Raw genomic sequence first — 43,937 nt, forward strand, 5'->3', positions numbered from 1 at the left:
ACGCGCTCGGGAGCTTCGTCTGGATGAGGTCCATGACGGAGGAGTCGGTCAGCGTCGTCACGTCGCCGAGCTCCCGGTTCTCCGCCACGTCGCGCAGCAGTCGCCGCATGATCTTGCCGGAACGGGTCTTCGGCAGCTCCGCCACCGGCAGGATCCGCTTCGGCTTGGCGATCGGGCCGAGCGTCGCGCCGACGTGGTTGCGCAGCTCCGTGACGAGCCCCTCGCCCTCGCTCGCCGTACCGCGCAGGATGACGAAGGCGACGATCGCCTGACCGGTCGTCTCGTCGGCCGCGCCGACCACCGCCGCCTCGGCGACGGACGGGTGCGAGACGAGCGCCGACTCGACCTCGGTGGTGGAGATGTTGTGACCCGAGACGAGCATGACGTCGTCGACCCGGCCGAGCAGCCAGATGTCGCCGTCCTCGTCCTTCTTCGCGCCGTCGCCGGCGAAGTACCTGCCCTCGAAGCGGGACCAGTACGTGTCGAGGAACCGCTGGTCGTCACCCCAGATGGTGCGCAGCATCGAGGGCCACGGCTCGGTGAGGACCAGGTAGCCGCCGCCTCCGTTCGGCACCTCGTTCGCCTCGTCGTCGACGACGGTGGCGGAGATGCCGGGCAGCGGACGCTGTGCGGAGCCGGGCTTGGTCTCGGTGACGCCCGGCAGCGGGGAGATCATCATCGCGCCGGTCTCGGTCTGCCACCAGGTGTCCACGATCGGGGTCTTGCCGGCGCCGATGTGCTCGCGGTACCAGACCCAGGCCTCGGGGTTGATCGGCTCGCCGACCGAACCCAGCACGCGCAGGCTCGACAGGTCGAACTTGGCGGGGATGTCGTCGCCCCACTTCATGAACGTACGGATGGCGGTGGGCGCCGTGTAGAGGATCGTGACGCCGTACTTCTGGATGATCTCCCAGAAGCGGCCCTGGTGCGGGGTGTCCGGGGTGCCCTCGTACATGACCTGCGTCGCGCCGTTGGCCAGCGGACCGTACGTGATGTACGAGTGGCCGGTCACCCAGCCGATGTCGGCGGTGCACCAGTAGACGTCGGTCTCCGGCTTGAGGTCGAAGACGGCGTGGTGGGTGTACGCCGCCTGGGTGAGGTAGCCGCCGGAGGTGTGCAGGATGCCCTTGGGCTTACCCGTCGTACCGGAGGTGTAGAGGATGAAGAGCGGGTGCTCGGCCTCGAACGCCTCGGGGGTGTGTTCGGCCGACTGGCGGGCGACGACGTCGTGCCACCAGACGTCGCGGCCCTCGGTCCACGCCACGTCCTGGCCGGTGCGGCGGACGACGAGGACGTTGCCGACCTTGTCGGTGCGGGTGAGGGCCTCGTCCACGGCGGGCTTGAGGGCGCTCGGCTTGCCGCGGCGGTAGCCCCCGTCGGCGGTGATGACGAGCTTGGCGTCGGCGTCCTCGACGCGGGTGGCGATCGCGTCGGCGGAGAAGCCGCCGAAGACCACGGAGTGCGCGGCGCCGACGCGAGCGCAGGCCAGCATCGAGACGACGGCCTCGGGGATCATCGGGAGGTAGATCGCGACCCGGTCGCCCTTGGTGACGCCCAGCTCGGTCAGGGCGTTGGCGGCCTTGGAGACCTCGTCCTTGAGCTCGGCGTAGGTGATGGCCCGGCTGTCGCCCGGCTCGCCCTCGAAGTGGATGGCGACCCGGTCGCCGTTGCCCGCCTCGACATGCCGGTCGACGCAGTTGTACGCCACGTTGAGCGTGCCGTCGGCGAACCACTTGGCGAACGGCGGGTTCGACCAGTCGAGGGTCTCCGTCGGCGCGGTGGCCCAGGTGAGCCGCTTCGCCTGCTCGGCCCAGAAGCCAAGCCTGTCCTCCGCGGCCTGCTCGTACGCCTCCGCCGTCACGTTGGCGTGCGCGGCCAGCTCGGCCGGCGGCGCGAACCGCCGCTCTTCCTTCAAGAGGTTGGCCAGGCTTTCGTTGCTCACGACATCTCCCTTTCCCAGGGCGTCCTATGTGCCTATGTGTCCCGCGTCATAGCTCATCAGTCAGACGCCCGGGTGACAAGAGTCTCCAGGGGATTGGTTTAGACCTGTGAGGCGGCGGGCGTGCGGTGGCCCCTCCTTCCCGAGCGGTGGGAAGAAGGGGCCACCCAGTCTCACGGACGTGAGGGAGGGAAGGTTCAGGACGCGCGAGCCCGCGTCCGATTCTTGATCATGGTCGGCGCGAGCCGGTCCCCGGCCGCTGCCGTCCGGCTGCCGCACTCGGCGGGCGCGTCGGCGGGCGCGTCGGTGGGCGGGGCGGCCAGGACGTCGGAGAGCGAGCCCGGGAGTGCGCCGGACAGCGCCTCGGCCGGTGCTCCGGCCGGTACGTCGGCCGGCCCGCCGCGGGTCCCGGTCGGTGCGGCCCGGTCGTCGGCCGGTGCGATGGACGGCGGGACGAGGTCGAAGACGTCGTCGTAGCGGTGCTGCTCGTCCGGACCGGCCAGCAGATACGCCTGCGCCTCGCCGACGTGGAAGTACATCCCATGGAGCGTCAGCGTGCCCTCGGCGAGTCGCCGGGCCACCGACTCGTACGCCCGCAGATGCTCCAACTGCTGGACCACGTTGGTCAGGCAGAGCTGCTCGACCGCGTCGGCCGGCAGCCGGCCCGAGATCCGGGCCCAGGCGTGTCGGCGGCTGCCCATCCGATCCAGGCTGGGCCGCCCGTGGCGCAGCCAGCGCCGCAGCGGGCTCTGGGAGGCGTCCGGTCCGGGTGCGCTGTTCAGCAGGGCCTGCATCGCACCGCAGCCGGAGTGCCCGCAGACGGTGATCGACTGGACGCGCAGAACCTCCACCGCGTACTCGATCGCCGCGGCCACCGAGTCGTCCCCGCTCTCCTCACCCGGCAGCGGAACCAGATTGCCCACGTTCCGTACGGTGAAGAGGTCGCCCGGCCCGCTGGAGGTGATCATGCTCGTGACCAGCCGGGAGTCTGCGCAGGTGAGGAAGAGCTGCGAGGGGCGCTGGCCCTCGCGGGCGAGGCGCGCGAGTTCGTCCCGTACGAGAGGGGCCGTGTTGCGCTGAAACTTGCCGATACCTCTCGCCAGTTGATGCCCTGTCGGCCGCCGAGTCCCGTCGGCGGGGTGGGGCTCGCCGCAATGGTGGTTGCGCCAGGGGGTCCAGGGGCGGCAGCAGGCGTGTGACGCGGAGTCCGGTTCGGTGATCCGGGCGCCGGCGGGTCCGGTGATCTCGACCTCGCCGCCGTGCCGTAGAGAACTTGCCTGCCAGTCGCGCAACGTCTCGTACGCTGCGTGGTCCATGAAGGACCCGTCCAGCTCGACGACCACCCGGGCTCCTGGCGGAAGTTGGTGCAGGGCCCGGCTGAGCCGGGGTACGGCGAGGAAGGTCAGCTGTCCGCGGACGCGCACCAGGTGGCGGCCGTCGTGCTCCTCGAGCGTGATGCGGGTCTTGGCGAGACGGTGCATCGCGACGGCGACGGCCACCGCGATCCCGAGCGCGACGCCCTCCAGGAGGCCGACCAGCACGACACCGCTCAGCGTCACCGCGTACACGAGGATCTCGCGGTGCCGCGTGACGGTGCGAATGTGGGTGATGCTCACCATCTGGATGCCGACCACCATCACGAGGGCGGCGAGCGCGGGCAGCGGGATCAGGTCGAGGGCCGGGACGAAGAGGAGCGCGGCCAGCACGATCCACAGCCCGTGCAGCATCGTGGAGTTGCGGCTGACGGCGCCCGCGGAGACGTTGGCGACGCTGCGCACCGCGACGCCGGCCACCGGCAGCCCCCCGAGCGCACCGGAGACGACGTTGGCCGCTCCCTGGCCCGCGAGTTCGCGGTCGAGACGTGAGCGGGGCACGCTGGGGCCCTGGCCGCCGCGGTCTCCGTCGTCGGCGCGGGCCGCCACGAGCTTGTCGACGGCGACGGCGGAGAGCAGCGACTGCACGCTCGTGACCAGTGTGATGGTGAGGACGCCGGCCGCGATGCCGAGCACCGGTCCCTCCGGCAGTCCGGGCAGGGCGTGGCTGCTCCAGGAGGGGAGATCGACGCGGGGGACGGCGAGCCCCGCGAACGCGGCGAGCGCCGTCGCCGCGGCCACGGCGACGAGAGCCCCCGGGAGCTTCCGTACGAACCGTCCCGCGCGCCCGGGAAGCCGTGGCCAGATCAGCAGCACGGCGACGGTCAGGGCGCTGATGGAGAGTGCGGCCGGATGGTGGGCGGCCAATTGGGCGGGCAGACCGAGGACGTTGTCCAGGGTGGAGATCTGCGGCGTGCCGCCGAGCACGATGTGCAGCTGGGCGACGGCGATGGTCACGCCGATGCCGGCGAGCATGCCGTGCACGATCGCGGGGGAGACCGCGAGTGCGGAGCGGGCCACCCGCAGTGCGGCGAGGCCGAGTTGGGCGAGTCCGGCGAGGACGGTGATGGCGCAGGTGGTGCGCCAGCCGTAGAGCTGGATCAGCTCGCCGGTGACCACGGTCAGGCCGGCGGCGGGGCCGCTGACCTGGAGTGGCGCGCCGCCGAGCCGGCCGGCGACGAGGCCGCCCACGGCGGCGGCGACCAGTCCGGCCTGGAGCGGGGCTCCGGTGGCGAGTGCGATGCCCAGGGAGAGGGGCAGCGCGATCAGGAATACGGAGATCGACGCCGACAGGTCGGCGGCCGCGATGGGGAGGCGGCGGCGACCGGGGTCGTCCGGCGGGCTGTGGGGCCGCTGGGTGTCGGGCCGGTTCGTGGTGCGGTCGGGCGGGGGACAGAGGGTCATGTTTCCCGTCTCCTCCGGGGCAGCGCGGGCGCGGCTGGGTCACGGCGTGCAGTGGCGGGATGGCCGAGCGAGTATCAACGCTCGGTAAATGGATCGTAATGGAGAGTAAAGACTGCGGCATTATTTTCGGGGCAAACAGGGCAATGTTTCACCGATTGGGGTGACAGGGGCGGCCCACTCCGCTTGTCGTTTCATCATTCCGGCCTCCGTGGTGCGAGGTTGACGCCGCTCGCAGCCGTACGGAATCCGAGGAGAGGTGGGCGCATGTCAGCCGCCCGGAGAAGGACCACCACTGTCCGCAGAAGGGCACTCGCCGCCGGTGCCCTCGCCGTCGCCCTGATCACCGGGCTCGCGGGGTGCTCGGAGTCCGGGCAGCCGGCCAGGCCCGAGGACGCCGCCGGGGCGAAGAAGCCCGTCGCGGCGCCGCCGAACGCGGTGCGCCTGATCGGCGACGGCTCCACCGCCTTCACCGGCGCCCAGCCCCGCCAGCCGGTCTGGCAGAAGCTGAAGCCGGGTGAGAAGCCCCCGCAGTTCGTGGTGTTCTCCTGGGACGGAGCGGGGGAGGACAGCCAGAAGCTCTTCTCCCACTTCCGCAAGGTCGGCCAGAAGTACGACGCGACGATGACGTACTTCCTCAGTGGCGTGTACCTGCTCCCCGAGGAGAAGCGGAAGCTCTACGACCCGCCGCAGCACAACCCCGGCAGCTCGGACATCGGCTTCAACGACACCGAGGGCATCCGCGCCACCGTCCGGGAGCTGCGCGGCGCCTGGCAGGAGGGCAACGAGGTCGGCACGCACTTCAACGGCCACTTCTGCGGGCCGGAGAGCGGGGTCGGCAACTGGTCGGTCGAGGACTGGAAGAGCGAGATCCGCCAGGCCAAGTCCTTCGTGAAGAACTGGAAGACGAACTCCGGCCTTGCCGCCGAGGAGCCGCTCCCCTTCGACTACGACAAGGAGCTGGTCGGCGCCCGCACGCCGTGCCTGGAGGGTCGCGAGAACTTCGTGAAGGCCGCGTCCGAGCTGGGCTTCCGCTACGACACCAGCGGCGTCAACGACCAGATCTGGCCCGAGAAGGACCACGGTCTGTGGGACCTGTCGATGCACCTGGTGCCGGTGCCCGGCCGCCAGTTCCAGACGCTCGCCATGGACTACAACTTCATGGTCAACCAGTCGGGCGCCAAGACGCAGGGCGACCCGAACATGCACGAGTACTGGGGCAACCAGATGCGTGACGGCCTGGTGCAGGCCTTCAACCGCTCGTACCACGGCAACCGGGCGCCGGTGATCATCGGCAACCACTTCGAGTCCTGGAACGGTGGCACGTACATGCGCGCCGTCGAGGAGACCATCGCCACGGTCTGCGTGCAGAAGGACGTGAAGTGCGTGTCCTTCCGGCAGCTCGCGGACTGGCTGGACGCCCAGGACCCGACGGTGATCGCGAAGATGCGGACCCTGAAGGTCGGAGAGGCCCCGAAGGGCGGCTGGGCGGCCTTCCTGGCCGCCCCGCAGCCCCTCACCCAGCCCCAGCCGGCCGTGAAGCAGCCCGCCGCCGCGCGGGACTGACCGACACCTTCGACCGCGACCGGTCGTCGTCCGCCGGGTCGTCGTCAGCTGGGTCGTCGTCCGCGGGGTCGTCGTCAGCCGGGTAGCCGTCCGTCGGGCAGGCGTCCGCCGGGCAGTCGTCCGTCGGGTCGTCGTCAGCCGGGCTGGGGTACCGGCAGGGCCTCGCCGAGAACGAAGCCGGGGTCGATCTGGGCCGCCAGGTCGACCCCGGTCTTGGCGTTGCCCCAGCTCTCCGCGTTCCTCAGGTGGAAGTGGACCATCTGGCGTGTGTACCGCTCCCAGTCGCGGTGCGCGTACGAGTCGTCCGCCGCGTTCTGCAGCGCCTGGAGCGCCATCCGGTTGTCCACCTCGAGCAGCTCGAAGCGGGCAGGACGGCCCTTCTCCATGCCCCGGACCCAGTCCGAATGGCCCACCGTCACCAGCAGGTCGTCGCCCACCTCGTCGGTCAGGAAGTCCATGTCGTCCTGGCCCTGCACCTTGTTGCCGATGACCTTGAGGACGACTCCGAAGTCCCGCGCGTACTCCTTGTACTGGCGGTAGACCGACACCCCCTTACGGGTCGGCTCGGCGACCAGGAACGTCACGTCGAAGCGGGTGAACATCCCCGAGGCGAAGGAGTCCGAGCCCGCCGTCATGTCGACGACCACGTACTCGTCCACCCCGTCGACCAGGTGGTTCAGGCACAGCTCCACGGCGCCCACCTTGGAGTGGTAGCAGGCCACCCCGAGGTCCGACTCCGTGAAAGGCCCCGTCGCCATGAGCCGGATCTCGCCGTCGTCGAGACGTACGGTCCGTGCGCACGCCTCGTAGACCGGGTTGTCCTCGCGGACCCGGAGCAGCCGCGAACCCTCGCCGGGCGGCGTCGTCTTGATCATCGAGTCGGCGGAGGCGATCCGCGGGTTCGAGCCGCGCAGGTAGTCCTTGATCAGCGGCAGCTGCGCGCCCATCGCGGGCAGTCTCGCCGCCTGGATCTCGTCGAGCCCGAGCGCGACCCCGAGATGCTGGTTGATGTCGGCGTCCACGGCGAGGACGGGAGCTTCGTTGGCGGCGAGATGGCGGATGAAGAGCGAGGACAGCGTGGTCTTCCCGCTGCCGCCCTTCCCTACGAAAGCGATCTTCATGTTCACGAAGCGTAGCGGCACGATCGCGTCGCGTGGCCGGGGTCCGTGAAGAAGACCACTCCAACGTGGGGCGGGCGCCGGGGGCGCGTAGCCTCGCTACTTATGAGTACGAACGCCTCTGACCCCCTGGCCGCCCTCGGCTCCCTGCCGGGCGTCGCCGACTCGGTGGACTCCGTACGCAAGGCCGTCGACCGGGTCTACGGCCACCGCGTGATGCGGCGCCGCAGCAACGAGATCACCTCCGAGGCCGCCCTGCGCGGGGCGCGCGGCTCGGCCGCGCTCTCCGGGGCCGACTGGGCCCTGGAGGAGGTCCGCCGGCGCACCGACTTCGGCGGCGACGCCGAGGCGCGGACCGTGGGCGCGGCCCTGAGGCTCGGCGCCGAGGCAGGCCAGCTGCTCTCCATCTGGCGCCAGTCGCCGCTGCGGGTGCTCGCCCGGCTGCATCTGGTCGCGGTCGGCGACGCTGCGCTCGCCGCGGCGCGGGGTGGGGCGGGCGCGGCCGGTGACTCGGTCGGCAGGCCCCGGCAGGCCGGTGAGTCGGTCGACGAGCCGCTGATCGAGGCGCAGCTGCCGGACCCGGCCGAGGTCGCGGGGCGGCTCGACGGGCTCTCGGAGCTGATCATCGCAGGCGGTACGGCCCCGGCGCTCGTGACGGCGGCCGTGGTGCACGGCGAACTGCTGGCGCTTCGTCCGTTCACCTCGTACAACGGGCTGATCGCCCGGGCCGCCGAGCGGATCGTGCTGATCGGCAGCGGTCTGGACCCGAAGTCGATCTGTCCGGCCGAGGTCGGCCACGCGGAGCAGGGCCGGGCGGCGTACGTCGCCGCCTTCGAGGGGTACCTGTCGGGGACCCCGGAGGGCATGGCCGCGTGGATCGCCCACTGCGGCCGGGCAGTGGAGCTGGGTGTGCGCGAGTCGACGGCCGTCTGCGAGGCGCTCCAGCGCGGCGCGGCCTGAGCCTGTCGCCCGGGCGTGAAGCCCCTTGAGGTGTGAAGCCTCTTGAGGTGTGAAGCCCCTTGAACAGGGTTGCGGCGGTACCAGTCTTGGTACCGCCGCTGGCACGTCCGCCGAGTTACCAAGCGTCCTCGATATGTGCCCATCAGGCGGGGAACTTTGCCCATCGCCTGGTGCGGCTGGCCCGTAATCGACGGGTCGACGTCGCGTGGGTGCTCAGTTTCTGTGCGTGGTCCGTGGGGCCTTCTTGCTCAACAGGTGATCCTCTCGGATGTCCTAGGTCTCGCGGGCCTGATTCCTTTCTACTCCTGTCGGATGGGAAGTGAAAGTCCTGGCTCCATCTCTTTGCTTTCGCCTCAAATTCGGGCAAAGCGATCGGCAAGGGCCGCGTGACGCCGACGGTTGGCGTACCAGACCAGTCCGGCGGTCGCGGCGGCCGCGCCCACGGCGGCGGCGGCCAGGAGTGCGGGGCGCGGCGGCATCCGGAATCCCGGCAGCCGCTGCTTGAGGCGGACCGGCTTCTCGAAGAGCAGGATCGGCCAGTCCCGGGCGGTGGCCTCGCGGCGCAGCGCGCGGTCGGGATTGACCGCGTAGGGGTGGCCGACGGACTCCAGCATCGGCACGTCGGTGGCCGAGTCGCTGTACGCGTAACAGCGTGAGAGGTCGTAGCCCTCCGACTCCGCGAGCTCCCGGACGGCCTCCGCCTTGGTGGGTCCGTAGGCGTAGTACTCCACCTCGCCGGTGAAGCAGCCGTCGTCGCCGACGACCATCCGGGTCGCGACGACCCGGTCGGCGCCGAGCATCTCGCCGATCGGCTCCACGACCTCGGCGCCGGACGTCGAGACGATCACGACGTCGCGGCCGGCGGCGTGGTGCTCCTCGATCAGGGAGGCCGCCTCGTCGTAGATGATCGGGTCGATCAGCTCGTGCAGGGTCTCGGCGACCAACTCCTTGACCTGCGAGACGTTCCATCCTGTGCAGAGCGCGGAAAGATATTGGCGCATCCGCTCCATCTGATCGTGGTCGGCACCGCCCACGAGGAACACGAACTGGATGTACGCCGTCCGCAGGACGGCGCGGCGGTTGATCAGTCCGCCTTGGTAGAAGGACTTGCTGAAGGTCAGCGTCGAGGACTTCGCAATGACCGTCTTGTCCAGGTCAAAGAAGGCGGCTGTGCGCGGCATCGAGTGGTTTTCCACGAGCCGAGCATAGGTGCCCGCCATTCGGCGTACGCTGGGGCGTGTGGGTTTGCCTGAGAAGGCTCTCGGGTACACCATGGAAGTCACGGATCGTTCGCGACCGTGCTAACCCGGTCCGGCTCCTCCCCCCCGAGTCGGCCGGAGAGACGACCCCCGCTCTCCCCCCCGGCGGGGGTCGTCGCATGTCCGGACGCGTTTTCGTCCCTCGGACCCTCATGTCTCCCCCTCTCGCCGGCCGTTCGGCCGTGACGGCGTGATGCCCTCGTTCAGTTACTCAGCGTAGCGGTGGGGATGCTCTCCGGGTATCGCTGGTATGGGGCACAGGGATATTCACAACGGCCGAGTTATCCACAGTTTTTGAGCAAGATCCACAAGATTTCCGGGATGGCGCCACGGTGATTCCGACCGCGAACTCCGCGGGTGGAAGGAATCGGCGATCTCGGCCGCGCGACCGGCGTGGGAGGGGATCGCCCGGACAGGGGGCGTGTGCTGTGGCGGGAACCATGACATTCGGAACGGCGAGGGCTTCGGGGGCGGCGCGGACCGCCCGCTCCTCCCCGGCCGGAGACGGGCGGGGAGGCGGTGCCGGCGGAGGCGGACGCGCGAACGGGCCGCTGATCGTGACCGAGGACCTCGCGCTCCTCGACGACCTGCTCCGGCTCTGCGCCGCGGCGGGGGCGGAGCCCGCGGTGCACCACACGGTGCCGGAGCACCGCGCGAGCTGGGCCGAGGCCCCGCTCGTCCTGGTCGGCGACGACGCCGCGGCCCGGTGCCGCGGCGCGACGCGCAGGCCGGGGGTGATCCTCGTCGGGCGGGACCACGGCGGGCTCGCCGATCCCCTCGCCGGCCCCGACCCGGACGTGTGGCGGCGCGCGGTCGACATCGGCGCCGACTGCGTGCTGCGGCTGCCCGACGCCGAAAGCTGGCTGGTCGACCGGATCGCCGACGCCGCCGAAGGCGCGGGACAGCAGGCGCTGACCGTCGGGGTCATCGGCGGCCGCGGCGGCGCCGGGGCCTCGACCCTGGCCTGTGCGCTCGCGCTGGCGGGAGCCAGGACCGGGCGGCGCACCCTGCTCGTGGACGGCGACCCCCTCGGTGGCGGGCTCGACGTCCTGCTCGGCGGGGAGCGCGCCGAAGGCAGGCGGTGGCCGGACTTCGTCGCCTCCAAGGGGCGGGTCGCCGGCGGCGCCCTGGAGGAGTCGCTGCCGTCGGTGCGCGGGCTGCGCGTGCTGAGCTGGGACCGGGGAGACTCCGTCCTCGTGCCGGCCGAGGCCATGCGCTCCGTGCTCGCGGCGGCGCGCAGGCGAGGGGGCATCGTCGTCGTGGACCTGCCCCGCCGGGTCGACGCGGCGGTGAACGAGGCCCTGGCCCAGCTGGATCTCGGACTCCTCGTCGTCCCCGGCGAACTGCGGGCCGTCGCGGCCGCCCACCGGGTCGCCGCGCATGCGGGTGCGGTGCTGCGCGACCTGCGGGCCGTGGTGCGCGGGCCCTACGCGCCGGGTCTCGACGACCGATGGGTCGCGGACACCCTCGGGCTGCCGCTTGCCGGAGAACTTCCCCACGAACCAGGCCTCTTGGCCACGCTCGACAGCGGAGCGCCGCCGGGCGCCGAGGCGCGCGGACCGCTCGGCCGGTTCTGCACGGCGTTCTGGGAGCGCGCCCTGGCCACGGAGGCCGCCTCGTGACCGCGGGCGGCGCGGCCCTCCTGGAGGCGGTACGACAACGGCTCGCCGAGAGCGGTGCCGAGCCCACGCCCGCGCGGGTCGCGGCGGCGCTGCGGGCCCAGGGGCGGCTGCTGGGCGACACGGAAGTGCTGGGCGCGGCCGAGGCGTTGCGGTGCGAGCTGATCGGCAGCGGCCCGCTGGAGCCGCTGCTGGCCGACCCGGCCGTCACCGATGTGCTGGTCTCGGCCCCCGACCGGGTCTGGGTCGACCGAGGCGCCGGTCTCGAACTCACCCCGGTCCGCTTCGCGGACGCTCCGGCCGTGCGCCGACTGGCGCAGCGGCTCGCGGCGGTCGCCGGCCGCCGGCTGGACGACGCCCGGCCCTGGGTGGACGCCCGGCTCCCGGACGGGACCCGGATGCACGCCGTCCTGCCCCCGGTGGCGGTCGGGTCGACCTGCCTGTCGCTGCGGGTCGTGCGCCCGCGGGCCTTCTCCGTGGGCGAGTTGACCGAGGCGGGCACCGTCCCGCCCGGAGGGGAGCGGATCCTGCGCGCCCTGATCGAGGCCCGGGTCTCGTATCTGATCTCCGGCGGCACGGGTTCCGGGAAGACGACGCTCCTGTCCACGCTGCTCGGCCTCGTCGGTGAGCGCGAGCGGATCGTCCTCGCCGAGGACTCGGCCGAGCTGCGGCCCGACCATCCGCACGTGGTGCGCCTGGAGGCGCGGCCGGCGAACCAGGAGGGTGCGGGTCTGGTGACCCTGCGGGACCTGGTCCGCCAGGCCCTGCGCATGCGGCCCGACCGGCTGGTGGTCGGCGAGGTGCGGGGCGGTGAGGCCGTCGACCTCCTGGCGGCGCTCAATACGGGCCACGAAGGCGGTTCGGGAACGGTCCATGCCAACACGGCGGCGGACGTACCGGCCCGCCTCGAAGCCCTCGGTACGGCCGCCGGGCTCGACCGGGCCGCGCTGCACAGCCAGCTCGGGGCCGGGCTCTCGGCCGTACTGCATCTCGCCAGGGACCGGGCGGGCCGTAGGCGGATCGCCGAGATCCATGTTCTGGAACGGAACCGGGAGGGGCTGGTGGTGACCGTGCCCGCGCTGCGCTGGGGAGCGGCCGGGTTCGAGCGCGAGCGCGGCTGGGAGCGGCTGCGGTCGCTGATCGGGGGCGTGTCATGAGGGGCGAGCAGTGGGCGCTGGCCCAGGTTGCGGCGGTTCTCTGCGCGGGAGCCGCGGTCTGGCGGGTGGCCGAGCGGGAGCGTGGCCTTCGCCGGGCGCGGGTGGTCCTCGCGGGTGTCGGGGCCCCGGGGAAGATGAAGGTCTCGTGGCGTGCGGTCGGCGAGCGCTGGTGGGGTGTCGTCCGGGGGCGGCGGGCCTGGCTCTGTCTGCCGGTGGCGGCGGTGCTCGCCGTCCTCGGGCAATCGCCACTGCCACTGGTGGCGGGAGCGCTCGCGGTGCCCTTGACGGGGCGACGACTGCGGGCGAGGGCTCTTCGCAGGGAGCGGGAGGCGCGGTCGGACGCGGTGGTGGCCCTCTGCGGCGCGGTCGCGGCCGAGTTGAGAGCCGGCCGGCAGCCTGCGCGGGCGCTGCTCTTCGGCGTCGGAGCGGTGCAGGCGCTCGGGCCGAAGGAGGAGGCCGAGGTGGTCGCCGCGGCCCGGTTCGGCGGCGATGTGGCGCAGGCGCTGCGGGTCGCCGCGCGACAGGACGGCGCGGACGGGCTGGCGGGTCTCGCGGCCTGCTGGCAGGTCGCGGTCGACGGCGGCGCGGGACTGGCCGCGGGCCTCGACCGGCTTGAGGCGTCGTTGCGGGATCACCGCGACCAGCGGGAGCGGCTGCGGGCCCAACTGGCCGGGGCCTGGGCGACGGTGGCCGTCCTGGCGGTGCTGCCCGCGGTGGGGACCGTGCTCGGTACGGCGCTGGGCGCCCGCCCGCTGTACGTGCTGTTCCACACGCCGGTGGGGCTCGGTTGCCTGGCCGTCGGGGCGGCCCTGGAAGCGGCGGGCCTGTGGTGGGCCGCACGGATCGTCCGAGGCGGGGAGCGGGTGTGAGCGGAGCGGATTGTCTCCCGGGGGAGTTCGTCCACAGGCTGGGGGTGGCGGTCGCGGCGGCCGCCCTCGTCGCCTGGGCGGTCTGGACCGTGACCGACCGGCGGAACGAGCGGCGGACCCGGAAGCGGCTCGTTGCCCTGGTGGCGGCCGGGGCATTACGCGAGGGGCGGCGGGGACGCGGCCTTCCGCCCTGGCTCCGGACGGGGGCCGTGCCGCTTGCGGCGGCGGTCGGCGGCTGGGCGCTGATCGGAGGGCCCGCCGGAGTCCTCGCCGCCATCGCGGCAGGGTGGGGCGCTTGGCGGTGGGGCACGCGCCGTGCGCCGGCGACTGGCGAAACGGAGGAGTCGGCACGTCACCTGCCCCTCGCGGCGGATCTGTTGGCGGCCTGTGTGTCCGCCGGAGCCGGGCCCGGTGAGGCCGCCGAGGCGGTCGGACGGTCGCTGGGCGGGCCGGTCGGCGAGCAGCTGGCCCGGACGGCGGCCGAGCTGCGCCTGGGCGGCGAACCGGCCGACGTGTGGCGGAGGTTCGGCGCGATACCGGGCGCGGAGGGCCTGGCCCGCTGTCTCGAGCGGGCCGGTTCCTCCGGTGCGCCCGCCGCCGAGGCCGTCACCAGGCACGCGGCCGACCTGCGGGCGGACCGCGCCCGGAAGGCGTCGGCCCGCGCGCAACGGGCCCAGGTGCTGATCACCGCCCCCGTGGGGCTCTGCTTCCTGCCCGCCTTCCTGGCGGTGGGAGTGGCCCCGGTGGTGATCGGCCTGGCGACCGGGCTGCTCCGTACCTGACCGGACAGCGAAGACGCAGACGAACACGGACCAAGAACGAACACGGCGACGACACATGGGGGTTGGTATGAAGGGGATGAGCTCGTGGTGGCGGGCCCGACGGGCGGCCCGAAGCGACGCGGGGATGACCACGTCGGAGTACGCGATGGGCACGATCGCGGCGGCGGGTTTCGCCACCGTGCTGTACAAGATCGTCACCAGTGGATCGGTCTCGGGCGCACTGGAGTCCGTGATCGGCAAGGCGCTCGATGCGCCGTTCTGACGACCGTGGTGCCGTGACCGTGGAGGCCGCGATGGCCCTCCCCGCGCTGGTCGTGTTCACCATGGCCCTGGTCTGGGCGCTCGGCGCCGCGGCGGCGCAGATCCAGTGCGTGGACGCGGCGCGGGCCGGCGCGCGGGCGGTGGCGAGGGCGGAACCGGTGTCCGGCGCCGAGGCCGCCGCCCGGGCGGCCGCTCCGGAGGGGGCCAGGGTCTCGGTCACCCGGTCGGGCGACCTGTGGCGGGTGACCGTGGAGGCGCCGGCCCCCGGGCCCGGCGGGATGGGGCTCACGCTGCGCGCCGGGGCGGCGGCGCTCGCCGAGGACACGGTGGGGGTGACGCCGCCGTGAGCCGGCCAGGGTCGGGCGGGCGGGCGGCCTCGGCGCGGGGCGACCGGGGGATGGCGACGGTCTGGACGGCCTTCGCGGCCTGTGCCCTGTGCGTGGTGTTCGGGGCGGTCCTGGCGTTGGGACAGGCGGTGGCGGCCCGGCATCGGGCGGGAGGGGCAGCGGACCTGGCGGCGCTCGCCGCCGCCGACCGGGCCCTGTGGGGCGAGGAGGCCGCGTGCGCGGCGGCGGTCCGGGTGGCGGGGGCCCAGGGAGCCTCCGTGGTGCGCTGCTCGGTGCGGGGCGACATCGCGGACGTGACGGCGGCGGTGCGCCTGGGGCCCTACACACCGGCGGTCAGGGCGCGGGCGGGGCCTCCTCAGGCTCTGCCGGGGCTTCCCGCAGCAGTTCCGTGAGCAGGCGTACGGCGCCGCGCTTGTGGAGCGGGTCGTTGCCGTTGCCGCACTTGGGGGACTGGATGCAGGACGGGCAGCCCGCCTCGCACTCGCAGGAGGCGATCGCCTCGCGGGTCGCCGTCAGCCAGGCGCGGGCGGTGTGGAAGGCCCGCTCGGCGAAGCCCGCGCCGCCCGGGTGGCCGTCGTAGACGAAGACGGTGGGCAGCAGGGTGTCTGGGTGGAGCGGCACGGACACGCCGCCGATGTCCCAGCGGTCGCAGGTGGCGAAGAGCGGCAGCAGGCCGATGGAGGCGTGTTCGGCGGCGTGCAGGGCCCCGCCGAGGATCTCCGGGTTGATCCGGGCGGCGTCCAGCTGGTCCTCGGTGACCGTCCACCACACGGCCCGGGTGCGCAGGGTGCGGGGCGGCAGGTCGAGCTTGGTCTCACCGAGCACCTCACCGGTGATCAGGCGGCGGCGCAGGAAGGAGACGACCTGGTTGGTGACCTCGACGGAGCCGTAGCTGAGGCGGCCGGCGCCCCAGGGGATCTCGGTGTCGGTTTCGAGGACGGAGATGGAGGTGGTGTCCCGGGCGGTGGTGGAGTACGGCGGGCCGGCCTCCTCGACCAGGGCCACGGAGTCCTTCAGGTCGAGGGTCTTCACCAGGTACGTACGGCCCTGGTGAAGGTGGACGGCGCCCTCGTGGACGGCGGTGTGCGAGGCGGCCTCGTCGACCGTGCCGAGGAGGCGCCCGGTGGCGGCCTCCACGATCTGGACGGGGCTCCCGCCTCCGCCTCTGATGTCGGTCAGGTCGGCAGCCCGCTCGCGCCGGGTCCAGTACCAGCCGGTGGAGCGCTTCCGGAGCAGTCCGGCGTCCTCCAGCTGGGGGAGCAGGTCGGGGACGGCCGGGCCGAAGAGGGCCAGGTCGGCGTCGGTCAGCGGTAGCTCGGCCGCCGCGGCGCACAGATGGGGGGCGAGGACGTAAGGGTTGTCGGGGTCCAGGACGGTCGACTCGACCGGCTGCCGGAACAGCGCCTCGGGATGGTGGACGAGGAAGGTGTCCAGCGGGTCGTCGCGGGCGACCAGGATCGCCAGGGCGCCCTCCCCCGAGCGGCCGGCGCGGCCCGCCTGCTGCCACAGGGAGGCCCGGGTGCCCGGGTACCCGGCGATCACCACGGCGTCCAGTCCGGAGACGTCCACGCCCAGCTCCAGGGCCGTCGTGGCGGCAAGGCCGAGGAGTTCGCCCGAGTGCAGGGCGCGCTCCAGGGCCCGGCGCTCCTCGGGCAGGTAGCCGCCCCGGTAGGCGGCGACCCGGCGGGCCAGCGAGCGGTCGACCTCGGCCAGCCGCTCCTGGGCGATGACCGAGATCAGCTCGGCGCCGCGCCGGGAGCGGACGAAGGCGACCGAGCGGACGCCCTGGACGGTCAGGTCGGTCAGCAGGTCGGCGGTCTCGGCGGTGGCCGTGCGGCGCACCGGAGCGCCCTGCTCGCCGTGGAGCTCGGTGAGCGGCGGCTCCCAGAGGGCGAAGACCAGCTCGCCGCGCGGGGAGGCGTCGTCCGAGACCTCCGAGACCGGCAGACCGGTGAGCCGGCCCGCGGCCAGGGCGGGCTCGGCGGAGGTGGCGGAGGCGAGCAGGAAGACGGGGTCCGCGCCGTACCGGGCGCAGACACGCCGAAGGCGGCGCAGCACCTGGGCGACATGGGAGCCGAAGACGCCCCGGTAGGTGTGGCACTCGTCGATCACGACATAGCGCAGGGAGCGCAGGAAGGAGGACCACCTGGGGTGGGACGGGAGGATGCCCCGGTGCAGCATGTCGGGGTTGGTCAGCACGTAGTTCGCGTACTGGCGGACCCACTCGCGCTCCTCGACCGGCGTGTCGCCGTCGTAGACGGCTGGCCGGATCCGGTTGCCGAGCGGGGCCGCAAGCTCACGGACGGCACGGCGCTGGTCGGCCGCGAGGGCCTTGGTGGGCGCCAGGTACAGCGCGGTGGCCCCTCGGCCGTTCGCGGCCTCGGAGCCGTCCAGGAGCGTGGTGAGGACCGGGGCGAGATAGGCCAGCGACTTGCCCGAGGCGGTGCCCGTCGCGATCACCACGGATTCGCCGTCCAGGGCGCGCTCGGCGGCCTCCGCCTGGTGGGCCCAGGGGTGCTCGATGCCCGCCGCCTGGATCGCGCTGATCACTTCTGTTCGGATGCGATGCGGCCAGACTGCATGCCGGCCCTCCCTGGCGGGCAAGTGCTCCGTATGAGTGATGCGCGCGGCCCGGCTCTCGCCCGAGGAGAGCCGGTCGAGGACCATGCCGGGAGAGGGGCGGTTGCCCGTCTCCCCGGCTGGACGACTGGGGCGGTGATTCTTGGCCATCGACACCGAGTGTGTCACTGGCGTGACGGACAATGGTCCCAAGCCGTCGTGCATGGCTGCCTGTAAGTGATTGAATGCCATCGCGGCTGGCGATCCGTCCCCCGACTCCGCCGGGGAGACTTGGGGCGACCGCTCGATAGCAAGGTGCTGGAGGATCCGTGGACCTGTCCCTGTCGACTCGCAATGTGTCCGGCCCGAGTGGCGACCGTACGGTCGTCGAGGTCGGTGGCGAGATTGATGTGTATACCGCGCCCAAGCTGCGCGAGCAGTTGGTCGAGTTGGTGAACGACGGCAGCTACCACCTGGTTGTCGACATGGAGGGCGTGGACTTTCTCGACTCGACCGGCCTCGGCGTGCTGGTGGGCGGCCTGAAGCGCGTGCGCGCGCACGAGGGCTCGTTGCGCCTGGTCTGCAACCAGGAGCGCATTCTCAAGATCTTCCGGATCACTGGTCTGACCAAGGTGTTCCCCATCCACACCACGGTCGACGAGGCCGTCAACGCCACCGACTGACGACCGGCCGGCGTCGGAAGATGCAGGGGAGAACCGGGCCGACACGCCCGGTCCTCCGAGTTGCCCGTCCAGACGTTCCTAGGGGGACCGTATGGCCACCGTTGAACTCCGCTTCAGCGCCCAGCCCGAGCACGTCCGCACGGCCCGCCTCGTGGCGGCCGCGGTGGCGCGCCGGGCCGGGGTCGACGAGGCGGTCCTCGACGAGGTCAGACTCGCCGTCGGCGAGGCGTGTTCCCGTGCCGTCGGGCTCCACCGGAGCAACGGGGTCACCACCCCCGTGAAGGTCGTGCTGACCGAGGAGGAGAAGACGTTCTCCATCGAGGTCGGCGACGAGGTCCCGGGCGCGGGCGTGGCGGCGGCCGATGCCGCCGGTGTCCCCGGTGCGCGGGACGAGGCTCCCGTCGAGGAGTTCGACGATGCCGACGGCGAGGACGAGATGGGTCTCGCGGTGATCCGCGGGCTCGTGGACGACGTCGAGGTGCGCGCGGGCGAGGAGGGCGGGGTCCTCAGGATGAGCTGGCCGACGACACCGGCGGTCGTGCTCCCCTGACCGACTCCGATCGTCTCCGACCGGCCCCCGACCGAATCCTCACTCCTCGAACCCCCGAGCGATCCATGCCCGGCGGGAAACATCCGAGATCATGAAAAGAGGCCCTGCCGAGCAGGGCCTTTTTTCATTTCTCTAGATCATCGATCATGCGTAAATGCTTTGGGCCCATTACCGCTTTCGGTGGGAAGATCAAGGCAATGGGGAATTCCGATTGCGGCGCCCTGTTTTGATCAGGTTCCGCTCCCTACAATCCGTCCACATCTTGAGCTCGCAACGTCAAGGAGGACGAATGGCGGGGCTCTTCAACCCAGAACTGACCGGACACCCCACTTCTCTCGCCGCAGCGGTACTCACGGACGAGAACCGTACGATCGTCATCGTCATCGCGGCCGTCGCACTCGCGGCCCTGGTCGTCGCCCAGCTGCTGACCCGCCAGGTGCTGGCCGCCGGTGAGGGCACCGACGCGATGAAGAAGATCGCGGCCGCGGTGCAGGAAGGTGCCAACGCCTATCTCGCACGGCAGCTGCGCACACTCGGAATCTTCGCCGTCGTCGTGTTCTTCCTGCTGATGCTGCTGCCCGCGGACACCTGGTCGCAGCGCGCCGGACGTTCCCTGTTCTTCCTGGTGGGTGCGCTTTTCTCGGCCGCCACCGGATACATCGGCATGCGGCTCGCCGTACGGGCGAATGTACGAGTGGCCGCGGCCGCGCGAGAGGCGACCCCGGCCCCGGGTGAACCGGAAAAGGATCTGACGGCCGTCTCGCACAAGGCCATGAAGATCGCTTTCCGTACGGGCGGTGTGGTCGGCATGTTCACCGTGGGCCTCGGCCTGCTCGGTGCCTCCTGCGTCGTCCTCGTCTACGCGGCCGACGCGCCCAAGGTCCTGGAGGGCTTCGGCCTCGGAGCGGCGCTCATCGCCATGTTCATGCGTGTCGGCGGCGGCATCTTCACCAAGGCGGCCGACGTCGGCGCCGACCTCGTCGGCAAGGTCGAGAAGGGCATCCCCGAGGACGACCCGCGCAACGCCGCCACGATCGCCGACAACGTGGGCGACAACGTCGGCGACTGCGCCGGCATGGCCGCCGACCTCTTCGAGTCGTACGCCGTCACGCTCGTCGCCGCGCTCATCCTGGGCAAGGCGGCCTTCGGCGACCTCGGGCTCGCCTTTCCCCTGATCGTCCCGGCGATCGGCGTGGTCACCGCGATGATCGGTATCTTCGCGGTCGCCCCGCGGCGCACCGACCGCAGCGGAATGACCGCCATCAACCGCGGCTTCTTCATCTCCGCGGTGATCTCGCTCGCCCTGGTCGCCGTCGCCGTCTTCGTCTACCTGCCGTCCTCCTACGCCGACCTCAAGGGGGTCACCGAGGCCGGGATCCACGACCACCCCGGCGACCCGCGGATCCTCGCCCTGGTCGCCGTCGCCATCGGCATCGTCCTGGCCGCGCTGATCCAGCAGCTCACCGGCTACTTCACCGAGACGACCCGGCGTCCGGTCAAGGACATCGGCAAGTCCTCGCTCACCGGCGCCGCCACCGTCGTCCTCGCCGGCATCTCCATCGGCCTGGAGTCCGCCGTCTACACCGCGCTGCTCATCGGCCTCGGCGTGTACGGCGCGTTCCTGCTCGGCGGTACGTCGATCATGCTGGCGCTGTTCGCGGTCGCCCTCGCCGGTACCGGTCTGCTCACCACCGTCGGCGTCATCGTCGCCATGGACACCTTCGGCCCGGTCTCCGACAACGCCCAGGGCATCGCCGAGATGTCCGGCGACGTCACGGGCGCGGGCGCGCAGGTCCTCACCGACCTGGACGCCGTCGGCAACACCACCAAGGCCATCACCAAGGGCATCGCCATCGCGACCGCCGTCCTGGCGGCGGCGGCGCTCTTCGGCTCGTACCGCGACGCGATCGCCACCGCGGTCTCCGACGTCGGGGCCAAGGCCACCGAGATGAATCTCTCCATGAACATCTCGCAGCCCAACAACCTCTTCGGGATGGTGCTCGGCGCCGCGGTCGTCTTCCTCTTCTCGGGTCTCGCGATCAACGCCGTGTCGCGTTCGGCGGGGGCGGTCGTCTACGAGGTGCGGCGGCAGTTCCGCGAGCACCCCGGGATCATGAACTACACCGAGAAGCCCGAGTACGGGCGCGTGGTCGACATCTGCACCAAGGACGCGCTGCGCGAACTCGCCACGCCCGGACTGCTCGCCGTGATGGCCCCCATCGCGGTCGGCTTCGCCCTCGGTGTCGGCGCGCTCGGCTCCTACCTCGCAGGCGCCATCGCCACCGGCACGCTGATGGCGGTCTTCCTCGCCAACTCCGGCGGTGCCTGGGACAACGCCAAGAAGCTCGTCGAGGACGGCCACCACGGTGGCAAGGGCAGCGAGGCGCACGCCGCGACCGTCATCGGCGACACCGTCGGCGACCCGTTCAAGGACACCGCGGGCCCGGCCATCAACCCGCTGCTGAAGGTGATGAACCTGGTCGCGCTGCTGATCGCGCCCGCCGTGGTGCAGTTCAGCTACGGAGACGACGCGAGCGGCGGGCTGCGGTCACTGGTCGCGATCCTCGCGATCATCGTCATCGTCGGTGCGGTCTACGTCTCCAAACGACGCTCCGTGGTCGTCGGAGACGACACGAGCGACGACACGGGTGACGAAGGCAACGCCGCGCGGCGGACGGCCGCCTCGCCGGACGCGCCGGTGATCTCGTAACACCGGATCAGAGGACGTGTGGGCAGCACGTGTTGACGTGCTGCCCACCCGTTGTTCACGGCGGAGTGAGGCGTGTCTCGCTTGGTGCAATCGGCTGCAATCAGGGATGAATCCATCGCACGAAAGGTGGATGTCGCCCGTTCGGCGTGTATGTTCCGGGGCCGAGAGTCTTGGAAGGGACCGAACCGGTGAACAAGAAGCTTGCTGTCGCGCTGTCCGGCGCCGCTGTCCTGGTGCTCACGCTGTCCGGCTGCAGCGACGACGGCGACAAGGTGAACGACTGGGCCAAGACGGTCTGCGACCAGGCGAAGCCTCAGATCCAGAAGCGGGCCGACGCTCAGCAGCTCATCATCTCGACGGCCGCGGACGGCAAGCCGGCCGACATCCAGGCTGCCGACTCCAAGGCCTTCCAGGACATCGCCGACGCCGACCGGGCGCTCGCCAAGTCCGTCCAGGACGCCGGGGCGCCGCCCGTCGACAACGGCGAGACGCTCCAGCAGGACGCGGTCAAGGAACTCAACGCCACGGCCGTGGCCTACGAGGGGCTGAAGAAGCAGGTCGACGCGCTCGACCCCAGCAACCAGCAGAAGTTCGCCGACGGTCTCCAGGACGTCGCCGACGGTCTGAAGAAGATCGAGAAGATGGACCAGGACGCGCTGGCCAAGCTGCAGTCCGGCGAACTGGGCGCGGCGATGGCGAAGCAGCCGGGCTGCCAGCGCGCGACCCCGTCGGCCGTCCCCAGCGCCACGGCCTCCCCGCAGGCGGGCTCCACGCCTTCGGGCAAGGCGTCCGCCACGCCGTCGAGTTCCCCGAGCAAGAGCAGCGGGGAGTAACACGCGGCAGGCACGAGCCGTACCGAGGCCCCGGAGCGCACGACCGCCGGGGCCTTCGCATGCGCCGGGCTCTTCGGGCGCCGCGTGCAGCCGTTCGCCCGCGGCAGGAGCGGCTCGTCGCCCGCGGCAGGAGCGGCTCGTCGCCCGCGGCAGGAACGACGCTTCGCCCGCGGCAGGAACGGCTCTTCGCCCGCCCACGCGGCCTTGCGTGCCGGGGACTTCGACCCCGGTGCCTCCGGTACGGGCGGGGCTGACGAGGCAATGTCGGTGGCGGCCGCCACAATGGTGGGGTGAGTACGACCAGCCTGACCTCCCGCCTCCCCGTGCCCGCGCACGCCGCCCGGCTCCGCGAAGCCCTGCTCGCCGCCGACTTCACCGCCGACGGCCTGCTCGAACTGCTCGGTGCCCCCGCCTACGCGGCACTCGCCCGCAGCGAGACCGTGCCCGCGCTGCGGGCCACCCGGGGGGACTCCCCGCTGGAGACCCTCGTACGGCTCTTCCTGCTCCAGCACCCCGTCTCCCGCGCCCGCGCCTCCGCCGCGCTGCCGCTGGAGGAGTGCCTGGAGGACGGCTGGCTGGTCCGGCCGGGCGGAGGCGGCGACGAGGAGGTCGGTGCCTCCGTCGACATCAGGCCGTACGGCGGCCCCGACGGGCAGGACTGGTTCATCGTCTCCGACCTGGGCTGCGCCGTCGGCGGGGCCGGCGGCATCGGCAACAAGGACGAGGGGGTCGTCCTGGGCGTCGGCGGCGCCTCCACCACGCTGGCGGGCATCACCGTCCGTACGCCGGTGGGCTCCGCGCTCGACCTCGGCACCGGCTCCGGTATCCAGGCCCTGCACGCCGCCCAGCACGCCACGCTGGTCACCGCCACCGACCTGAACCCGCGCGCCCTGGACTTCACCCGGCTCACCCTCGCGCTCTCCGGAGCCCGCGAGGCCGAGCTGCTCCAGGGGTCGCTCTTCGAGCCGGTCGACGGCGACACGTACGACCTGATCGTCTCCAACCCGCCGTTCGTCATCTCCCCGGGCGCCCGCCTCACCTACCGCGACGGCGGGATGGGCGGCGACGACCTGTGCCGCACGCTCGTACGGGAGGCCGGGGAGCGGCTCAACGACGGCGGGTACGCCCAGTTCCTCGCCAACTGGCAGCACGTCGAGGGCGAGGAGTGGCAGGACCGGCTGCGCTCCTGGGTGCCGCGGGGGTGCGACGCCTGGATCGTGCAGCGCGAGGTCCAGGACGTCACCCAGTACGCCGAGCTGTGGCTCCGGGACAGCGGTGACCACCGCGCGGACCCGGAGGCGTACGCGGAGCGGTACGAGGCGTGGCTGGACGAGTTCGAGGCCCGTAGGACCAAGGCGGTCGGCTTCGGCTGGATCACCCTGCGCAGGAGCGCCGCCGTGGTCTCCGGGGCGGTCGAGCCGTCGATCGTGATCGAGGAGTGGCCGCACCCGGTCGAGCAGCCGCTCGGCGACACCGTGCGCGCCCACTTCGAGCGGCAGGACTATCTGCGGACACGCGACGACGCGGCCCTGCTCGCCGACCACTTCACGCTCGCCTCCGAGGTCGTGCAGGAGCAGGTCGGGCTGCCGGGCGCCGAGGACCCGGAGCACGTGGTGCTGCGGCAGAACCGCGGCATGCGGCGCGCCACCAGGGTGGACCACGTCGGAGCCGGTTTCGCGGGCGTCTGTGACGGGACGCTCAGCGCGGGACGGATCCTGGACGCGATCGGTCAGCTGATGGGCGAGGACCCCGTGCTGCTGCGGGACCGCACCCCGCAGGCCATCCGGCTGCTCGTGGAGGAGGGCTTCCTGCTCCCGTCGCCCCCGGTGTGACCGGACGCTCCGGTGTGACGGACGCCCCGGTGTGACCGACGCCCTGGTGTGACCGACGCCCCGGTGTGACGGACGCCCTGGTGTGACCGGACGCTCCGGTGTGACGGACGCCCCGGTGTGACCCACGTCCCCGATGTGACCGACGTCCCGGTGTGACCGACGTCCCCGATGTGGCGTGGCGAACGCGCCGCGTCATGGGGAGGGCACTACCGGCCATATTCGTGAACCCGTACGGGACCGTCCGCGTCGTTCACCGGGAATTCGTACCCGCGACGCCGGGAGGTGCCAGCCTCGGCTTCCAGGGACCACGGGGGTCCGGGAACGGAACGGGGTACGGGCATGGAGAGCGGGCCTGCGATCTTCGCCGGAACGGCGTTCGCGCTGTTCGGAGCCGCACTGCTGCTGTGGACGGGGGTGCGCGTGACCTACGGCGAACCGGTCGCGCAGGGGGTCGGGACCCGGGCCGCCGCCACGCTGACGACGATCTTCGGACTGGTCTTCCTGCTGCTCGGAGTGTGGTGCTTCGGGCGCCTGTGACGACGAGGTTCCGCTTGAGCCCGCCCCACCGGACCGGGAGTCCGGGCGGCAGGAATGCCAGGAGTCGGGTTACCGTTCGAGTGGCCGTTGCGGGCTTTTGCCGTTTGACACGGGGGCGGGTTGTACCGTCACACTCCGCAGCGGCGGCAGCGTCACCGTGCGTGCCGCCGCCGTGCGTGCCATGCGGAGTGCCAGCGCCGTACGTGCCACCGAGCGTCGACCGGAGAGAAGAGCGAAGTTGTCCCCGACCAGCGAGACCGCACAGGGCGGCCGCCGACTCGTCATCGTCGAGTCGCCTGCCAAGGCGAAGACGATCAAGGGCTACCTCGGCCCCGGCTACGTCGTCGAGGCGAGCGTCGGGCACATCCGAGACCTCCCCAGCGGCGCCGCCGAGGTGCCGGAGAAGTACACCGGCGAGGTGCGCCGTCTCGGTGTCGACGTCGAGCACGACTTCCAGCCCATCTACGTCGTCAACGCCGACAAGAAGGCGCAGGTCAGGAAGCTCAAGGAGCAGCTGGCCGGGGTCGACGAACTCTTCCTCGCCACCGATGAGGACCGCGAGGGCGAGGCCATCGCGTGGCACCTCCTGGAGGTCCTGAAGCCCAAGGTCCCGGTCCACCGGATGGTCTTCCACGAGATCACCAAGGACGCGATCCAGGAGGCCGTCCGCAACCCGCGCGAGCTGAACAAGCGCATGGTGGACGCCCAGGAGACCCGCCGCATCCTCGACCGGCTCTACGGCTACGAGGTCTCGCCGGTCCTGTGGAAGAAGGTCATGCGCGGCCTGTCCGCGGGCCGCGTCCAGTCCGTCGCCACCCGTCTCGTCGTCGAGCGCGAGCGCGAGCGCATCGCCTTCCGCTCCGCCGAGTACTGGGATCTGACCGGCACCTTCTCCACCGGCCGCGCCGGTGACTCGACCGACCCGTCGTCGCTGGTCGCCCGGCTGAACACGGTCGACGGCAAGCGGGTCGCGCAGGGCCGTGACTTCGGCGCCGACGGGCAGCTGAAGACCGCGAACATCCTCCACCTCGACGAGGGGAAGGCGCGGGCGCTCGCCGCCTCGCTCGCCGACACCGCGTTCAGCGTCCGATCGGTCGAGTCGAAGCCGTACCGCCGCTCCCCGTACGCCCCGTTCCGTACGACCACCCTTCAGCAGGAGGCGAGCCGGAAGCTCGGCTTCGGCGCGAAGGCGACCATGCAGGTCGCCCAGAAGCTGTACGAGAACGGCTTCATCACGTACATGCGTACGGACTCGACGATCCTGTCCGACACAGCCGTCTCGGCGGCCCGGGCGCAGGTGACGCAGCTGTACGGCGCCGACTACCTGCCGGAGAAGCCGCGCGTCTACGCGGGCAAGGTCAAGAACGCGCAGGAGGCGCACGAGGCGATTCGCCCTTCGGGTGATCGTTTCCGCACCCCGGCGGAGACCGGCCTGACCGGTGACCAGTTCCGGCTGTACGAGCTGATCTGGAAGCGGACCGTCGCCTCCCAGATGAAGGACGCCACCGGAAACTCGGTCACGGTGAAGATCGGCGGCCGCTCCGCGGACGGCCGGGACGCCGAGTTCAGCGCCTCCGGCAAGACGATCACCTTCCACGGCTTCATGAAGGCGTACGTCGAGGGGGCCGACGACCCCAACGCCGAGCTGGACGACCGTGAGCGCCGGCTGCCGCAGGTCGCCGAGGGCGACGCGCTCTCCGCCGAAGAGATCACCGCGGACGGCCACGCGACCAAGCCTCCGGCCCGCTACACAGAGGCCTCGCTGGTCAAGGAGCTGGAAGAGCGCGAGATCGGCCGCCCGTCGACGTACGCGTCGATCATCGGCACGATCCTGGACCGCGGCTACGTCTTCAAGAAGGGGACGGCGCTCGTGCCGTCGTTCCTGAGCTTCGCCGTCGTCAACCTGCTCGAGAAGCACTTCGGCCGGCTCGTCGACTACTCCTTCACCGCCAAGATGGAGGACGACCTCGACCGCATCGCCCGGGGCGAGGCCCAGGCCGTGCCGTGGCTGAAGCGTTTCTACTTCGGCGAGGGCGAGGGCTCCGGTGCGAGTGGCGCGGCGGACGCCGGGAACGGCGACGGCGACCATCTCGGCGGGCTGAAGGAGCTGGTGACCGACCTCGGCGCGATCGATGCCCGGGAGATCTCCTCCTTCCCGGTCGGCGAGGGCATCATGCTGCGCGTCGGGCGGTACGGCCCGTACGTCGAACGCGGTGAGAAGGACGCCGAGGGCCACCAGCGGGCGGACGTGCCCGAGGACCTCGCACCCGACGAGCTGACGGTCGCGTACGCCGAGGAGCTGCTCGCCAAGCCGAGCGGCGACTTCGAGCTGGGCGTGGACCCGGTCAGCGGGAACCAGATCGTCGCGAAGGACGGCCGGTACGGCCCGTACGTCACCGAGATCCTGCCCGAGGACACCCCGAAGACCGGCAAGAACGCGGTGAAGCCGCGGACCGCCTCCCTCTTCAAGTCCATGGCGCTGGACACCGTCACGCTGGAGGACGCGCTCAAGCTGATGTCGCTGCCGCGCGTGGTGGGCGCGGACGCCGAGGGCGTGGAGATCACGGCGCAGAACGGCCGCTACGGCCCGTACCTGAAGAAGGGCACGGACTCGCGGTCGCTGACGGACGAGGAGCAGCTCTTCACGATCACGCTGGAGGAGGCGCTCGCGATCTACGCGCAGCCCAAGCAGCGTGGCCGGGCCGCCGCCAAGCCGCCGCTGAAGGAGCTGGGCGTCGACCCGGTCAGCGAGAAGCCCGTCGTCGTCAAGGACGGCCGCTTCGGCCCGTACGTGACCGACGGCGAGACCAACGCGACCCTGCGCACCGGCGACAGCGTCGAGGAGATCACGCCGGAACGCGGCTTCGAACTGCTCGCCGAGAAGCGGGCCAAGGGGCCGGCGAAGAAGACGGCCAAGAAGGCGCCCGCGAAGAAGGCGCCCGCGAAGAAGGCGCCCGCGAAGAAGACGGCCGCCAAGAAGGCCACGCCTGCGAAGAAGACGGCGGCCAAGAAGACGGCCGCGAAGAAGACGACGGCGAAGACCGCGGCGGCGAAGAAGACCACTGCCGCGAAGACGGCGGCGTCCAAGTCGGCCGCGTCGCAGCCGGAGTAGCAGCGCGGCGGTGACCACCTGAACGCCGCCATGGGTAAGGGGCGGGAGCCATGGGCTCCCGCCCCTTACCCATGGCACCGGTCCGCCCGACGTTTGTTCGGGTGGGGGCCACAGGGAGTCAGGGGGTCCGGATAGGGTGGACGGATGACGCGAGCAGAGCAGCCAGACTCCGACGTCGCGCTTGTCGCAGACTCCCGTGAGCGTGCCGTACGGGCGCTTTTGCGCCATCAGCCCTTGCGGAGACTGTGGAGCGCTCAGTTCGTCGGTGGGACGGGTGACGCGCTCGCCGTGCTCGTCCTGGTGCTCCTCGGGCTCCAGGCCGCCGTCTCCGAGGGCGCCTTCGGGGGCGGGGACCGGGGCGCGGCGCTCGCCGTCGCGGCGGTGATCGGCGCCCGGTTGCTGGCCTCGGTGCTGTTCGGCGCCGTCCTGCTCGGGCCGCTCACCACGCTGACCGGCCCCTCGGGCGTGCTCGACCGCCGCTGGACGATGATCGGCGCCGACGGTCTGCGGATCGCGCTGCTCGTGATCGCCCCCCTGTGGATCGACTGGGTGCCGGACAAGGCGCTCGGCTTCCTGCTCGGCACCGTCTTCGTCACCGGAGCCGCCGAGCGGCTGTGGACCGTGGCCCGCGAGGGTGCGGCCCCCGCGCTGCTGCCCGCGCCGCCGCTGGAGGGCGCCGCCGTTCGTCCCCTGCCGGACCACCTCGACGCGCTGCGCCGGCTCTCGCTGCGTACCGGCTTCCTGGCCGTTCCGGCAGCCGCCGCCGTGCTCCTCGTCGCCACGCTGCTCAGCAACCTGCTCGGCACGGGCATCGAGTGGTTCACCCTGCACCAGGCGGCGCTCGGCTCGTACGTCGCCGCCGGCCTCTTCGCCGCCTCCGTCTCCGTCCTCTACTTCGTCGAGCTGCCCGGCGGACAGACGCCGAGGCCGCGCTCGCCGCTGGAGGGCCTGCGCCGTCCCACGGCCGAGAAGGGCCGCACGGGCGCGGTCGGACTGCTCGTCCTCGCCTGCGCCATGGTCGCCGGGGCCGTCGCCGCCGCGGCGGCGGTCTCCGTCCTGCACGCGTACGACCTCGGTGGCGGCCCCGTCACCTTCGCCCTGCTCATCCTCGCGCTGAGCGGCGCCACGGCCGTCGGCATCAGGACGGCCGGCTCCGTGCTCACCGTCCTCTCCCGCCGCCGGCTCCTCGCCCTCGCGATCGCGCTCACCGGCGTCGCGCTGCTCGCGATGGGCCTCGTGCCGGACACGGCGACGGTGCTGCTCCTCGCCGTCCTCACCGGCTACGCGGCCGGCGTCGCCGCCAGCACCGGCCACACCCTCGTCGACCAGGAGACCGAGGAGGCCCGGCGCTCCCGCGTCACCGAGCACCTGCAGGCCGTCGCCCGTGTCGCCATGGCCGTCGGCGCGCTCGGCGCGCCGCTGCTCGCCGCCGCCATCGGGCCACACCGGCTCGCCTCCGGCAGCTTCGTCTTCGCCCACGGCGGCGCCGCGTTCACCCTGATGCTGGTCGGTGCGCTGTTGCTGCCCGTCGCGGCCCTCGTCCTGGCCAAGACCGACGACCGGGCCGGCGTGCCGCTCCGCCGCGACCTGCGCGACGCGCTGCGCGGCGCCGACCCCGTCCAGGCGCCCGCGCCGACCGGTTTCTTCATCGCCCTGGAGGGTGGCGACGGCGCCGGGAAGTCCACCCAGGCCGAGGCGCTCGCCGACTGGATCCGCGCCAAGGGCCACGAGGTCGTCGTCACCCGCGAACCGGGCGCCACCCCGATCGGCAAGCGGCTCCGCTCGATCCTGCTCGACGTGTCCAGCGCCGGGCTCTCCAACCGCGCCGAGGCGCTGCTGTACGCCGCCGACCGGGCCGAGCACGTCGACTCGCTGGTCAAGCCCGCCCTGGAGCGGGGCGCGGTGGTGATCTCCGACCGGTACATCGACTCGTCCGTGGCCTACCAGGGCGCCGGGCGGGATCTGTCGCCGACCGAGATCGCCCGGATCAACCGCTGGGCGACCGGCGGACTGGTCCCGCATCTGACGGTGCTGCTCGACGTCTCGCCGGAGACCGCGCGGGAACGGTTCACCGAGGCGCCGGACCGTCTGGAGTCCGAGCCGCCCGAGTTCCACGCGCGCGTGCGGGCCGGTTTCCTCGCCCTGGCCGCCGGTGACCCCGGCCGCTACCTCGTCGTCGACGCCGGCCAGGAGCCGGAGGCCGTCACCACCGTCGTACGTCACCGGCTCGACCGGATGCTGCCGCTCTCCGAGGCCGAGGTGAAGGCCCAGGAGGAGGCGCGGCGGAAGGCCGAGGAGGAGGCCAGGCGCCGGGCCGAGGAAGAGGCCGCGCGCAAGGCGGAGGAGGAGCGGCTGGAGCGCGAGCGCCAGGAGCAGCTCGCCCGGCTCCGTGCCGAGGAGGAGGAGCGCAAGCGCCAGGAGGAGGAAGAGGCGCGTCGCCGGGAGGCGGAGCGCCAGGCCGAGGAGGCGCGTCGGCGCGCCGAGGAGGCCCGGCTGGCCGCCGAGGAGGAGCGCAAGCGGCGCGAGGCTGAGGAGAAGACCCGCCGCGAGGAGGAGGAACGCCGCCGCGAGCAGGCCGAGGAAGAGGCCCGGCTGCGCGCGGAGGCGGAGGAGCGTCGCCTGGAGAAGCAGCGCAAGGCCGAGGAGGCCCTGCTGCGTGCGGAGGAGGCCCGACGCCTGGCCGAGGCCGCGGCGGCCAAGGCCGCGGAGGAGGCCGCGCGCAAGGCGGCGGCGGAGGCCGCGGAGAAGGCCGCCGCCGAGGCCGCGCGTGCCGAGGAGGCGCGGAAGGCCGCGGAGGTGGCCCGTGCCGAGGAGGCGCGGAAGGCCGCCGAGGCACAGCGTGCGGCGGAGGCCAAGCGCGCCGCCGAGGCCGCCGAGGCGCGGAAGGCGGCCGAGGCCGCTGCCGCCAAGGCCGCGGAGGCGGCCCGCGCGGCGGAGGCGTCGGACAACGAGGTGACCGTCGAGACCCCCGTGGTGCAGCCCGGCGACGTGACGCAGGCGGTGCCCCGCGTCTCGCCGAACGAGATCACCGTCCCGACCCCGATCGTGGACCGGGACGCGGCCCGGCCAGATGCTGGGACGGCCCGGCCCGAGGCGGAGACCTCGGTCCTGCCGCAGGTGCGCGACGCGGACGAGACGGCGGTGCTGCCGCCGGTACGCGCCGCCGACGAGACGGCCGTGCTGCCTCCCGTACGGGCCACGGACCCCGTCGACCGGGTTCCGCCGGGCATCTTCCGCGACGAGCAGCCCGCCGGATCCAACGAGCAGACGCGCGAGCTGCCCCAGGTCGACGACCAGGGCCGTCCGCGCCGCCGCTCCGACTGGGCGGAGGAGACCCCGCTCGACGACCTCCCGACCCTGGCGGACGAGCTGCTCGGCCCGCACGACGACGAGGGCGACGGCCGCCGCCGACGCCGCTGACGTCGGGGCGGGGTCCGGGGGCGGACCGGGGCGGGCGTGCCTGGCCCCGCCTTCGCCGCGCCTGGGCGTGCCTGGCCCCGCCTCCGGCCGGTCCGGGCGTGCCTGGCCCCGCCTCCGGCCGGTCCGGGCGTGCCTGGCCCCGCCTCCGCCGGGTTCCGCGCTTCGTACGGCCGGTGGTGTCAGAGGGGTGCCCCACAATGGAGGGCGTACCTGAGGAGGGCACATGGCCGTATGGGACGACCTGGTCGGGCAGGCGCGGGTCGAGGAGCAGCTGGCCGCCGCGGCGCGGGACGCCGACGCCTTGGTGACCGCCCATGCCGCCGGGAAGCCCGAGCCCGAGGCGTCCAAGATGACCCACGCCTGGCTCTTCACCGGCCCTCCGGGCTCCGGGCGGGCGACCGCGGCGCGGGCCTTCGCCGCCGCCCTGCAGTGCGTGAGCCCGGACCGGGCGCTGGGCGGGGCGCCGGGATGCGGGTTCTGCGACGGCTGTCACACCGCGCTCGTCGGGACGCACGCGGACGTGGAGGTCGTCCGCACGGACCTGCTCTCCATCGGTGTGAAGGAGACCCGCGACCTCGTCCGGCGCGCCCAGCTCTCGCCGGCCAACGGCCGCTGGCAGGTGATCGTCCTGGAGGACGCCGACCGGCTCACCGAGGGCGCGGGCAACGTGCTCCTGAAGGCCGTCGAGGAGCCCGCGCCGCGCACGGTCTGGCTGCTCTGCGCGCCCTCCCTGGAGGACGTGCTGCCCACCATCCGCTCCCGCTGCCGCCACCTGACCCTGCGCACGCCCGCCGTCGACGCGGTCGCCGACGTGCTTGTACGCCGCGACGGCATCGACCCCCAGATCGCGGCCGCCGCCGCCCGCGCCACCCAGGGCCACATCGACCGCGCCCGCCGACTGGCCACCGACGAGCGGGCCAGAGCCCGCCGGGCCGTCGTCCTCAAGCTGCCACAGCGCGTCGGGGACATCGGCGGCTGCCTCAAGGCGGCCCAGGAGCTGGTCGACGCGGCGGGCGAGGACGCCAAGCAGGTCGCCGAGGAGATCGACGTCAAGGAGACCGAGGAGCTGAAGGCCGCGCTCGGTGGAGGCCAGGGCTCCCGGATGCCACGCGGCACGGCCGGTGCGATGAAGGAGCTGGAGGAGCGGCAGAAGCGGCGCAAGACCCGTACGCAGCGCGACAGCCTGGACCTGGCGCTCACCGATCTCACCGGCTTCTACCGCGACGTGCTCACCCTGCAGCTGCGCACACGGACCCCGATCGCCAACGAGGACGTACGGGACGCGGTGGAGCGGATCGCCCGGGACACCGCACCCGAGCGGACCCTGCGCCGGATCGAGGCGGTGCTCGCCTGCCGCGAGGCACTGGACCGGAACGTCGCCCCGCTGCTGGCGGTGGAGGCGATGACCATGGCCCTGCGCGACTGATTGGACACGTTCCGTACTGGTACGGATACCCTCCGGGCATGGACTCCAGGCGTTTGCTTCGTACGTCCGCCACGGCCCTCGCGGCCGCCGGACTGATCCTCTCCGGCTGCACGGGCGGCAGCGGCGCCGCCGCGCCCTCGGGCCCGTCGGCGGCCGCGCCGCCTGCCGCGCCCACCACGCCGGACCCGGCCCTGGCGAGCTTCTACGGGCAGAAGCTCGCCTGGCGCGACTGCGGTGTGCCGAAGTTCCAGTGCGCGACGCTGCGCGCCCCGCTCGACTACGCGAAGCCGACGGCCGGTGAGGTCGAGCTGGCCGTCTCGCGGGTCGCGGCGAGCGGCCCGGGGAAGCGGCTCGGCTCCCTCCTGGTCAACCCCGGCGGACCCGGCGGCTCCGCCGTCGGCTACCTCCAGGCGTACGCCGGCATCGGCTACCCCGCACCGGTCCGGGCGCGGTACGACATGGTCGCGGTCGACCCCCGCGGGGTGGCCCGCAGCGAGCCCGTCGAGTGTCTGACGGGACCCCAGATGGACACGTACACCCAGGTCGACCAGACGCCGGACGAACCGGCCGAGACCACGGCCCTGACCACCTCGTTCCAGGGCTTCGCGACGGGCTGCGAGAAGCTCTCGGGCACGGTCCTGCCCCATGTCTCCACCGTCGAGACGGCACGGGACATGGACATCCTGCGGGCCGTGCTCGGCGACGCGAAGCTGAGCTATGTCGGCGCCTCGTACGGCACATTCCTCGGCGCCACCTACGCCGAACTGTTCCCCGGCCGCGTGGGACGCCTGGTCCTCGACGGGGCGATGGACCCCTCGCTGCCCGCGATCGACCTCAACCGCGACCAGACCGCCGGCTTCGAGACCGCCTTCCGGGCCTTCGCGGCCGACTGCGTCCGGAAGCCGGGCTGCCCGCTCGGCACGACCTCCGTCGACGCGGCCTCGGACGCGCTGAAGGGTTTCTTCCGCGCCCTGGACACCAACCCCGTGCCGACCGGCGAGAGCCGGCGGCTCGGTGAATCCCTGGCGACGACCGGGGTGATCGCGGCGATGTACGACGAGGGGGCATGGCCGCAGCTGCGTGAGGCGCTGACGAGCGCGATGGGCGGCGAGGGCGCGAGCCTGCTCGCCCTGGCCGACAGCTACTACGAGCGCGAGCCGGACGGCACGTACGCGAACCTGATGTACGCCAACGCGGCCGTGAACTGCCTCGACCTCCCGGCGGCCTTCACCGGCCCCGCGGACGTCGAGAAGGCGCTCCCCTCCTTCGAGAAGGCGTCCCCCGTCTTCGGCAAGGGCCTGGCCTGGGCCGCCCTGAACTGCGCCTACTGGCCCGTCCCCCCGACCGGCCGCCCGCACCGCATCACCGCCGACGGCGCCGCCCCGATCGTCGTCGTCGGCACCACCCGAGACCCGGCGACCCCGTACAAGTGGGCCCAGTCCCTCGCGGACCAGCTCGCCTCCGGCACGCTCCTGACGTACGAGGGCGACGGCCACACGGCGTACGGCCGTGGCAGCGACTGCATCGACTCCGCGATCAACACCTACCTCCTGGAGGGCACGGTCCCGGAGGACGGCAAGCGCTGCACGTGAGGGGTGTCGTGGACCACGCGAAGGGTGGTCGGGAGCACCCCGGGAAACTGTGTAGACTTGGCGTCGCTGCTGCACCCACCATGGGAACGCAGGGCATGCCGCCTTAGCTCAGTTGGCCAGAGCAACGCACTCGTAATGCGTAGGTCTCGGGTTCGAATCCCGAAGGCGGCTCTGTAGAACCCCCAGGACTCACTCGCCGTGACCTGGGGGTTTTGCTATTTCCGGGGTCAGGTGGCGCGCGCGTCGTCTGGGGCCCGAGACCCCGTGCGTGAGCGATGCGTGAGCGGAGGGGCCGTCAGCCCTTCTTGGTGACCTTCTCAGCCTTGCCCTTCTTCTTCCCCTTGGCCTTCGCCTTCGCGGCTTGCTTGGCCTTCTTGGCGGCCTTGCGGGCCTGCTCTTCCTGCTCGGCCTTGCGCTGGAGGGGGACCAGCTTGGCTGTGGCCTCGGCGGCGCTCTTGCCGACATGGGGGAGCACGCTCTGGTAGATGTCGCGCGTGATCCGGGTGTCGCTGTGCCCGAGCGTGTCCGACACGATCTTGATGTCGATATCGGCGGCCAGCATGAGCGTGGCCGCGCCGTGCCGGAGGTCGTGCAGCCGGATCGGCGGCAGCCCGGAGGCCGACACGAGCCGCTCGAAGAGATCGGTCACTTTGCCCGGGTGCAGCCAAGAGCCGTCCTCCTGGGTGAAGACGAGCCCTGTGTTCACCCAGGCCGACCCCCACTCCAAACGGTCGGCTTCCTGTTGCTTGCGGTGCCGCTCCAGGACGCCGACGGTGTCGTCATCGAGCGCGACGACGCGGAACCCGCTGTCTGTCTTCGGCTCGGACGCCTCGATCTCCCAGCCGTCCTGGACCAGCTGCCCTGTGACAGTGAGGGAGTGCCGGTCGAGGTTGGTCTCCGACCAGGGCTGACCGCAGGCCTCGCCGCGCCGCAGGCCGCGGAACGCGATCAAATGCCACATCGCGTACAGGCGGTCCTCGGCGACGAAGTCGAGGAAGGCGCCGGTCTGTTCCGGCGTCCAGACCATCACGGGAGAGGGCTTCTCGCCAGTCTGCTCCCACTTGGCGACCCGCTCGTCCGTCCACACCAGCGCCTTCGGCTTGCGCACCGGATCGATCTCGACGTGGGCCGCCGGGTTGAATGTGATGATCTGCTGCCCGATCGCGTCGTTCAGGGACGCTCGGAGCGTGGCCTTCACGTGCTGGCGGGTGGCGGGACCGGTCACGCGGCGGAAGGCCGGCATCGCGTCGAGCGCCACCTTCAGCGCCTTCCGGCGAGCACGGTTCTCGGCCCCCTTCCATGGGATGGTCGCCAACTCATCTACGGCAGCGCGTCGCTGGGCGTTCTGCTCCAGGACCTCGGTGTTGCCGTCGGCGATGGCTGTGAACATCTCGCTCAGGTGGCTGACCCGCAGCCGGTCAAGGCGCCGGTGCCCGATGTGCGGCTTGAGGTGCACGCGGATGTCGGTCTCGTAGCGGCTGATGCCCGATTTCCGGATTCGCTTGCCCGCCAGCCACCGGTCCAGCCACTCGGCGACGGTCAGGCTGCCGACGAGGTCCTGGCCGGCCTTGAGTCGCCGCCGTGTCTCCTCTACGTCCGGCAGGGGCAGCTTCTCGCCACTGACCTCCGCCAGCATCTCGGCGACGAGCTGGATGCCTTCGGGGTCATCGGCCTTGGCGAGCCCGAGGAGAGCGCGCACATGGTCGAGGTCGGCCTGCGCCGCCTTGACGTTGGTGTACCCACCACGGGCGAACGAACGCCTGCTGCCGTCCTCGCGGAATGGCAGCTCCTGACGTATGGAGTACGTGCAGTGGTTCCTGCTGTTGCGCTTGGGGCAGGAAGTGCCGAGTTCCTTGCCGGTCTTGGGGTCGCGGCAGGAGCAGCGGCGGTAGGTGGAGCCCTTCAAATGTCGTCCTCTTCGTCGGTACCGGTATCGGGTGGGTCGATGTCGGCGAGTGCTGATGGCAGGTTTGGCGGGGTGGCGCCTTCGTCGCGGATTTCCCATCGGAGGCTGTAGAGCTCCTGCTTGGCGTCCTCGGCCTGTCTGGCGTAGTGGTCCCTCTTGCGTTCGGCTTCCTCGCGCTGTGCGGGGGTGGTCGCCGTCTTGGCTGCGAACCCGGTCCGTTCTGCCTCGTAGAGGGCGGCCTCGATGATGCGGACCAGGCTGGCGTGCCGGTTGAATTCCGGGATGAGTCCGGCGTCGTTGTCGCCGCTGGACTCTTCAGCGGTGAACTTCCGCATGGCGTCCCACGTCGGGACGAGGTACTGGAAGGGGAGTTCCTGGGTCTCCTCGACGTAGCCGACGGGGAAGATCAGGCAGATCGGGGACGTGTACAGGGCCGCAGCCAAGACCATGACGTCCACCAGGGGCAGGTTGGCCCTGCGACCAGACTCCAGGTTGGCGATGACGTTGCGCGGGATCGGGTGCCCTAGTTCTTCGCATCGGTCTGCCAGTCGTTGGGCGCTCCACCCCATCTCCTTCCGTCGTCGGCGGACCTCGCCGGCGACGTTGTTCTTGATCCGGTCGACCCATTCCGGGAAGTCGTCAGGGTCTTCATCATCCAAACGGCGTTGTGTCATGCAGACACATTAACTTCCTTAGCGTTGTTCTCGAGGCCTGGAGTCGGATGCGGTCGCCGTGTTCGCCGAGGGCTGTGACGAGAGGAGCGCTGCGTGCGCGATGAACCGATGGCCAGCCAGTCGAACGGCATGAGGCGAGAGGAGTTGCTGGCCCTCCCAGTGGCCGTTGACCTGGATACTGGCAACCGGGCCCTGGGTCTCGGGCGGAGCAAGGGTTACGAGTTGGCCAAGCGGGGCGAGTACCCGTGCAAGGTCCTGAGGCTGGGCAAGGCGTACCGCGTGGTGACCGCCGACCTGTTGAATCTGCTGGGTCTGGCCGCTTGAGGCGAGAGAAGGTAGCAGACCCTTCTGCGCTGAGCTGACACAGAAACGCTGGACTGTCCCTGGGGTCGTACGTACTGTTCGTCGTCGCCCCGCGTGGCCAAGTGCCCACGAGAGACGAGCGAGCCCCCGGCAGGCCGACGCCGGACGCACCCGCAACATCCCCATCCGCGACCACACGGTCAACACCGGAGGCCTGCACGGCCGCAGCCACCGGAGAAGGAGCTGCCCCTTGGAAGCTGCGATACCTGACACCGAATCCGCATCCGGTACGGCCACCTGGCCGCCGACCGCGATCCCCGGCCAGCCGGGCGCCCACCTCCAGGATCCACAGGCTGTGGGTGCCGAAGCACCCGAGATCCCTGTGGCGAAGGTCCGGCCCGCCAAGGAGGACGCCCCTCTTACTGAGGGCGGGCAGGTCCTGTGCGACCTGCGCGCGGAGATCAGCCGCTACGTCGTGCTGCCGAGCGATGAGGCCCTCTCGGCGGTGACGCTGTGGGTGGCTGCCACCCACCTGCAGACCGCGTGGCAGCACGCCCCGCGCTTGGCGGTGTTGGGCCCGGCCAGGCGGTGCGGCAAGTCGCGGCTGCTGGACGTCATCACCGAAGTCGTCCACAACCCGCTGATCACGGTGAATGCCTCCGCCGCCGCGATCTTCCGGTCGATCACAGACGTCCCGCCTACGCTGCTCGTGGACGAGGTCGACACGATCTTCGGCTCCGTGAAAGTGGCGGAGAAGAACGAGGAGATGCGCGGCCTCCTCAACGCGGGCCATCAGCGCAACCGTCCCACTCTGCGGGTGTCCGGGCCTAACCACGAAGTGGTCCAGTTCCCCACCTTCGCGATGGCCGCCCTCGCCGGCATCGGGAACCTGCCCGACACGGTCATGGACCGGTCCATCGTCCTACGCATGCGACGTCGCGGGGGCGACGAGAGCGTCGAGGAGTTCCGGGTCCCGCGGGACGTCGCCAAGCTCCACGATCTGCGTGACCGCCTCAAGGCGTGGCTTCTCCCGCGGCACACGGAGGCAATGAATCTGGTGCCGCCCATGCCGGTCCGAGACCGGGCCGCCGACACCTGGCAGCCGCTGATCGCCGTGGCCGACCTCGCCGGTGGCCAGTGGCCCGCCCTCGCCCGCACCGCGTGCGCGCGGATGGTCGCCGCCGAAACCGAGGCTGAGGAGGAGCACCCCGGCGGAGCGCGGATCCTCGCCGACATCCGCCGCGTCTTCGCAGCCCAGCGCGAGGTCGACAGCCTCACCACCGAGGAACTCCTGCACCACCTGTGCCAGGACCCGGAGGGCCCGTGGGCGGAGTGGGGGCGGGGCGGGCTGAAGCCTCGTGACCTCGGCGCGATGCTGCGCGGGTTCGGCATCGCCTCCGGCAACGTCCGGCTCGCCGACGGAACCCAGCGCAAGGGCTACATGCGCCACAAGTTCCTCGACCCCTGGCGGCGCTACTGCCCCACTGTCCACCCCGTCGGCCCCACCGGTCCGCCCAGCGAGAGCTGACACCCGAGCCGCCACGGTTGCCGTCCTTGCCGTCCCTGCCGTGACACCGCAGGTCAACAGGCATGCGGCCGAGACGGCAACCGGGCCCAAGACGGAACCCACCCAGGACGGCACCCGCATCCGTCTTGCCCCGTCCCCAACGTCTTGGCCCGTATCACACCAGGTCACAGGGCTGCCGCCCGAGACGGCAGACAGCAGGTCGCCGTCCTCCGGGCGAGAGCACCCGCACCCGAAATCGGACGGAAGGCCCCGCCCTCGCATGACGCCCAAGACGCCCGCAGGGCCCGCCAAGACGGAAGGCCGGCACGCCTCCGTACCGGCCCTGACCTGCGATTTCAACGGCCAAGACGCCTAAGACGCCTCACGCACCCCCGAAGCCACGTAGGAGCATCCCCACACCCATGGCCACCCTTGCCACACCCACCACCACGAAGTTCGAGCCTAGGTGTGACGGCGCACCGTCCGGAGGCGGGAACGAAGTAACGGCCGCGCAAACCGCTGAGCGGTACACGCTCGCAGCGGCCGGGGCCGTCATCGTGGCCCTTACCGCCGGAGCGTTCTGGCTCTCGTACGCGCACCTCGCCGAGGTCGCCGGACGCCACGGTCTGGCCGCCTCCCCCGTCCGCCAGTGGGCCTGGCCCGCGACCCTGGACGCGTTCATCGTCGCCGGCGAGCTCCTGATGCTCCGCGCAGGATTGCGCCGCGTCACCGACTGGTGGGCGATCGCCCTCACCACCACCGGTTCCTTCGGCTCCATCGCCCTCAACGTCGCGGGTGTCAGCGGCACCCGGGGCACCACCACGGTGCCGCTGCTGGACTACGTGGTCGCGGCTGTACCCCCAGCCGCTGCTCTCCTGGCCTTCGGCGTCCTCATGCGCCAGATTCATGAGCACGTCGCCTCACCCGCCACCCCACGCAGCACGGATGACCGCAATCGCCCAACGGCGGTCCCCGTCCTACTCCCGGAGGCGGAGGGGAGCGCCTTCGACGGTCGACCCGAACCCATGGGGGGCGAGCCAGAGGGACCAGGGGCCACCGCAGCCGAGACTGCCGCGGAGCCGGACGATGACCCCCGCGAGGCTGCCGCACCCGCGGCCCCGTCCCGGAAGGTTGGGCGACCGACAACCGGTGACCTGGACGACTTCCTCGCGATTGTGGAGAGGCTGGAAGGGGAGCCGACGCTGAAGCAGATGCGGGCGGCCATCGAGGGCGAGGGCCACTCGATCAGTAACGAGCGCCTGGGGAAGGTCAAGAGGGAGCTTGCGGACCTCCGCAAGCAGCAAGCCCTGACCGGAACCACGCCCGGATACTGACCGATATTCACCGCAGGTCAACGCCGGTAAGGCCGGACGGGACCGTGGCTGCTGCCTGACGGCCGCGATCCCCGTCGATCACCACGCGATCCCCGTCCCCTCGCCACCGGCCCGGTCCCCAGCACGCGAGCTGTGCTCCACGTTCCCTGCGCCGTGGCAGCCATCCGCCGCATTTCGGGGACCGTCGGCCATCCGGTCAGCTCTGGCTGCCGCGCGCCGGAACTCGTGCCAACACCATGGGCACCCACCCTCCAACCCCGTTTGTCCCGCACTGTCAGCCCACCCTCCCCCGCATCGGAGAAGCACCCTGTGACGTTCGGCCCGAACGACCCCGACTCCACGCCCTCGCGGGTCTCGAAGCAGCCTGGGCGGAAAGCCCGTTGGCGGACCGCATTCGGGATGACGGCCCCTGGCGGAGCCAGTAGTACCCCGAGTCCGACTCAAGGCCGGTCTTCGGGGATCTCCGCCCCGGGGGTGGCGGAGACGGTCCGACGCCAGGGGGCGCCGGACCGGGAGGCCGGGACCGAGGGCGGCCCCGACCCGGACGAGCTCCACGCCGTCCAGCAGCAGATTCTCCGCCCCGCACCCGCCACCGAACCGACGGCCGGTGAGCGAGCGGTGCAGAGCGTGCAGCCGGCGATCCGCCGTTTCACCGGCACCAAGCGGACTGTCCGTGTCGGCCCGCTGCGGTTCACGGGCGACGAGCACGCCGGCCTCCAGGAGGCTGCCGTCGAGCACGGTTACAAGGGGGAATCCGGCTTCGCCGCCGACATCGTCCTCGCCTTCATCGCCGGTCAGTTCACCGCGAATCTGCCGCTGTCCGAGGACCGCCGCCGTACCCACATGTTCCGCGCCCAGGTGCTGCGCGAGCTCAACCGGATCGGCGTCAACGTCAACCAGATCGCCCGCGCGCTGAACAGCGACCTCACCCCACCCGACATCCGCCACCGTTTCGACGAGCTCCACCGCCTGCTGGAGCTGATCGCCGGTGCCCTGCGCGAACCGACCGAACCTGGGAAGGACCTGGCCGCGTGATCGCCGCCATCAAACCGGCCGGGTCCAACACCCGTGGCCTGCTCGCCTACCTCTACGGCCCCGGCCGCCACGACGAGCACACCGACCCGCACATCGTTGCCAGCTTCGCCATGCTCGGCATGCCCGACCCCGGCCGCGACCCGGACGCCGCCCTCACCCGGCTCGCCCGCCACCTCGACGAGCCCGTCCATCTTCGGAACAGCGAGTTCGGAAGGAAGGTCACCGACCACGTCTGGCACTGCCCCGTTCGCACCGCCCCCGAAGACCGCCGCCTCTCCGACACGGAGTGGGCCGACATCGCCCAGCGGATCGTCGAAGCCGCCGGCATCGCCCCGGCCGGGGACGACCTCGGCTGCCGGTGGATCGCCGTACGCCACGCGGACGACCACATCCATATCCTCGCCATTACCGTCCGCGAGGACGGCCGCCGCCCCAGGCTCCATGGCAGCGGCATCCGCGTCGGCGACGCCTGCCGCCAGATCGAGACCGACTACGGCCTGCGGCAGCTGAAGAAGGGCGACCGCACCGCCGGGCGCCGGCCCACCCAGGCCGAGATACACAAAGCCGAACGCCTCGGCTGGGAGCAGACCAGCCGCGACTGGCTCCAGGACCGCATCCGCGCCGCCATCCCCCACGCCAGCAGCGCCGAGGAACTCCTCGCCTACCTCGAAGCCGACGGCATCGCGGTCAAACCCCGCCGCGGACCGTCCGGAGACCTCCTCGGCTACGCCGCCGGTCGCCCCGGCGACCTCAACAAGGACGGCGAACAGATCTTCCACCCCGGCGGAAGGATCGCCCCCGACCTCACCCTCCCCAAACTCAAGGCCCGCCTGGAGACCATCGCTCCGGAGGAACACCCCACCGCCCGCCGCGACCAGCCTGCCACCCCTTGGCACCAGGCCATCGATGCCCTCGACACCCTCCACCAGGGGATGGCCGACGACACCCACGCCCAGGCCCACATCACCGCGCTCGGCGAACTCATCGAAGCCACCGCTCAGCAAGCCCCCGCCCACCTCCACGCCGAACTACGAGCAGCCTCACGGGCATTCGCCCACGCCCAGCGCTCCCAGATCCGTGCAGAGAACCAGGCGGCCACCACCCTGCGCAAGGCGGCCCGGGACCTCGCCCACACTGCTGCCGGCCCCGACGGCAGCGCCCTGGCGACTCTGCTGGCCGCCCTAGTCTGGGCCACGATCGTCGCCGCCCGCTGGCACGAGGCGAAGAACCACGCCCACCAGACCGAAGCCGCCCGCCAGACCCTGCACCACCTCCAGACCGCCGCCGACCGAGCCCTCATGCCCGTCGTCGGCAGCCTCGCCACCCGCCGGCCGAACGATCAGACCCGCCGGACCCTCGCCCACGACGTCCGCGCCGCCGTCCCCGACCACGCCGACCGCATCCTCACCGACCCCGCCTGGCCGGCCCTCGCCACCGTCCTCGCCGATGCCGAAGCAGGCGGCCACAAACCCCACCAGCTCCTCAAGGAGGCCGCCGCCCAGCGTGAACTCACCACCGCCCGCCAACCCGCTCGCGTCCTGATCACCCGCATCCAGCACACCAGCCGCAACCCCGCCCCCAACCCCCGCGCCGAAGCCGCCCGCCGCCGGACGACGCTGTTGAACGGCTCGGGAAGCACCCCCAGCCCCCGTGGGGGCATCTCAGTGGCTCCCGCGGTTAGCCGAGCGACCCGTCCAGCGCGTTAGCTCACCGAGCTAATGGTGAGCAGTGGTCTCTCTCCAGACCACTCGGCTGTCAGTGGCCGTCGATATCGTCGCTTTCGTGTATGTGCTGGTAGGCGACTGGAGGCGTGGAGTGATTGGTGAGGGGGAGCCAGCGTGAACACCGTTAAAGCTCGGGTCTGGCGGTTCGAACCACGGTCAAGCGGGCAAGGAGCTGCGTGGATCATCGCTCGCGGGCAACTGCCGGTTGGACTGGCTCGGCTGGTCCACATCAATGCACTGGCCTGCGACCTGCAAGGCGTCGTCGACCTTCGGACCAAGGAGCTGGAAGCCCGCCTTCTTCTCAGTTACGTCGACGCCCCAGGAGGGAGTCCCCTCCAACTCGATCACCCGTCCCTTATGGCGAGTTCGCGGCACATACGCAGCTTCGTCAGCGAGTGTGCGGGGCTCGGGCTGCTGACCGCAGCGAGTGAAGCCCTGTTCTCGTGGACGGACGGAACCCACGAACTGCACAGCTTTGATGCTCTGCCGCGACCTCTGTCGAAGTCGTATCAGGGCAGTGGCGTGCGCCCTGATCTGCTGTTCCATGTACCGGAGGGGCCAATCGCGGGGGAGGCCCGTGGGCGGTATCGCAAACAGAAGGAGCTGTTGCCCAAGCGCCTTCTCTCAGAACAGCGACGGCGACTCGCTCAGCTCACGGCCTGGTCTGCTGCTCACAGCGACCACTCCTATTTCATGAGCTGGGTCTACGTCGGTCCGGCAGGGGTGGCTGTGGACATCTTCATCCCCGAAGGCAGTGGATCGGGCGACACGCTGATAACCGACTGGGCAGACACGGAGGACGGGGACGGCCAGGAGCAGCCCTTCCACTGGGGCGAACCGGAGGCGGACGCAGAGTCTGGCCCCAACGTTCTCCCGTCGAGTCAGCCGTCTCTGGCGGTGGGAGAGGCGTCCAGCGGCGCCGCAGGCGAGGAGATCACGGAGTACGAACCGCTTGGGCTCATGGTGGCGGAACCCACGCGGCCTCCTCAGGAAATTGCCGAGGACGTGGTGAGCAGGCTCTACGCATCCGCTCCTGAATCAGACCAAGAGGCCACCCTCGCGGGAATCTCCGTGCGTGGTCGTTGGGTACCGGCTGATGCCTTGGGGCCTGCGAAGCACGAAGTCATGGTTGGAGTACTTGCTGAGAGGCCGCCCCGACAGGTGGCGATTCGGGAAAGGATGTCACGGTCGGAAGGGCGGTTTGACGTGTGTCTCGACGGACGGCTCCTCACCGTCGTTCGACCTGCTGCAGCACCTATGCCGGGGTGGCGTCAGTTGGAGCGAGTACTGTTCGACCCCCGCTAGCGAGGTAGGTACTGGCGGAGCGACGGTCCGCTAGGAAGCGGGGAGAACGTCGTGGCCTTTGCTCGGCGGAGCCCCGGTTGTGGTCCTGCCGCGACGTGTCGGCAGGACCTCGACTGTGGCTCGGAGTCGTTCTCAGTGGACGTTAAGTCCGATCTTCCCTGGTTCGTGGTCGCTCGATCGTGGTACTGATGGCTGCGCGGGCCATGTAATGGGCATGTCCATGTTGAGATGCGGGGCATGGAGA

The 43,937-nt window shown here is 71.6% G+C and carries 32 protein-coding genes and 1 tRNA gene (1 of these 33 only partly in view); 26 read left to right on the forward strand and 7 right to left on the reverse strand.

Features of this window, described 5'->3' with window-relative positions; all coding sequences use genetic code 11:
* On the reverse strand, positions 1 to 1,942 hold the 5' portion of the coding sequence (acs, locus tag ACFUJR_RS05010; protein WP_383171147.1) for an acetate--CoA ligase. It extends 14 nt beyond the left edge of the window; the window shows 1,942 of its 1,956 coding nt (coding positions 1-1,942); the start codon lies at positions 1,940 to 1,942; the stop codon falls past the left edge of the window.
* A 194-nt stretch (positions 1,943 to 2,136) separates the two neighbouring features.
* On the reverse strand, positions 2,137 to 4,716 hold the full coding sequence (locus ACFUJR_RS05015) for a bifunctional SulP family inorganic anion transporter/carbonic anhydrase (protein WP_383171149.1): 2,580 nt from the start codon (positions 4,714 to 4,716) through the stop codon (positions 2,137 to 2,139).
* A 264-nt stretch (positions 4,717 to 4,980) separates the two neighbouring features.
* On the opposite strand from ACFUJR_RS05015, the gene ACFUJR_RS05020 reads away from it, so the two are divergent.
* A complete protein-coding gene (locus ACFUJR_RS05020; RefSeq protein WP_383171151.1) occupies positions 4,981 to 6,279 on the forward strand; it encodes a hypothetical protein in 1,299 nt (432 codons plus the stop codon).
* Positions 6,280 to 6,413: 134 nt separating this feature from the next.
* Here ACFUJR_RS05020 and ACFUJR_RS05025 read toward each other — a convergent pair whose 3' ends face one another.
* Entirely contained in the window at positions 6,414 to 7,400 is a 987-nt protein-coding gene (locus ACFUJR_RS05025; protein ID WP_383171154.1) for an ATP-binding protein, read from the reverse strand.
* A gap of 102 nt (positions 7,401 to 7,502) precedes the next feature.
* Here ACFUJR_RS05025 and ACFUJR_RS05030 point away from each other — a divergent pair, with 102 nt between their 5' ends.
* Positions 7,503 to 8,357, forward strand: coding sequence for an oxidoreductase (locus ACFUJR_RS05030; protein WP_383171157.1), 855 nt, complete (start codon positions 7,503 to 7,505; stop codon positions 8,355 to 8,357).
* Positions 8,358 to 8,710: 353 nt separating this feature from the next.
* Here the strand turns inward: ACFUJR_RS05030 and ACFUJR_RS05035 are convergent, their stop codons facing one another.
* Positions 8,711 to 9,577 carry an HAD family hydrolase gene (locus ACFUJR_RS05035; RefSeq protein ID WP_383171160.1) on the reverse strand — a complete coding sequence of 289 codons (867 nt, stop codon included), beginning with the start codon at positions 9,575 to 9,577 and terminating at the stop codon, positions 8,711 to 8,713.
* A gap of 479 nt (positions 9,578 to 10,056) precedes the next feature.
* Here ACFUJR_RS05035 and ssd point away from each other — a divergent pair, with 479 nt between their 5' ends.
* Genes ssd through ACFUJR_RS05070 form a run of 7 tightly spaced genes read left to right on the forward strand, consistent with a single transcriptional unit; the run spans position 10,057 to position 15,043 of the window.
* The gene (ssd, locus tag ACFUJR_RS05040; protein ID WP_383171162.1) at positions 10,057 to 11,238 is read left to right on the forward strand and encodes a septum site-determining protein Ssd; all 1,182 of its coding nucleotides are present in this window, start codon (positions 10,057 to 10,059) and stop codon (positions 11,236 to 11,238) included.
* Entirely contained in the window at positions 11,235 to 12,392 is a 1,158-nt protein-coding gene (locus ACFUJR_RS05045; protein WP_383450223.1) for a TadA family conjugal transfer-associated ATPase, read from the forward strand. The genes ssd and ACFUJR_RS05045 overlap by 4 nt, the downstream gene beginning before the upstream one ends.
* On the forward strand, positions 12,389 to 13,261 hold the full coding sequence (locus tag ACFUJR_RS05050; RefSeq protein ID WP_383171165.1) for a type II secretion system F family protein: 873 nt from the start codon (positions 12,389 to 12,391) through the stop codon (positions 13,259 to 13,261). Before ACFUJR_RS05045 ends, ACFUJR_RS05050 begins: the two co-directional genes overlap by 4 nt.
* Positions 13,258 to 14,043: a type II secretion system F family protein gene (locus tag ACFUJR_RS05055; protein WP_383171168.1), complete on the forward strand. Its 786-nt coding sequence runs from the start codon at positions 13,258 to 13,260 to the stop codon at positions 14,041 to 14,043. The genes ACFUJR_RS05050 and ACFUJR_RS05055 overlap by 4 nt, the downstream gene beginning before the upstream one ends.
* Positions 14,044 to 14,098: 55 nt before the next feature.
* Positions 14,099 to 14,305 carry a DUF4244 domain-containing protein gene (locus tag ACFUJR_RS05060; RefSeq protein ID WP_383171170.1) on the forward strand — a complete coding sequence of 69 codons (207 nt, stop codon included), beginning with the start codon at positions 14,099 to 14,101 and terminating at the stop codon, positions 14,303 to 14,305.
* 13 nt (positions 14,306 to 14,318) lie between these two features.
* Entirely contained in the window at positions 14,319 to 14,651 is a 333-nt protein-coding gene (locus ACFUJR_RS05065; RefSeq protein WP_383171173.1) for a TadE family type IV pilus minor pilin, read from the forward strand.
* On the forward strand, positions 14,648 to 15,043 hold the full coding sequence (locus ACFUJR_RS05070; protein ID WP_383171175.1) for an Rv3654c family TadE-like protein: 396 nt from the start codon (positions 14,648 to 14,650) through the stop codon (positions 15,041 to 15,043). The genes ACFUJR_RS05065 and ACFUJR_RS05070 overlap by 4 nt, the downstream gene beginning before the upstream one ends.
* On the opposite strand, the gene ACFUJR_RS05075 is transcribed toward ACFUJR_RS05070, so the two are convergent.
* Positions 14,985 to 17,462, reverse strand: coding sequence for a DEAD/DEAH box helicase (locus tag ACFUJR_RS05075; protein ID WP_383171177.1), 2,478 nt, complete (start codon positions 17,460 to 17,462; stop codon positions 14,985 to 14,987). The genes ACFUJR_RS05070 and ACFUJR_RS05075 overlap by 59 nt on opposite strands.
* Positions 17,463 to 17,539: 77 nt before the next feature.
* Between ACFUJR_RS05075 and ACFUJR_RS05080 the strand changes: the two genes are divergently transcribed.
* The 11 genes from ACFUJR_RS05080 to ACFUJR_RS05130 all read left to right on the forward strand — a co-directional run bounded on the left by ACFUJR_RS05080 (position 17,540) and on the right by ACFUJR_RS05130 (position 34,076).
* Complete coding sequence (locus ACFUJR_RS05080; RefSeq protein ID WP_137988538.1) at positions 17,540 to 17,893, forward strand: STAS domain-containing protein; 354 nt, start codon at positions 17,540 to 17,542, stop codon at positions 17,891 to 17,893.
* 91 nt (positions 17,894 to 17,984) lie between these two features.
* On the forward strand, positions 17,985 to 18,443 hold the full coding sequence (locus ACFUJR_RS05085) for an ATP-binding protein (protein WP_383171181.1): 459 nt from the start codon (positions 17,985 to 17,987) through the stop codon (positions 18,441 to 18,443).
* Between the two features lie 289 nt (positions 18,444 to 18,732).
* Positions 18,733 to 21,153 (forward strand): sodium-translocating pyrophosphatase, encoded by a 2,421-nt coding sequence (locus ACFUJR_RS05090; RefSeq protein ID WP_383171184.1) that lies wholly within the window; start codon positions 18,733 to 18,735, stop codon positions 21,151 to 21,153.
* Positions 21,154 to 21,341: 188 nt separating this feature from the next.
* Positions 21,342 to 21,986, forward strand: coding sequence for a small secreted protein (locus ACFUJR_RS05095; RefSeq protein ID WP_383171187.1), 645 nt, complete (start codon positions 21,342 to 21,344; stop codon positions 21,984 to 21,986).
* A 290-nt stretch (positions 21,987 to 22,276) separates the two neighbouring features.
* Complete coding sequence (locus ACFUJR_RS05100) at positions 22,277 to 23,818, forward strand: methyltransferase (RefSeq protein WP_383171190.1); 1,542 nt, start codon at positions 22,277 to 22,279, stop codon at positions 23,816 to 23,818.
* 339 nt (positions 23,819 to 24,157) lie between these two features.
* The gene (locus ACFUJR_RS05105) at positions 24,158 to 24,355 is read left to right on the forward strand and encodes a hypothetical protein (protein ID WP_383171192.1); all 198 of its coding nucleotides are present in this window, start codon (positions 24,158 to 24,160) and stop codon (positions 24,353 to 24,355) included.
* Positions 24,356 to 24,593: 238 nt separating this feature from the next.
* Entirely contained in the window at positions 24,594 to 27,467 is a 2,874-nt protein-coding gene (gene topA, locus ACFUJR_RS05110) for a type I DNA topoisomerase (protein WP_383171195.1), read from the forward strand.
* Positions 27,468 to 27,611: 144 nt separating this feature from the next.
* On the forward strand, positions 27,612 to 30,887 hold the full coding sequence (gene tmk, locus ACFUJR_RS05115) for a dTMP kinase (RefSeq protein WP_383176877.1): 3,276 nt from the start codon (positions 27,612 to 27,614) through the stop codon (positions 30,885 to 30,887).
* Positions 30,888 to 31,110: 223 nt separating this feature from the next.
* On the forward strand, positions 31,111 to 32,313 hold the full coding sequence (locus tag ACFUJR_RS05120) for a DNA polymerase III subunit delta' (protein ID WP_383176874.1): 1,203 nt from the start codon (positions 31,111 to 31,113) through the stop codon (positions 32,311 to 32,313).
* 38 nt (positions 32,314 to 32,351) lie between these two features.
* On the forward strand, positions 32,352 to 33,905 hold the full coding sequence (locus ACFUJR_RS05125; protein WP_383176872.1) for an alpha/beta hydrolase: 1,554 nt from the start codon (positions 32,352 to 32,354) through the stop codon (positions 33,903 to 33,905).
* A 97-nt stretch (positions 33,906 to 34,002) separates the two neighbouring features.
* Positions 34,003 to 34,076 (forward strand) — tRNA-Thr (locus ACFUJR_RS05130).
* Between the two features lie 124 nt (positions 34,077 to 34,200).
* Here ACFUJR_RS05130 and ACFUJR_RS05135 read toward each other — a convergent pair.
* Positions 34,201 to 35,811 (reverse strand): tyrosine-type recombinase/integrase, encoded by a 1,611-nt coding sequence (locus ACFUJR_RS05135; RefSeq protein ID WP_383176869.1) that lies wholly within the window; start codon positions 35,809 to 35,811, stop codon positions 34,201 to 34,203.
* Complete coding sequence (locus ACFUJR_RS05140; protein ID WP_383176867.1) at positions 35,808 to 36,485, reverse strand: helix-turn-helix domain-containing protein; 678 nt, start codon at positions 36,483 to 36,485, stop codon at positions 35,808 to 35,810. The genes ACFUJR_RS05135 and ACFUJR_RS05140 overlap by 4 nt, the downstream gene beginning before the upstream one ends.
* A 108-nt stretch (positions 36,486 to 36,593) precedes the next feature.
* Between ACFUJR_RS05140 and ACFUJR_RS05145 the strand changes: the two genes are divergently transcribed.
* The 6 genes from ACFUJR_RS05145 (at position 36,594) to ACFUJR_RS05170 (ending at position 43,693) form a co-directional block, all read left to right on the forward strand.
* On the forward strand, positions 36,594 to 36,809 hold the full coding sequence (locus ACFUJR_RS05145) for a hypothetical protein (protein WP_248843188.1): 216 nt from the start codon (positions 36,594 to 36,596) through the stop codon (positions 36,807 to 36,809).
* A 229-nt stretch (positions 36,810 to 37,038) separates the two neighbouring features.
* Positions 37,039 to 38,316 carry a DUF3631 domain-containing protein gene (locus tag ACFUJR_RS05150; protein ID WP_383176864.1) on the forward strand — a complete coding sequence of 426 codons (1,278 nt, stop codon included), beginning with the start codon at positions 37,039 to 37,041 and terminating at the stop codon, positions 38,314 to 38,316.
* A gap of 401 nt (positions 38,317 to 38,717) precedes the next feature.
* Positions 38,718 to 39,629 carry a DUF2637 domain-containing protein gene (locus ACFUJR_RS05155; RefSeq protein WP_383176861.1) on the forward strand — a complete coding sequence of 304 codons (912 nt, stop codon included), beginning with the start codon at positions 38,718 to 38,720 and terminating at the stop codon, positions 39,627 to 39,629.
* A gap of 474 nt (positions 39,630 to 40,103) precedes the next feature.
* Positions 40,104 to 40,664, forward strand: a complete 561-nt coding sequence (locus ACFUJR_RS05160) for a MobC family plasmid mobilization relaxosome protein (protein WP_383176859.1) — start codon at positions 40,104 to 40,106, stop codon at positions 40,662 to 40,664.
* Positions 40,661 to 42,370: a relaxase/mobilization nuclease domain-containing protein gene (locus ACFUJR_RS05165; RefSeq protein WP_383176856.1), complete on the forward strand. Its 1,710-nt coding sequence runs from the start codon at positions 40,661 to 40,663 to the stop codon at positions 42,368 to 42,370. Before ACFUJR_RS05160 ends, ACFUJR_RS05165 begins: the two co-directional genes overlap by 4 nt.
* A gap of 132 nt (positions 42,371 to 42,502) precedes the next feature.
* On the forward strand, positions 42,503 to 43,693 hold the full coding sequence (locus tag ACFUJR_RS05170; RefSeq protein ID WP_383176853.1) for a hypothetical protein: 1,191 nt from the start codon (positions 42,503 to 42,505) through the stop codon (positions 43,691 to 43,693).
* Positions 43,694 to 43,937: the final 244 nt, after the last annotated feature.

Origin of the sequence: Streptomyces sp. NPDC057271, assembly GCF_042668715.1 — a bacterium.
GTDB lineage: Bacteria > Actinomycetota > Actinomycetes > Streptomycetales > Streptomycetaceae > Streptomyces.

Coding starts and splice junctions, on each gene's coding strand:
- ACFUJR_RS05015 (WP_383171149.1), bottom strand. CDS start 4,716: ATGACCCTCTGTCCCCCGCCCGACCGCACCACGAACCGGCCCGACACC.
- ACFUJR_RS05145 (WP_248843188.1), top strand. CDS start 36,594: ATGGCCAGCCAGTCGAACGGCATGAGGCGAGAGGAGTTGCTGGCCCTC.
- ACFUJR_RS05025 (WP_383171154.1), bottom strand. CDS start 7,400: ATGAAGATCGCTTTCGTAGGGAAGGGCGGCAGCGGGAAGACCACGCTG.
- ssd (WP_383171162.1), top strand. CDS start 10,057: ATGACATTCGGAACGGCGAGGGCTTCGGGGGCGGCGCGGACCGCCCGC.
- ACFUJR_RS05075 (WP_383171177.1), bottom strand. CDS start 17,462: ATGGCATTCAATCACTTACAGGCAGCCATGCACGACGGCTTGGGACCA.
- ACFUJR_RS05050 (WP_383171165.1), top strand. CDS start 12,389: ATGAGGGGCGAGCAGTGGGCGCTGGCCCAGGTTGCGGCGGTTCTCTGC.
- ACFUJR_RS05140 (WP_383176867.1), bottom strand. CDS start 36,485: ATGACACAACGCCGTTTGGATGATGAAGACCCTGACGACTTCCCGGAA.
- ACFUJR_RS05060 (WP_383171170.1), top strand. CDS start 14,099: ATGGGGGTTGGTATGAAGGGGATGAGCTCGTGGTGGCGGGCCCGACGG.
- ACFUJR_RS05155 (WP_383176861.1), top strand. CDS start 38,718: ATGGCCACCCTTGCCACACCCACCACCACGAAGTTCGAGCCTAGGTGT.
- ACFUJR_RS05105 (WP_383171192.1), top strand. CDS start 24,158: ATGGAGAGCGGGCCTGCGATCTTCGCCGGAACGGCGTTCGCGCTGTTC.
- ACFUJR_RS05125 (WP_383176872.1), top strand. CDS start 32,352: ATGGACTCCAGGCGTTTGCTTCGTACGTCCGCCACGGCCCTCGCGGCC.
- ACFUJR_RS05020 (WP_383171151.1), top strand. CDS start 4,981: ATGTCAGCCGCCCGGAGAAGGACCACCACTGTCCGCAGAAGGGCACTC.
- ACFUJR_RS05035 (WP_383171160.1), bottom strand. CDS start 9,577: ATGGCGGGCACCTATGCTCGGCTCGTGGAAAACCACTCGATGCCGCGC.
- tmk (WP_383176877.1), top strand. CDS start 27,612: ATGACGCGAGCAGAGCAGCCAGACTCCGACGTCGCGCTTGTCGCAGAC.
- ACFUJR_RS05120 (WP_383176874.1), top strand. CDS start 31,111: ATGGCCGTATGGGACGACCTGGTCGGGCAGGCGCGGGTCGAGGAGCAG.
- ACFUJR_RS05090 (WP_383171184.1), top strand. CDS start 18,733: ATGGCGGGGCTCTTCAACCCAGAACTGACCGGACACCCCACTTCTCTC.
- ACFUJR_RS05085 (WP_383171181.1), top strand. CDS start 17,985: ATGGCCACCGTTGAACTCCGCTTCAGCGCCCAGCCCGAGCACGTCCGC.
- ACFUJR_RS05030 (WP_383171157.1), top strand. CDS start 7,503: ATGAGTACGAACGCCTCTGACCCCCTGGCCGCCCTCGGCTCCCTGCCG.